Source organism: Streptomyces sp. NPDC056835, assembly GCF_042789485.1.
Classification (GTDB): domain Bacteria; phylum Actinomycetota; class Actinomycetes; order Streptomycetales; family Streptomycetaceae; genus Streptomyces.
Map to the genome: position 1 here is coordinate 267560 of NZ_JBHUBB010000003.1, position 57671 is coordinate 325230.

Annotated in this window: 14 protein-coding genes (1 of these 14 cut by a window edge); 9 read left to right on the forward strand and 5 right to left on the reverse strand. The window is 73.1% G+C overall.

The window, feature by feature from the left end; genetic code table 11:
• The 6 genes from ACFRMN_RS05630 to ACFRMN_RS05655 all read left to right on the forward strand — a co-directional run.
• Positions 1-1651: SDR family NAD(P)-dependent oxidoreductase (locus ACFRMN_RS05630; RefSeq protein ID WP_383013666.1), on the forward strand; the 1651-nt coding region annotated here is incomplete at its 5' end.
• 5 nt (positions 1652-1656) lie between these two features.
• Positions 1657-6216 carry a beta-ketoacyl synthase N-terminal-like domain-containing protein gene (locus tag ACFRMN_RS05635; protein WP_383013669.1) on the forward strand — a complete coding sequence of 1520 codons (4560 nt, stop codon included), beginning with the start codon at positions 1657-1659 and terminating at the stop codon, positions 6214-6216.
• Positions 6206-6541, forward strand: a complete 336-nt coding sequence (locus ACFRMN_RS05640; RefSeq protein ID WP_383013672.1) for an acyl carrier protein — start codon at positions 6206-6208, stop codon at positions 6539-6541. Before ACFRMN_RS05635 ends, ACFRMN_RS05640 begins: the two co-directional genes overlap by 11 nt.
• 4 nt (positions 6542-6545) lie before the next feature.
• Entirely contained in the window at positions 6546-7355 is an 810-nt protein-coding gene (locus ACFRMN_RS05645) for an alpha/beta fold hydrolase (protein ID WP_383013675.1), read from the forward strand.
• Positions 7352-8542 carry a glycosyltransferase gene (locus ACFRMN_RS05650; protein WP_383013678.1) on the forward strand — a complete coding sequence of 397 codons (1191 nt, stop codon included), beginning with the start codon at positions 7352-7354 and terminating at the stop codon, positions 8540-8542. Before ACFRMN_RS05645 ends, ACFRMN_RS05650 begins: the two co-directional genes overlap by 4 nt.
• A 65-nt stretch (positions 8543-8607) precedes the next feature.
• The gene (locus tag ACFRMN_RS05655) at positions 8608-10464 is read left to right on the forward strand and encodes an ABC transporter ATP-binding protein (RefSeq protein ID WP_383013681.1); all 1857 of its coding nucleotides are present in this window, start codon (positions 8608-8610) and stop codon (positions 10462-10464) included.
• Between the two features lie 89 nt (positions 10465-10553).
• Here ACFRMN_RS05655 and ACFRMN_RS05660 read toward each other — a convergent pair whose 3' ends face one another.
• The 5 genes from ACFRMN_RS05660 to ACFRMN_RS05680 form a co-directional block, all read right to left on the reverse strand.
• Entirely contained in the window at positions 10554-11354 is an 801-nt protein-coding gene (locus ACFRMN_RS05660) for an SGNH/GDSL hydrolase family protein (RefSeq protein ID WP_383013684.1), read from the reverse strand.
• A 75-nt stretch (positions 11355-11429) separates the two neighbouring features.
• A complete protein-coding gene (locus ACFRMN_RS05665; RefSeq protein WP_383013687.1) occupies positions 11430-12113 on the reverse strand; it encodes a 4'-phosphopantetheinyl transferase in 684 nt (227 codons plus the stop codon).
• On the reverse strand, positions 12110-12958 hold the full coding sequence (locus ACFRMN_RS05670) for a metallophosphoesterase family protein (RefSeq protein WP_383013690.1): 849 nt from the start codon (positions 12956-12958) through the stop codon (positions 12110-12112). The genes ACFRMN_RS05665 and ACFRMN_RS05670 overlap by 4 nt, the downstream gene beginning before the upstream one ends.
• Positions 12959-13047: 89 nt before the next feature.
• Positions 13048-14907: an ABC transporter ATP-binding protein gene (locus tag ACFRMN_RS05675; RefSeq protein ID WP_383013692.1), complete on the reverse strand. Its 1860-nt coding sequence runs from the start codon at positions 14905-14907 to the stop codon at positions 13048-13050.
• Complete coding sequence (locus ACFRMN_RS05680; RefSeq protein ID WP_383013695.1) at positions 14876-16642, reverse strand: ABC transporter ATP-binding protein; 1767 nt, start codon at positions 16640-16642, stop codon at positions 14876-14878. The genes ACFRMN_RS05675 and ACFRMN_RS05680 overlap by 32 nt, the downstream gene beginning before the upstream one ends.
• Before the next feature lie 275 nt (positions 16643-16917).
• Between ACFRMN_RS05680 and ACFRMN_RS05685 the strand changes: the two genes are divergently transcribed.
• From ACFRMN_RS05685 to ACFRMN_RS05695, 3 genes are all read left to right on the forward strand, one after another.
• The gene (locus tag ACFRMN_RS05685; RefSeq protein WP_383013698.1) at positions 16918-17949 is read left to right on the forward strand and encodes a GDP-mannose 4,6-dehydratase; all 1032 of its coding nucleotides are present in this window, start codon (positions 16918-16920) and stop codon (positions 17947-17949) included.
• 184 nt (positions 17950-18133) lie between these two features.
• The gene (locus ACFRMN_RS05690; protein WP_383013701.1) at positions 18134-46798 is read left to right on the forward strand and encodes a type I polyketide synthase; all 28665 of its coding nucleotides are present in this window, start codon (positions 18134-18136) and stop codon (positions 46796-46798) included.
• 22 nt (positions 46799-46820) lie between these two features.
• Positions 46821-57671: the 5' portion of a type I polyketide synthase gene (locus ACFRMN_RS05695; protein WP_383013704.1), read on the forward strand. The gene runs 5496 nt beyond the window's last position; only the first 10851 of its 16347 coding nucleotides appear in the window; the start codon lies at positions 46821-46823; its stop codon lies off the right edge, out of view.

Consider the following 57671-nt stretch of genomic DNA (forward strand, 5'->3'; position numbering starts at 1 on the left):
GATCAAGCGGACGGAGATCGCGGGTGAGTTGGCGGTCAGGCTGGGGCTGCCGGTCGACGGCGGCGCGGAGTTGGACGGGCTGAGCGCGGCCCGTACCGCCGCCGGGATCGCCGGGCTGCTCACCACCCGGCTCGGCGGAGGGGAGACCTCCGGGACGAGTGGCGCCCAGAACGTACCCGCCGCACCCGAGACACCCGCCGGGCCCTCGGCCGAGATCGTGCCCCCGCAGCGGCTGGAGTTCACCGAGGCCCAACTGCCGCCGGTGACCGGGACCGTGGACAGCGGAAGCACGGTGCTGCTCCTGGGCGGCGGTGAGCTGGCCCCGGTGGTGGCCGACCGGCTGCGCGCGGCCGGCGCCGAACCCCGGCTCGTACCCGCCGGAGAGCTGCCGGAGACCGGCGCCGACGCCGTGCTCTATCTGGACGCCCTCGACGCGGCCGAGGCGCCGCTGCCCGAGGCCTTCCCGCTCTTCCAGACCGTGCTGGCCGGCGCCCCGCGCCGACTGCTCGCCGTCGAGCGCAGGACCGAGGGCGCGGCCAGCGGGCTGCGCGGCTTCTTCCGCAGCGTCGCCCGTGAGTACCCCGACCTCGCCGCGACCCTGGTCGAGGTGGCGCCCGGCGCGGCACCGGACGCGATCGCCGACGCACTGGTCACCGAACTCGCCGCCACGGAACGGGAGCCGGTCGTCCTGACCGACGGCGGCACCCGGCGCGCCCTGCGGCTGACCCTCACCGATCTGGGCGCGCTGGCCGCCACCGGCGCGGGCCCGGCCGGTGACGGGGTCGCGGAGGCCGAGGCGGCGGGGCTCGACCGGGACGCGGTCGTCCTGCTGGTCGGCGGAGCCCGCGGGATCACCGCGCGGTTCGCCCGTACGGTCGCCTCCGTCAGCCGGTGCCGGATCGAACTGATGGGCCGCACACCGGTCCCCGCCGACACCGAGGACCCGGCCACCGCCGGGGCCACGGACCGCGCCGGGCTGCGGGCGGTCTTCCTCGCCTCCGGGCTGACCTCGCCCGCCGAGGTCGAGCGCCGGGTGTCCGCCGCGCTCGCCGCGCGCGAGGTGCGGGACACGATCGCAGGACTGCGCGCCCTCGGCAGTCAGATCCGCTACCACTGCGTCGATGTGCTCGACGCGGAGGCCGTACGGGCCACGGTGAAGGACATCCACGCCGAGCACGGCAGGCTCGACGGTGTCGTCTACGCCGCCGGGGTCATCGAGGACAAGCTGATCGCCGAGAAGCCGGTCGAGTCGTTCCGCCGGGTGTTCTCCACCAAGGTGGGCGGGGCGCGCGCGGTGCTCGACGCGGTCGACTCGCTGCCCACCGGGCCGCGCTTCGCCGTCCTGTTCGGCAGCATCGCCGCCGCCCTCGGCAACCGTGGCCAGTCCGACTACGCCGCCGCCAACGACGCGCTGGAGGAGCTGGGGCGCCGCTGGTCCACCGCCGACCGGCGCGGGCTGACCGTCCACTGGGGACCCTGGGCCGCCGCCGAGACGAACGGCGGCATGGTCACCCCGGAGCTGATGCGCTCGTACGCGTCCCGTGGGATCAAGCTCATCGACCCGGAAGAGGGACCGCTGAGCCTGCTGCGTGAACTCGCCTGGGGCGCCCCCTCGGCGCACGCCGCGGTCTACACCGCCTCCGGCTGGTGACCGGGATGGATCCCCGGACGTCCGCGGGCACCGGAACACCGGTGGCCATCGTCGGGATGGCCGCGTTCTTCCCCGGCGCGCGGGACCTGGACAGCTACTGGCACAACATCGTCAACGGGGTCGACGCGATCAGCGACGTACCGGCCGACCGGTGGGACGGGGAGTTCTACGCGCCCGACGGGCCCCGGCGCAGCGACCGGGTGTACTGCCGGCGCGGCGGATTCGTCGACCAGGAAGCCGAGTTCGATGTCACGCGGTTCGGCATCATGCCCACCTCCGTGGCGGGCACCGAGCCCGATCAGCTGATCGCGCTGGATGTCGCGCACCGGTCCATCGAGGACGCCGGCGGGGACCCCGTACTCCCCGCCGACCGGCAGCGCGCCGGGATCGTCCTCGGCAGGGGCGGGTATCTGACACCCGGTCTGGTCCGGCTCGACCAGCGGGTGCGTACGGCCGGCCAGCTGGCCCGTACGCTCCGTGAGCTGGCGCCCGAGCTGGGCGAGGACAGGATCGAGGAGGTACGGGCGGCGTTCGCCGCGCAACTCGGCCCCGAGCAGCCGGAGTCGGCCATCGGGCTCGTGCCCAATCTGGCCGCCTCGCGCGTCGCCAACCGGCTCGATCTGCGCGGCCCCGCCTACACCGTGGACGCCGCCTGCGCCTCCTCGCTGGTGGCGGTCGACCACGCGGTCCGCGAACTGGCCGCCGGGCGTTGTGATGTCATGCTGGCCGGTGGTGTGCACCACTGCCACGACATCACCCTCTGGAGTGTGTTCAGCCAGCTCGGCGCGCTCTCGCCGAGCGAGCGGATCCGCCCGCTGCACGCGGGCGCCGACGGGGTGCTCATCGGTGAGGGCACCGGCGTCGTGGTGCTCAAGCGGCTCGCGGACGCCGAACGCGACGGCGACCGTGTGTACGCCGTGGTGTCCGGGACCGGAGTGGCCAGCGACGGCCGCTCCGCCAGCCTCTTCAACCCCGACCCCGGCGGCCAGATCCGCGCGGTACGGCAGGCGTGGGACGCGGCGGGGCTCGACCCGCGCGCGGCGGACGCCCTGGGACTGCTGGAGGCACATGGCACCGCGACCGTCGCCGGTGACCGCGCCGAACTGACCACGCTCGCCGAGGTGTTCGGCCCGGCCGTGGGCGAGCGGGCCGCCATCGGCTCGGTGAAGTCCATGATCGGGCACACCATGCCCGCCGCCGGGATCGCCGGGCTGATCAAGGCGGCGCTCGCGATCCACCACGGGGTGCTGCCCCCCACCCTGCACTGCGACGAGCCGAACCCGGCCCTGGACGGCACCCGGTTCGCCCCGCTCGCGAAGGCCAGGCCCTGGGCGGAGCCCGCGACCGGCGCCCCGCGCCGGGCGGGTGTCAACGCCTTCGGCTTCGGCGGCATCAACGCCCATGTCGTACTGGAGCAGCCGGCCACCGCCCCGTCCGCGCGGCAGGCCCGTACGACGGTGACCGAGCCCGAGCGGGTGCTGCGGCTCGCCGCGGCGAGCCAGGCGGAGCTGGCCGCGCTGCTGGCCGCCGACGACTCCACGGTCCTGGCGGCCGGGCTCGACGAGCGCGCCCCGGCGGCGGGAGCGGCGGCGGGCCCCGTACGGCTCGGGATCGTCGACCCGACCGCGCGCCGGCTGAAGCTGGCACGCAAGGCCGTCGGCAAGGGCACCGCCTGGCGCGGTCGCAGCGATGTGTGGTTCAGCCCGCGCCCGCTGCTCGGTCCGGCGGGCGGAGGGCGGACCGCGTTCGTCTTCCCGGGCCTCGAAGCGGAGTTCGAGCCCCAAGTGGCCGAACTGGCCGAGCGGTTCGGTCTCACGTGGTCGGCCGGCGAGGACGCCAGGGTCGGTGATGTGGGACGGCACGGAGCCGCGGTGTTCCAGCTCGGGCGCGTCCTCGACACCGCGCTGCGCAGGCTCGCCGTCGTGCCCGACGCGGTCGCCGGGCACAGCGTGGGGGAGTGGACCGCCATGGCCTGCGGCGGCATCCACGCCGCCGACGAGGTGGACACCTTCCTCGCGGGCTTCGACCCGGACGCGCTGCGCGTCCCCGGCGCGGTCTTCGCCGTGCTCGGCATGCCCGCCGACAAGGTGCTGGCCGAGCTGGGCGGGCGTACCGATGTGGTGCTCTCGCACGACAACGCGCCGAACCAGTCGATGATCTGCGGCCCGGAGGAGGCCGTCGGTGAACTGGTCCTGCGGTTCAGGGGCCAGGGGGTGATCGGGCAGGTGCTGCCGTTCCGGTCCGGCTTCCACACCCCGATGCTCGCGCCGTACCTCGATCCGATCCGGCGCGCGGCGGAGACGTACACCCTCCATCCCCAGACCACTCCGGTCTGGTCCGCGACGACCGCCGCGCTCTATCCGGCCGAACCGGCCGCCGTACGGGAGCTGTTCGTCCGGCATCTGCTCGAACCGGTGCGGTTCCGGCTCATGATCGCCGCGATGCACGAGGCGGGGTACCGCGCGTTCATCCAGCTGGGCGCCGGGCAGCTCGGCTCGCTCATCGACGACACCCTGGCGGGCAAGGACCGGCTCGTCGTCTCCGCGCACTCCACGGTCAGGGACAGTCTGGCGCAGCTGCGCCGGGTGGTCACCGCGCTCTGGGTGGACGGCGCCGCCCCCGACGTCGCCCCGCTGCTCGGGCCCCTGACCGCCACGGCGGCCCGTACGGCGACCACGTCCGCGCGGCCGGCCCGGGCCGGGGTGCGGCTGGATCTCGGCGGGGCGCTCGTGTCCCTGCCCGAGCGGACCAGGAAGGCGCTGACCGGGATCGTGCCCCGGCCCGTCACCCCCGTCACCCCCGCCGCCTCGCCCGCGCTCGCCGTCGCCGACGGCGGGGCGCTGGAACTGCTCGGCCGGGCCGGCGCGCGGTTCCCGGTGGCCGCCGAACTCTCCGCGCTGCTGAACGACACCGCGGCCCTCGCGAACGAACTCATCGGCGCGGGTGCCACGCAGCGGCGCCACGCACCGGCCCGCCGGGGACCCTCGACGGGCACGCCCGCCCCCGCCCCCGCTCCGGCCGTGGCGCCGGTCCCCGAGGTGCTGCGGGTGGACGTCGCCACGATGCCGTATCTGCTCGACCACTGCTTCTTCCGGCAGCGGCCCGGCTGGCCAGACGAGGCCGACCGCTGGCCGATCGTGCCCGCCACCACGGTCATCGGCCATCTCATGGAGATCGCCGAACGCGCCGTGCCCGGAACGCGGGCCATCGCCGTGCACGAGGTGCGGCTGCTGAAGTGGATCGAGGCCATGCCGTCCGTCGACGTACCGGTGGTGGTACGGCGGCAGGCGCCCGACCGGGTCGAGGTGAGCCTGACCGGCTACTCCCGGGCAGTGGTCGAACTGGCCTCGCGCCATACGGAGGCGCCCGCGCCGTGGCCGGTGGACCCGGCCGCCGAGCGCGCCCCCGGGCTGCGGGCCGAACAGCTGTACAGCGAACGGTGGATGTTCCACGGGCCGCGCTTCCAGGGCGTCAGCGAACTGACCGCCCTCGGGGATCTGTCGGTACGGGGCGTCATCACCGCGCCGGACGCCCCCGGCGCCCTCCTCGACAACGTCGGACAGCTCCTCGGCTACTGGATCATGGCGACGCTCACCGAGCGCACCACGGTCTTCCCGATCGGGATGGAGCTGATCCGCTTCCACGGGCCGGAACCGAAGCCGGGAGAGCGGCTGGACTGTCTGATCCGGATCACCGAGGTCACCGACCTCACCCTCACCGCGGACATGCAACTGGTCCACGAGGGCAGGGTCTGGGCGGAGTTCACCGGCTGGCAGGACCGGAGGTTCGACACCGACCCCAACATCCGCGCGGTGGACCGCTTCCCGGGCCGCAACACCCTCTCCACGGCCGAGCCCGAGGGCTGGACGAAGGTGCACGAGCGCTGGCCCGACCTGGCCACCCGCGAGCTGATCATGCGCAATATGCTCGGCGGCGCCGAACGCGCCGGCTATGACGCGTTGCAGCCCGTCCGCCGCCGTCAGTGGCTGCTCGGCAGGGTCGCCGCCAAGGACGCGGTCCGCGGACTGCTGTGGCGTGAGGGCGCGGACGAGATCTATCCGGCCGAGATCGCCGTGCGCAACGACGACACGGGGCGTCCGCTCGCCCACGGGGTGCACGGACGCGTCCTCGGCGAGCTGACGGTGTCGATCGCGCACTGCCGGGAGACCGGTGTGGCCATCGCCCGGCGCGGATCGTGCGGGATCGACGTCGAGGAGATCACCGACCGGCCGAGGTCCGCCGTCGAGATGGCCTGCGACCGCGGCGAACTGGCCCTGCTGGACCGGCTGGTGGCCGCGGCCCCGGACAGCGGGCCCGGCTGGTTCACCCGGTTCTGGACGGCCAAGGAGGCCGTCGCCAAGGCACGCGGTACCGGCCTGCGCGGCAGGCCCGCCGACTACCGCGTGGTGGCGGCGGACGCGGAGCGGCTGCGTGTGGTGACCGAGGGCCGGGCGTACGAGGTGAGTGTGCGGCAGGTGGCCAATCCACCGGGACTGCCCGAGCGGCGGTACATCGTCGCCTGGACGACCGATGACAACGAGACAGGAGACTCTGATGAGCACTGAGGCGATCGGGATCATGACCACGGAGCCGCTGGACACCGATGATGCCGCTGTGCTGGCGGACATCACCCGGATGCTGCGCGAACTGCTGGAGGAGGACGGTCTCGACGACGCCGAGATCAGCCGGGAGACCACCTTCCACGACGATCTCGAACTGGAGAGCATCGATCTGGTGACGCTCGCCGGCATCCTGCGCGAGCACTACGGGGACCGGGTCAACCTCGCTCTGTTCATCGCCGATCTGGAACTCGACGAGATCATCGCCCTCACCGTCGGCGAGCTGGCCGACTATGTCGCGGCGTCGCTGCGCCCCACCGGGCAGGGCTGAACCGATGACGAAGATACGTACCGGCGAGATCACCACGCATGTGCAGCGGCTCCCCGCCGCCGACCGGCCCGCCGACGGCGCTGAACCGCCCGTTGTCGTGTTCGTGCACGGTCTGCTCACCGACAGCCTGGCCAGCTACTACTTCACCCTGGGCCCGGCCTTCGCCGCCGCGGGCCTCGACGTGATCATGTACGACCTGCGCGGCCACGGCCGCAGCGACCGGCCGGCCACCGGCTACCGTCTTGAGTCCTTCGTCGCCGACCTCGCCGGGCTGCTCGACGCGCTGGGCGAGACCCGCCGGGTGCATGTCGTCGGCAACTCCTTCGGCGGTACGGTGGCCGCCGCGCTCGCCGCGTGGCACCCCGACCGGGTCGCCACGGTCACCATGATCGAGTCCGAGCCGCCGGTCGCGGAGTGGACCCGGCACATGGCCGACGGACTCGCGGACGCCAAGAGCCAGCTCGCCCGCGAGGATGTCATCGGCTGGATCTCCGCCCATCACGGCGCGCACACCGCCCGGCTCTCCCGGGGCGCCGGCCGTATCCTGCGGGTCACCACACTCGCCGAGGACATCCCCGCCGGACGCGTCATCGACGACGATCTCTCCGCGCTCGGCTGCCCGGTCCTGGCCATCTTCGGCGACGAGTCCGGTCTGAGCGCCCAAGTCGACTCCCTGGAAGCCAAGTTGGTGTCCTGCCGCACCGTGGTCCTGGCCGAGCAGGGCCACTCCGTACTGGTGGAGCGGACCGAGGAGACCCGGGACCTGATCCTGGAGTGGGTACGGGAACACACCCTCGCCGGGGCGGTGCGGTGACCCGCTTCCTGCTCGTCGTCCCACCACTGGTCGGGCATGTCAACCCGCTGGTCGGGGTGGCCGGTGAACTCGCCGGGCGGGGGCACCAGGTGGCGTGGGCGGGCCAGGCCGACCAGATCCGCCGGCTCGCCGGCCCGGACACCACGGCCCTCGACTGCCCGATGCCGGAGAACGGACTGGTCAGGCCGCCGGAGCTGACCGGACCCGCCGCCTTCCGGTTCCTGTGGGAGGAGTTCTTCGTCCCGCTGGCCGACCGGATGGCGCCCGGGGTGGAGGCCGCCATCGACACGTTCCGCCCGGATGTCGTCCTCGGCGACCAGCACGCCGTCGCGGGCGCGCTGATCGCGGAGCGCAGGGGCATCCCCTATGTCACGTCAGCGACCACCTCCGCCGAACTCATCGACCCGCTGGCCGGGATGCCCAAGGTGGCCGCCTGGCTCGGCGAGCTGCTGGGCGCGCTGCGCGGGCGCATCGGTGACCCGGCGAGCACGGCCGACCCGCGGTTCTCCCCGTACGGTGTCATCGCCTTCACCGGGCGCGAACTGCTCGGTGACGCGCCGCTGCCCTGGGAGCGTACGCATCTGGTCGGACCGGCCATCGCCCCGCGCGCCGACCGCTCCGACTTCCCGTGGGAAGAGCTGGATCCGGGGCGCCCCATCGTGCTCGTCTCTCTCGGCACGGCCAACGCGGACGCGGGCGGCCGGTTCCTGACGGAGGCCGTCACCGCCCTCGACGGGCTCGGGGACGCGGTACAGGGCGTCGTGGTCGACCCCGGCCGTACGCTCTCCACGGTGCCGCCGGGAGTCCTCGTACGCGCCCACGTACCCCAACTCGATCTGCTGGCACGGGCCGACGCCGTCGTCTGCCACGCCGGACACAACACCGTGTGCGAGTCGCTCTGGCACGGGCTGCCGCTCGTACTCGCCCCCATCCGCGACGACCAGCCCATCGTCGCGCAACAGGTGGTCGACGCGGGCGCGGGGGTACGGGTCCGCTTCAACCGGGTGAACGCCGCCCGGCTGGCCACGGCCGTCGGAACCGTACTGGACAGCGCCTCCGGCCACCGCGCGGCGGCCGAGGCGATCGGCCGGTCCTTCCGCGCGGCGGGCGGCCATGTCACCGCCGCCGACCATCTGGAGCGGATCGCCGCGCGGCCCGCGCCCGCGCCCGTCCCCGCGACCCACTGAACACCCCGCCCCCCACCGGCGAACACCGGCGAACACCCCTCCCGACCAGCGAACCCGGACCCCCCATGACAACGGTTTCCGCTCCTCCCGCGACGGCTGAGACCCCTTGGCCACCCGCGCCGGCCCAGACCCCCGAGCCACCCGCGACGCCCCCGCTGCGCGTACTGCTGCGCTACGCCCGCCCGCACCGGACGGTGCTGCTCGCCACCCTGCTCCTCGTGCTGGCCGCCAGCGCCGCCGGACTCGTACAGCCGCTGGTGGCCCAGCACGTACTGGATGGACTGAGCGACGGGCGCGGGGTGCTCGGGCCCGTGCTCGTGCTGGCCGCGCTCGTCGTCCTGGGCGCCGGGCTCACCGGACTCCAGTCCTGGTGGCAGCAGCGCACCTCGGAACGGGTGGTCCGGCAGATCCGCCGCGACCTGGTGTTCCGGCTGATACGGCTGCGCGTACCCGAGCTGGACCGCCGTCCTCCGGGCGATCTCATCTCCCGTGTCACCTCCGACAGTGCCCTCGTCCAGAACGCCGCCACCGAAGGGCTGGTGATGGTCTCCAACGGAGTCCTCAGCATCCTCGGAGCGGTGGTCCTGATGGGCGTGGTGCATCTGGGACTGCTCGGGGTCACCGCCGCCGTGCTGATCGCCGTCGCGCTGGTGATGGTGCTCGTCCTGCCCCGGATCCGTGAAGCGGTCGCCCGCGCGCAGGAGTCGGTCGGCGCGGTGGGCGCCGCGCTCGACCGTACGCTCGGCGCCGCCAGGACCGTGAAGGCCAACGGCGCCGAGGGCAGGGAGACCGAACGCGCCGGAGAGGCCATCGAGGGCGCCTACCGCGCCGGACTGGCCGGCGCGCGCTATGTCGCGCTGGTGAAGGTCCTCTCCGGGGTGTCCATCCAGGCGGCGTTCCTCGCGGTGCTCGGCGTGGGCGGCGCGCTGGTGGCCTCCGGCGGCCTCGAAGCCTCCGCCCTGATCGCCTTCCTGCTGTACGTGTTCTATCTGGCGAGCCCGGTCGGCTCACTGGTCGCCGGGCTGAGCATGCTGCAACAGGGGCTCGGCGCCGTCGGCCGTATCGAGCAGGTCAAGCACATGCCGGTCGAGGACGATGTGGACGACCCGCGCGAACCGCTGGGCCCGGTCGCCGTGGCCGCGCCCGGCGCGCCGCCGGTCGAGTTCCGGGACGTACGGTTCTCCTACCCCGGCCGCGCACCCGCCCTGCGCGGTATCTCCTACACCGTCGCCGGCGGCACCCAGACCGCGCTGGTCGGACTCTCCGGCGCGGGCAAGACCACGATGTTCGCCCTGCTCCAGCGCTTCCACGAACCGGCCGCGGGACAGATCCTGATCGACGGCGTCGACATCGCCACCCTGCCCCGGGCGGAGGTGCGCAGGCGCATCGCCTACGTGGAGCAGGAATCGCCGGTGATGGCCGGCACCATCGAGGACAATCTGCGCTACGCCGCGACCGGCGCGTCGGACGAGGACATCACGGAGGTCCTGCGGCTCACCCGGCTCGACACCCTGATCGACCGGCTGCCCGACGGACTGCGCACCGAGGTCGGCAACCGCGGCGTCACCCTGTCGGGCGGCGAGCGGCAGCGGCTGGCCATCGCGCGTGCGCTGCTGCGCCGGCCCGAGGTGCTGCTCCTTGACGAGGCCACCGCCCAGCTCGACGCGAGCAACGAACGGGCGCTGCGGGAAGCGGTCGACCAGGCGGCCAGGCGCTGCACCGTGATCCTGATCGCGCACCGGCTGTCCACCGTGACCGGGGCCGACCAGATCGTGGTCCTCGAACACGGTCTGGTGCGGGCCGCGGGAACCCACGCGGAGCTGGTCGAGGCCGATGTCCTCTATCGCGAACTCGCCTCCTCCCAGATGCTGGTGAGCGAAGGCAATGAGGACATCGGCGCATTGAGCGACGTGCCGCGCTGACAAAGGGATACGGCAGTGGGGGCGTTCCGCCGAATGAAACGGAACGCCCCCACTTATTCAATCCGTAGGCCGGTCGGCCGATCGCTCCGTCAGCCGGTGAGGGCGTTCAGAGCGGCCAGATAACCATCGCGGTGGCCCGCGGTGTTCGGGTGGTAGGACTCGTTGAGCTTGTCCCATTCCAGGCTGGTGACCCAGGTGGAACTGGATGAGCAGATCGTGTGCGGGTCGAATACCGGCCGGGCGTCCAGGAATTCGAAACCGGCGGCCGCCGCACGGGAGGACATGACGGCGGCCAGGGTGTCGGCCGCGGAGTTCAGCGCGGTACGTTCGGTGTCGCTCAGTCCGAAAATGCCGCAGGAACCCCCGATGGTGTAGAGCCGGGGATAGCCGACGACGATGACTCTCGCGTTGGGCGCGGCGGCACGCACCGCGCCGTAGGTCTGCGCGAGCGCCGGGGACAGAATCGACTCGGCCGCCTGCTTGGCCGCCGCGACCCCGTTGAGGCAGTCCCGGTCATCGATGGTGAGGACGCAGTTGGTCAGTACGTCGACGAAGCCGACGTCATTGCCGCCGACCTGCACCGTCACCAGTGTGGTGTCCGCGGTGAGCCGCGGTATCTGGGAGTTGATCACCTCGGTGGTGGTCGCACCCGAGCACGACGCCTCGACGAACGCCACGGAGCTGTGCTGAGCCGCCCACAGTCGCGGGTAGGTCAGCGGGCCGCGGCGGCACGCGTCGTTGGGGTCGTCGTAGGTACGGGTGCCGGGAGCGACCGCGTACGAGTCACCCAGCGCCACGTACTTACCCTCGGCCGCGTAGGCCGAGGGTGAGATCGTGACCGCGGCGACGATTGCCAGAAAGACGGCGAACAGTGCCTTTATTGAACGCACGGAGATACTTCTCCAGGAGTGGGGGGACAAGGACCCCACTTGGATAGCAGTTCACGGCGGCCGGCGACGACGGGTTCAATGAAAAACTGATGACGTTTCATCTGCCACATGGATCGCGGTGGCCACCAGGCCCCGTTCCGCGATCCAGCGGCCCTGGAATTCACCGATATGACGGCCATTCACGAAGGGGCCCGGTACCAGAAGCCTTGCCTGAAAGGTCCGTTCGACCGGATCGATGTCGATTTCCGCCTCGGAGAAGTCGAGTTCGCGCCCGGTGAGCGGATACCACACCTTGAAAACGCTCTCCTTGGCGCTGAAAATCAGCCGGTCATAGCTGACCCCGGGGTGACGCTCGGTCAGCGACGCGATGTGAGTCCGCTCGGCCGGCAGCGCGATGACATCCAGCACACCCTCGGGCAGCGGAGCGTCGGGCTCCGCGTCGATGCCGAGGGCCGTCGTCTCCCCGGACCTGGCCACCACCGCGGCGCGGTAGCCGTCGCAGTGCGTCATGCTCCCGACGATGCCTTCCGGCCACTGGGGCGCCCCGCGCCGGTTGGGCAGCAGCGGTACAGGCCGCTGCCCGAGACGGAGCATCGCGCGCCGGGCCAGGAACCGTACGGTGGCGAACTCCCGCTGCCGCTTGGGGACCGCGTTCGCCACCAGCGCCTTCTCCTGCGGGAACAGCTCTTCGCCCGGCTCGCGCCCGTCGTCGTACGCCGCCTCGGCGGCGACCGCCGCGGGCAGCACCTCCCCGATCACCGGGCGGCCTGTCCGGCCGGCTCGGGCAGGATCTGGCGCAACGGCTTCCGGGGTGGGCGTTTGCGCCACTCGCGCGGATAGCCGATCGACACCTCCTCGAAGCGCACCCCGTCGTGCCAGGTGACCCGGGGGATGTGCAGATGGCCGTAGACCACGGCGGCGGCACGGAAGCGCACATGCCAGTCGGCGGTCAGTTCCGTACCGCACCACTGCGCGAACTCGGGGTAGTGCAGGATGCGGGTGGGGTCACGGACCAGCGGGAAGTGATTGACGAGGACGGTACGCAGGGACGGATCGACGGCCGACAGCCGGCGCTCGGTCTCCTCGACCCGCGACCAGCACCAGGCGTCCCGGCCCGCGAACGGGTCGGGGTGCAGGAAGTACTCGTCGGAGCAGACCACGCCCGCCTCGTGGGCCAGCCGCAGTGACTCCTCCGTCGTGGTGGCTCCGGGCGCCCGGAACGAGTAGTCGTAGAGCACGAACAGCGGAGCGATCGCCACCGGCCCCCCGGCGCCCCGCCAGACGGGATAGGGGTCCTCCGGGGTGGCGATGCCCAGCCCCCGGCACAGCTCCACCAGATGGAGATAGCGCTTCTCGCCCTGCAGATCGCACGGATCCTGCGGATGGGTCCACAGCTCGTGATTGCCCGGGGCCCAGATCACCTTCGAGAACCGCTCGCTGAGCAGCCTCAGCGCCCACTCGATATCGGTGTACTTCTCGGCGACATCACCCGCGACGATCAGCCAGTCGTCGTCCGAGGCCGGGCGCAGTTCCTCGACCAGCGCGCGGTTCTCGTCATACACGACATGCAGATCGCTGACGGCGAGGAGTTTTCCGTCGGGCACAATACCGTCCTTATCGGTCGGGCTCGAACGCCGGTGGTCGGACCGGTGCGCTGACCCTTCGAGATTACGCGGAAGCGGGCGGCGACGCGTCAGCCACCGGCAACCAGCCGCTCGCCGTCCGCGGCCGGCCGGGGGGAGCCATGGGCGCGGGCGGCGTGCAGCCGCGCGTAGGCGCCCTGTACGCAGATCAGTTCGTCATGGGTGCCGCGCTCGACGATCCGCCCCGACTCCATGACCACGATGACATCGGCGTCGCGGATGGTGGACAGCCGGTGCGCGATGACGAAGCTGGTCCTGCCCGCGCGCAGGGTGTTCATCGCGCGCTGGATCAGCACTTCGGTACGGGTGTCGACGGAGCTCGTCGCCTCGTCGAGGACCAGCACGGCGGGCCGGGCGAGAAACGCCCTGGCGACCGTGATCAGCTGCTTCTCGCCCGCGCTCACGCCGGCCGACTCGTCGTCCAGCACGGTGTCGTAGCCGTCCGGCAGGGTACGGATGAAGCGGTCCGCGCAGGTGGCGCGGGCCGCCGCGACGATCTCCTCACGGGTGGCCCCGGCCTGGCCGTACGCGATGTTCTCGGCGATCGTGCCGCCGAACAGCCAGGTGTCCTGGAGCACCAGACCGAACTGCGCGCGCAGATCGTCGCGGGTCATCGCCGCGATGTCCGTGCCGTCGAGCAGGATCCGGCCCTCGTCGACCTCGTAGAACCGCATGAGGAGATTGCCCAGCGTGGTCTTGCCGGCCCCGGTCGGGCCGACGATCGCCACCGTACTGCCGGGCTCCACGGTCAGGGAGAGATCATCGATCAGCGGGGTCTCGGGGGAGTAGCGGAAGCCGACGCGGTCGAACTCCACCCGTCCGGTGACCCGTTCCGGCCGGACGGGGTGCTTCGGGTCGGGGCCCTGTTCCTCGGCGTCGAGCAGGGTGAAGACCCGCGCGGCGGAGGCGATCCCGGACTGGAGACGGCCCGCCACACTGGCGACCTGCACGATCGGCTGGCTGAACTGCCGGGAGTACAGGATGAACGCCTGTACGTCCCCGAGCGTCAGCGCCCCGCTCACCACCTTCCAGGCGCCCACCACCGCCACCACCACATAGCCGAGGTTGGCGATGAACATCATGGCGGGCTCGATGGTGCCCGAGATGAACTGGGCCCTGGCGCCCGCCCGGTACAGCGCCTCGTTGTGCGCGTCGAACTGCCGCTCGGCCTGCTCGCGCCGACCGAAGCCCTTGATCAGCGAGTGGCCCGTGTAGACCTCCTCGACCCGCGCGTTCATCGAGCCGGTGGCGGCCCACTGCTCCGTGAACCGGGGCTGGGAGCGCTTGCCTATCCACGCGGCGAGCACCCCCGACACCGGCACGCTCGCCAGCATGATCAGCGCCAGGGACGGCGAGATCACCAGCATCAGGATGAGCATGGTGATGATGGAGAAGACCGAGGTGATCAATTCGGCGAGGGTCTGCTGAAGGGTCCCCTGGAGATTGTCGACGTCGTTGGTCGTACGGCTCAGCACCTCGCCCGCCGGATTGCGGTCGAAGTAGCGCAGCGGCAGCCGTCCGAGCTTCTCCTCCGCCCGCTCCCGCAGATCGAAGACCACGCGCTGGACGACGGCCGCGACCAGCCGGCCCTGCGCCAGCATGAACAGCGACGCCGCGACGTACAGCACGAGCAGGAGCAGCAGTACGCGCCCCACCGCGCCGAAGTCGACGCCTCCGGTGGCGGCCCCCGTGACCCCCGGCGACGCGTCGCCGGATCCGTCGAGCAGACCGTCCACGATCAGGTCGGTGGCCTTGCCGAGCAGGAGCGGACCGAACGCGTTGAGCGTGATCCCGCCGATACCCACCAGCAGGGCGACGGCGATCCGGGGCCGGTGCGGCCGGAGCAGGCCGAGAAGCCGGCGGCCCGGCCCGCGGGGCTCAGTTGGGCTGGGGCTGGCCGGCGAGACCATGAACGGTCTCCTCCTCGGTGAGCTGGGAGTGGGCGATCTCGCGGTAGGTGGCGCTGTCGCGCAGCAGTTCGTCATGGGTGCCGGTGCCGACCACGCGTCCGCCGTCCAGGACGACCATGCGATCGGCGTATCGGACGGTGGCGACCCGCTGGGCGACCGTGATCACGGTCGACCGCGCGATCTCCGGTGCCATCGCGGCGCGCAGCGCGGCGTCCGTGGCGTAGTCGAGCGCGGAGAAGCAGTCGTCGAAGAGATAGACGGCGGGCCGGCGCAGCAGCGTGCGCGCGATGGCGAGCCGCTGGCGCTGGCCGCCCGAGACATTCGTGCCGCCCTGGGAGATCTCGGCGTCGAGTCCGCCGGGCATGCGCGTGACGAACTCGGCGGCCTGCGCGATCCGCAGAGCGTGCCACAACTCGTCGTCGGTGGCGTCCGGGTTCCCGAAGCGGAGGTTGGTCGCGACCGTCCCGGAGAACAGATACGGCTTCTGCGGTACGAAGCCGACGGCCCGGCTGAGGACATCGGGGTCCAGCCGCCGTACGTCGACGCCGTTGACCCGTACCGAACCCTCCGTGACGTCGAACAGCCGCAGGACGAGGTTGAGCAGCGTCGTCTTGCCGCTGCCGGTGGAGCCGAGGATCGCCACGCTCTCCCCGGGGCCCGCGGTCAGATCGATGCCCTGGAGCACCGGCTTCTCGGCGCCCGGATAGCGGAACTCCGCGCCGCGCAGCTCCAGTTGGCCGATGGCGTCCGACGCGGCCGGTACCGGCTCGGACGGCGGGGTGACACTCGTCGGCGTCGCCAGGATCTCCTGGATACGCGCGGCGGACACCTTCGCGCGCGGCACCGACAGGAACACGAACGCGACCATCACCACCGACATGAGTATCAGCGAGAGATAGCTGAGGAAGGCGCTGAGCGCGCCGATCCGCATCGCCCCGCTGTCGATCCGGTGGGCGCCGACCCAGAGGATGGCGACCATGAACCCGTTCATGAGCAGCAGCACCACGGGCAGCATCGACGCGATGAGCCGTCCGACCCGCCGCGAGACCTCGTACAGCTCCGTGCTCGTACGGGCGAACCGCTCGCGCTCGTAGCCGTCCCGTACGAAGGAACGCACCACGCGCACGCCGGTGATCTGCTCGCGCAGCAGCCGGCCGAGCCGGTCGAGATACGTCTGCATCCGCTCGTAGAACACCCCCATCCGGGCCAGCAGCAGCCCGAACGCGACGGCGACGACCGCGACGAGGACCACCAGGATCAGCGCCAGCGGAACGTCCTGCTGAAGCGCCAGTACGACGCTCCCCAGACACATCAGGGGCGCGGCCACCACGATGCCGAAGCCCGACTGCGCCAGCGTCTGCACCTGCTGCACATCGTTGACCGTCCGGGTCAGCAGCGACGGCGTACCGAAGCGGCTCACCTCACGGGCGGAGAAGTCGAGCACCCGGCGGAAGACGACACGGCGGATGTCGCGTCCCATCGCCATCGCGGTACGGGAGGCCAGGGACACCGCGCCGATCGCCGCGGCGACCTGGACGAGGGCCAGCGCGACCATGACCGCTCCGAGCCGCGAGATATAGCCGCTGTCCCGGGCGACGACACCGTTGTCGATCAGGGCGGCGCCGAGCGTCGGCAGCAGCAGTGTGCCGAGGATCTGGATCAGTTGCAGGAGGACCAGCAGGGCAGCGGCTCGCCGGTACGGGCTCACATGGGTACGCAGAAGTCTGAACAGCACGGAAAGACGCTCCGGTTGACAGAGCCGGCCCGAACGCCGACGCACACAGTGCACCGCATCGCGGTCCCGAAAATTACTAGTGTTCCGCCTGTTCGCGCCTTCCCCGCTCCGCTCCGACTCGGGAATTCCCTAGTAAGCACGGGTTTTCTTGACACCGTGGTCGGAGGCTTGCGAGCGTGCCGATGTCTATCGTCCGGACAGAAGCGTATTCGATGCAAGGTCGTCGACCGAGCTCTGCGTTTGGGCGGTCTCTCCGTGGTCGAGAAGGGGTTGGTATGACCAAGCGTGCGCTGATCACCGGAATTACCGGGCAGGACGGTTCCTATCTGGCCGAGCATCTCCTGTCACAGGGCTACCAGGTTTGGGGATTGATCCGAGGACAGGCCAACCCGCGAAAGTCCCGGGTCAGCCGTCTCGTCTCCGAACTCTCGTTCGTGGACGGCGACCTGATGGACCAGGGCAGCCTGGTCTCCGCCGTCGACACCGTGCAGCCGGACGAGGTGTACAACCTCGGCGCGATCTCGTTCGTGCCGATGTCCTGGCAGCAGGCCGAACTCGTCACCGAGGTCAATGGCATGGGCGTGCTCCGCGTCCTGGAGGCCATCCGGATGGTGAGCGGCCTGAACAGCTCGCGCACCGCCGGAAACGGCCAGATCCGCTTCTACCAGGCGTCGTCCTCGGAGATGTTCGGCAAGGCCGCCGAGACTCCGCAGCGTGAGACGACGCTGTTCCACCCGCGCAGCCCGTACGGCGCCGCCAAGGCGTACGGGCACTTCATCACCCGCAACTACCGTGAGTCCTTCGGGATGTACGCCGTCTCCGGGATGCTCTTCAACCATGAATCCCCGCGCCGCGGCTCGGAGTTCGTGACCCGGAAGATCTCCCTCGCCGTCGCCAGGATCAAACTCGGACTCCAGGACAAGCTGCACCTCGGAAACCTCGACGCGGTACGTGACTGGGGCTTCGCCGGCGACTATGTGCGCGCGATGCACCTCATGCTCCAGCCCGATGAGCCGGACGACTACGTGGTGGGCAGCGGCACCATGCACTCGGTACGGGACGCGGTGCGCATCGCCTTCGAACACGTGGGCCTGGACTGGCAGGACTACGTCGTCATCGACCCCGAGCTGGTCCGCCCCGCGGAGGTGGAGATCCTCTGCGCGGACAGCTCGCACGCCCGTACCAAGCTGGGCTGGAAGCCCAGCGTCGACTTCCCCGAACTGATGCACATGATGGTCGACGCCGACCTGAATCAGGTCTCCAGGGAACACGAATACGGGGACCTTCTGCTGGCCTCCAACTGGTAGTGGAACGAGGGACCGCGGAGGACTAGGGAATTCCCGTAGCGGTCCGTACGACACTCGCCACATGGCTTCCCGCTAAATGGCTGCGAAGCCATGTGGCTTTCTATTTTTCGCATTGCACGGCGAGCGCGAGATGCCCCGCGTGATTCATGTTCGGCCGCTGGCTGTCGAGATGGGTTGAGTTGAGATGGACAACGAACAGAAGCTCCGGGACTACCTCAAGCTTGCCACCGCCGATCTCCGACGGACACGGCAGCGGGTCAATGAGCTGGAGACGGCGGCCCAGGAGCCGATCGCCATCATCGGAATGACCTGCCGCTACCCCGGCGGTGTCAGCAGCCCGGAAGACCTCTGGCGGCTGGTCGAGGCCGGTGAGAACGGCATCACGGCGTTCCCCACCGACCGCGGCTGGGACGCCGAGGCGCTTGCCTCGTCCAGCACCTCGTCCGGCGGATTCCTGCACGACGCCCCCGACTTCGACGCCGACTTCTTCGGCATCTCGCCGCGCGAGGCCGTGGCGATGGACCCACAGCAGCGCGTCGCGCTGGAGTCCGCCTGGGAGGCGTTCGAACGCGCGGGCATCGACCCGACCTCGGTCAAGGGCAGCCAGACCGGTGTGTTCATGGGCGCGATGGCCCAGGACTACCGGGTCGGCCCCGCGGACGGCGCCGAGGGATTCCAGCTCACCGGCAACACCGGCAGCGTCCTGTCCGGACGTATCTCCTACACCTTCGGCACCGTCGGCCCCGCGGTCACCGTGGACACCGCCTGCTCCTCCTCGCTCGTGGCCGTCCATCTCGCCACCCAGGCGCTGCGCGCGGGGGAGTGCACCCTCGCGCTGGCCGGCGGTGTGACCGTCATGTCGAGCCCCGGCACCTTCATCGAGATGGGCCGACAGGGCGGCCTCTCCGCGGACGGCCGCTGCCGCTCCTTCGGAGACACCGCCGACGGCACCGGCTGGGCCGAGGGCGTGGGCGTCCTCGTCCTGGAACGGCTCTCCGACGCCCGGCGCAACGGGCACGAGATCCTTGCCGTGGTGCGCGGCACCGCCGTCAACCAGGACGGCGCGTCGAACGGACTGACCGCCCCCAACGGCCCCTCCCAGCAGGAGGTCATCCAGCAGGCCCTGATCAACTCCCGGCTCTCCGCCGCCGAGGTCGACGCCGTCGAGGCGCACGGCACCGGCACCACGCTCGGTGACCCGGTCGAGGCACAGGCGCTGCTCGCCACCTACGGCCAGGGCCGCGACGAGAGCCGTCCGCTGCTGCTGGGCTCGGTCAAGTCGAACATCAGCCACACCCAGGCCGCCGCCGGTGTCGCCGGTGTCATCAAGATGGTCATGGCGATGCGCCACGGAGTGCTGCCGCGAACCCTGCTGGCCGACGAACCCTCCTCGCATGTCGACTGGTCCCAGGGCGCTGTCCGCGTCCTCACCGAGAACGCCCCGTGGCCCGAGACCGGCGCGCCCCGGCGCGCGGGCGTCTCCTCCTTCGGCATCAGCGGCACCAACGCGCACACCATCGTCGAGCAGGCCCCGGCCGCACCGGAGCCCGGGGACGGAGCCGACACCCCCGTGGACGGCGCGCGCGTCGCGCCGGGCACCGTACCGCTGCTGATCTCCGGACGGACCCGTGAGGCGCTGCGCGCCCAGGCCGCCGGGCTGCTGGCCGCGCTGGAGAACGACCCCGCCGCGACCGTCCTCGACACCGCCTACTCACTGGCCACCACCCGGGCCGGCTTCGAGCACCGCGCCGTGCTCATGGCCGCCGACCGCGACGGCGCGCTCGCCGCGCTGACGGCGCTTGCCGAGGACCGGGAGACGGCCGGGCAGCTGCGGGGCGCTGTCCAGGGCGCCACCCAGGGCGACGGGAAGCTGGCGTTCCTCTTCACCGGCCAGGGCTCCCAGCGCCTCGGCGCCGGCCGCGAACTCCACGCCGGATTCCCGGTGTTCGCCCAGGCGCTGGACGCCGCCTTCGCCGCACTCGACCCACTGCTCGACCGGCCGCTGCGCGAGGTGCTCTGGGGCGAGGACGCCGACGCGCTGAACCGTACCGAGTACGCGCAGCCCGCGCTGTTCGCCGTCGAGGTCGCGCTGTACCGGCTGGTCGAGTCCTGGGGCGTCAAGCCCGACTATCTGACCGGTCACTCGATCGGTGAGATCACCGCCGCCCATATCGCGGGCGTGCTGTCGCTGACCGACGCGGCGGCCCTCGTCACCGCCCGGGGCCGGCTGATGCAGGCGCTGCCCGAGGGCGGCGCGATGATCGCCGTACAGGCCACCGAGGACGAGGTCACCCCGCTGCTGGCCGGTCACGAGGACGCGGTGTCGATCGCCGCGGTCAACGGCCCCTCGGCCCTCGTCCTCGCGGGCGAGGAGAGCACGGTCACCGAGATCGCCGCCCGGCTGGCGGACGAGGGCCGCAAGACCAAGCGGCTTACGGTCTCGCACGCCTTCCACTCGCCGCTCATGGAGCCGATGCTCGACGAGTTCCGCGCCGTGGTGGCAGGCCTGTCCCTCCAGGCGCCGCTGCTGCCGTTCGTCTCCAACCTCACCGGCGAGCCCGCCACGGTCGCGCAGGTGACCTCGGCCGACTACTGGGTGGACCATGTCCGGCGGGCCGTACGGTTCGCCGACGGCGTCGGCTGGCTCGCCGGCCACGGCGTCACCACCTTCCTCGAACTCGGCCCCGACAGCGTCCTGTCCGCGATGACCGAGGACTGCCTCGACACCGCGGACACCGCGGAGACAGAGGACCACGCCGCGCTCCCCGCGCTGCGGGCCGGCCGCCCCGAGACCGACACCCTCACCACCGCACTGGCCGGACTGTACGTACGCGGCGTCACCGTCCGCTGGGCGGAGTACTTCGCCGGCACCGGCGCACACCGTCACGACCTGCCGACCTACGCCTTCCAGCGCCGCAGGTACTGGCCCAAGGGCGGCGCCCGGAACCAGTCCGCCGACCTGCGGGCCGCCGGGCTCGGCGCGGCCCACCACCCGCTGCTCTCCGCCGCCGTCTCCCTCGCCGACTCCGAGGGCGTGCTCCTCACCGGCCGGCTCTCGCTCCAGTCCCACCCGTGGCTCGCCGACCACGCCGTACGCGGCACCACACTGCTGCCCGGCACCGCCTTCCTCGAACTCGCCCTGCGCGCGGGCGACGAGGTGGGCTGCGACCTGGTCGAGGAACTGACCCTGGCCGCGCCGCTGATCCTGCCGGAACGGGGCGGCATGCAGGTCCAGCTGTGGATCGGCAACCCCGATGACTCCGGCCGCCGCACCGTCAACGTCTACTCGCGCCCCGAGGGAAGCGACGAGACGGCCTGGACGCGGCACGCCACCGGCGTACTCTCCGCCGACGGGCGGGCCGAGGAGCGGGCCGCCGGGTTCGACGCGGCCGTCTGGCCCCCCGCCGGGGCCGAACCCGTCGCCGTCGAGGGTGTGTACGACCGGCTGGCCGACGACGGCTTCGCCTACGGTCCGGTCTTCCAGGGCCTGCGGGCTGCCTGGCGGCGTGACGGCGACGTGTACGCCGAGGTCGTACTCCCCGAGGGCGGCGAGGCCGACGCGGACGCGTTCGGTCTGCACCCCGCGCTGCTGGACGCGGCGCTGCACGCGGCGTCCTTCGTCGAACTCGGCGCGGAGAGCCGCGGCGGACTGCCCTTCTCGTGGGAGGGCGTGTCGCTGCACGCGACCGGCGCCTCCGCGCTGCGGGTACGGCTCTCCCCGGCCGCCGAGGACGCGGTCTCGATCACCGTCGCCGACACCTCCGGCGAGCCGGTCGTCTCCGTCGAGTCGCTGGTGCTGCGCGCGGTCGCGGAGCGGGAGTTGGACGCCGCCGCCACGGCCGCCCGCGACGCGCTGTTCGGCCTGGACTGGGTCCCCGTACGAGGGGGGACGCGGGCCCCCGAGTCCGTTGCCCTCGTCGGCCCCGACGCGTTCGGACTCGCCGGGCAGGGGGCACTGGCGGGCACGGTCGCGGTCCATCCCGATCTCGCGGCGCTGGCCGCGGGCGAGGAGCCGGTACCGGCCGTCGTCCTCATGACGATCGGTGGCACGTCCGAAGACGATCCGTCCCGGTCCGCGCACGCGCTGACCGCCGAGGTCCTGGCGGCGGCACGGGCCTGGCTCGCGCAGGAGCGGTTCGCCGGGTCACGGCTGGTGTTCGTGACACGCGGCGCGGTGGGTGGCGCCGATGTGGCGTCGGCCGCGGTGTGGGGTCTGGTGCGCTCCGCGCAGTCGGAGAACCCCGGCAGCTTCGGCCTGGTCGACCTGGACCCGGCGGAGCCGGTCGCGCTCCCGCTCCGGGCGCTGGATCCGGACGAGCCGCAGCTGATCGTCCGGGACGGCGAGACCAGGGCCGGACGGCTGGTACGCAGGGCGCTCGGCCGGATCGAGGCGGGGCCGGTCTGGGACGCCGAAGGCAGTGTGCTGATCACCGGTGGTACGGGCGGTCTGGGCGCGGTCATGGCGCGGCATCTGGTGGCCGGGCACGGCGTGCGCCGACTGCTGCTGGTGAGCCGCCGGGGCCCGGACGCCGAGGGCGCGCGGGCGCTGACGGACGAGCTGACGGAGCTGGGCGCCGAGGTCTCGGTCGCGGCGTGCGACGCGGCCGACCGAGACGCACTGGCCGGGCTGCTGGCCCGCCACACCGTCTCCGCCGTGATCCACACTGCGGGTGTGCTGGACGACGGTCTCGTCGCCTCGCTCACGCCGGAGCGGCTGGAGGCGGTCCTGCGCCCCAAGGCCGACGCGGCCTGGAACCTCCATGAACTGACACGGGGGCAGGACCTGGCCGCGTTCGTGGTCTTCTCCTCGGTCGCCGGAGTGATCGGCAGCGCGGGACAGGGCAACTACGCGGCCGGGAACGCCTTCCTGGACGCGCTGATGGAGCGCCGTCGGGCCGAGGGCCTGCCGGGTGTGTCCCTCGCCTGGGGCCCCTGGGACCGTACCGGCGGTATGACCGGCTCCCTGGCCGAGTCCGAGGCGGAGCGGCACGCACGCTCCGGAGTGCCCGCGCTCCCGGTCGAGCAGGGGGTGGCGCTCTTCGACGCCGCGCTGACCACCGGTGAGGCCGCCGTCGTACCCGTACGGCTGGATCTGCCGGTTCTCCGCGCGCAGGGTGAAGTCCCGCCGCTGCTGCGGTCGTTGATCCGTACCCGCGCCCGCCGGGCGTCCGTCGCCGGATCGAGTACGGCCGGCGGTCTCGTCCAGCGGCTGACCAGGCTGGACGCGACCGAGCGCGCCGAGCTGCTGCTCGATCTCGTACGCGGACAGGTCGCCCTCGTCCTGGGCCACACCAGCGGCGCGGACATCGACGCCGGGCGCGCCTTCCGTGAGCTGGGCTTCGACTCGCTGACGGCGGTGGAGCTGCGCAACCGGCTGGGCACCGTCACCGGACTGCGGCTGCCCGCCACACTGGTCTTCGACTACCCGACCGTGCGCGCCCTGGCCGCCTACCTCCTCGATGAACTGCTGGGCTCCGACGCGGCGGTGGCCGGGCCTGCCGCCACACGGACCGCCGCCGTGGCCGACGATCCGATCGTGGTCGTCGGGATGAGCTGCCGCTATCCGGGGGGCGTGGCCTCGCCGGAGGATCTGTGGCGACTGGTCACCGAGGGCGCGGACGCCATCTCCGGCTTCCCCACCAACCGTGGCTGGGACGTCGAATCGCTCTACCACCCGGACCCGGACCACCTCGGTACGGCGTACACCCGCTCGGGCGGATTCCTGCACGAGGCGGGCGAGTTCGACCCGGCGTTCTTCGGTATGTCGCCGCGTGAGGCGCTGGCCACCGACTCGCAGCAGCGGCTGCTCCTCGAAGCCTCCTGGGAGGCCGTGGAGCGGGCGGGCATGGACCCGACGACGCTGCGCGGCAGTGCGACCGGTGTGTTCGCCGGGGTGATGTACAGCGACTACGGCGCGGTCCTCGCGAGCCCGGAGTTCGAGGGCTTCCGGGGCGGCGGCAGCTCGGCGAGCCTGGCCTCCGGCCGGGTCTCCTACACGCTGGGCCTGGAAGGCCCGGCGGTGACGGTGGATACGGCCTGCTCGTCGTCGCTGGTCGCGATGCACTGGGCGATGCAGGCGCTGCGCAGCGGCGAATGCTCGCTGGCACTGGCCGGCGGTGTGACGGTGATGTCGACCCCGTCGGTGTTCGTGGACTTCGCGCGCCAGCGCGGACTGTCACCCGACGGCCGCTGCAAGGCGTTCGCCGACTCGGCCGACGGCGTCGGCTGGTCCGAGGGCGTCGGCATGCTGGTCCTTGAGCGGCTGTCCGACGCGCGGCGCAACGGCCACGAGATCCTGGCGGTGGTCCGCGGCTCGGCCGTCAACCAGGACGGCGCGTCCAACGGACTCACCGCCCCCAACGGTCCGTCGCAGCAGCGCGTGATCCGTCAGGCACTCGCCAGCGGCGGACTCGCGGCCGACGACATCGATGTGGTGGAGGCGCACGGTACGGGCACCACGCTCGGTGACCCGATCGAGGCACAGGCCCTGCTCGCCGCGTACGGCAGGGACCGCGACCCGGAGCGCCCGCTGCTGCTCGGCTCGGTCAAGTCGAACATCGGTCACACCCAGGCCGCCGCCGGTGTCGCCGGTGTGATCAAGATGATCATGGCGATGCGCCATGGCGTGCTGCCCCGCACGCTGCATGTCGACGCCCCGTCCTCGCACGTGGACTGGTCCGAGGGCGCGGTGGAACTGCTGACCCAGCAGACCGCCTGGCCCGAGACCGGCCGCCCGCGCCGGGCCGGTGTCTCCTCGTTCGGTATCAGCGGCACCAACGTCCACACCATCATCGAGCAGGCCCCGCGCACCCCGGCCCCGGCGCGCACCGCGCCGCGCCGCGAGCCCGGAGCGGTGCCCTGGCTGATCTCGGGCCGGACCCGGGACGCCCTGCGCGGCCAGGCGGCCCGGCTGCTCTCCTACGTACAGGCGCGGCCCGAACTGGACCTGGTGGACGCGGCGTTCTCGCTCGCCACCACCCGTACCCGGTTCGACCACCGCGCGGCCGTGGTCGCGGGGGACCGTACCGCGCTGCTGCGGTCCCTCACCGCGCTGGCCACCGACCGCCCCGACGCCGGACTGATCGAGGGCGAGGCGGCACGTCGGGGCAGGACCGCGGTGCTCTTCACCGGCCAGGGCAGCCAGCGGCCCGCCATGGGACGCGAACTGTACGAGCGGTTCCCGGCGTTCGCCGACGCGCTCGACGCGGTGCTCGCCGAGCTGGACCCGCTGCTCGACCGCCCGCTGCGCGAGGTGCTGTTCGCCGACGCGGGCACGGCCGAGGCCGCCCTGCTGGACGAGACCGGCTGGACGCAGCCCGCGCTGTTCGCGGTCGAGGTCGCGCTGTTCCGTCTCGTACGGTCCTGGGGCGTCACCCCGGACTTCGTGGCCGGCCACTCGATCGGTGAACTCGCGGCGGCCCATGTCGCGGGCGTGCTGTCGCTCGCGGACGCCTGCGCCCTGGTCGCGGCCCGCGGCCGGCTGATGCAGGCGCTGCCCGCCGGCGGCGCGATGGTCGCGGTACAGGCGGCCGAGGACGAGATCACCCCGCTGCTGGCCGACCGCGCGGACGCCGTCTCGATCGCCGCGGTCAACGGCCCCGACTCGGTCGTCGTCTCCGGGGACGAGGACGCGGTCCTGGAGATCGCCGCCGCGTTCGACGCGCGCGGGCGCAAGACCAAGCGGCTGCGGGTGAGCCATGCCTTCCACTCACCGCGCATGGCCGGGATGCTCGACGCGTTCCGCGCCGTCGCGGAAGGACTCACCTACAGCGCGCCGCGCATCCCGCTGGTCTCCAATCTGACCGGCGCCCTCGCCACCGACGAACAGGTGTGCTCGGCGGAGTACTGGGTCGCGCATGTCCGTGACGCGGTCCGCTTCGCCGACTGCGTACGCACCCTGCGCGACGCCGGCACGACCACCTTCCTGGAACTGGGCCCCGACGCACCGCTGTCCGCCATGGCCCAGGACACCCTCGGCGACACCTACGAAGCCGAACTCGTCCCGCTCTGCCGCGCCGACCGCGACGAGGAAGCGGCCGTCACCACCGCGCTGGCCAGGCTCCAGGTCCAGGGCGTGACGGTCGACTGGCCGGCCTACTTCGCGGGCAGCGGCGCCCGCCGCGTCGATCTGCCGACCTATGCCTTCCAGCACACGTTCTACTGGCCCGAACTGCCCCCCGCCGCCGCCGCGAGCGCCGACCCGGGGGACCAGCGGCTGTGGGCCGCCGTGGAGCGCGGCGACGCCGATGAGCTCGCCACCATCCTCGGTCTGGGCGAACACGAACACGACTCCCTCGGCTCCCTGCTGCCCGCGCTGACCTCCTGGCGCCGCGGCAAGCGGGAGAAGACCCTGCTGGACTCGCTGCGCTACCGCGTCGAATGGACCAGGCTCGACAAGCCGGCCGCCCCGGTCCTGGACGGCACCTGGCTGCTCGTCACCAGCGAGACCGACGGCTCTCCCACGGCGGACGGCGGCGATGATCTCGCCGAGCACCTGGCGGGCGCGCTCAGCGCCCACGGCGCGCGGGTACGCCGCCTCGTCCTGGACCCCTCGTGCGCCGACCGGCAGACGCTGGCCGCGCGGCTCGAAGCCGCCAAGTCCACCGACGACTTCGACAGCTCCGCGCAGGTGCTCTCCCTGCTCCCGCTGGACGAGCGCACGAGCGACAGCTACGCGCCGCTCACCCACGGCCTCGCCCTGACGCTCGCGCTCGTCCAGGCACTGGACGACACCGGATCCCGGGGACGGCTGTGGACGGCCACCCGGGGCGCTGTGTCCACCGGCCCCGCCGACCCGGTCACCCACCCCGCCCAGGCCGCCGCCTGGGGCCTCGGCAGGACCGTGGCCCTGGAGTACCCGCGGCTCTGGGGCGGACTGATCGACCTGCCCGGCACACTCGACCAGCGGGCCGCCCAGCGGCTCGCGGGCGTGCTCGCCACGAAGGACGCCCCCGACGGCGAGGACCAGGTGGCGCTGCGCGCCTCCGGAGTCTTTGGCCGCCGGCTCGTCAGGTACGCCGTCGACGCGCTGCCCGCCGCCGAGGAGTTCACCGCCCGGGGCACCGTACTGGTCACCGGCGGTACCGGTGGCCTCGGCGCCGAGGCCGGCCGCTGGCTGGCCCGCTCCGGCGCCGAGCACCTTGTCCTTACCTCCCGGCGCGGCCCGGACGCCCCCGGCGCCGCCGAACTCCGCGCCGAGCTGGAGGAGCTGGGCGCCCGTGTCGAGATCGTCGCCTGCGACGCCGCCGACCGCGACGCGCTCGCCGCCGTACTCGCCGGAATCCCGGCCGAACTACCGCTGACCGGGGTGGTGCACACCGCGGGCGTCGGCCAGTACGGCCCCCTCGCCGAGCTGACCCCCGCCGAGTTCGCCGGGCTGACCTCCGCGAAGCTGGCCGGGGCCGCGCATCTCGACGCCCTGCTCGGGGACCGCGAACTCGACCTGTTCGTCCTCTTCGGCTCCATCGCCGGTGTCTGGGGCAGCGGCGGCCAGAGCGCCTACGGCGCCGCCAACGCCTACCTCGACGCCCTCGCCGAGCACCGGCGCGCCCGGGGACTGACCGCCACCTCCGTCGCCTGGGGCCCCTGGGCCGAAGCCGGCATGGCCACCGACGAGGCGGTCTCCGGCGCCCTGAAGCGCCAGGGACTCGGCTTCCTGGAGCCGGGCCCCGCGCTGACCGAACTGCGCCGCGCCGTCGTCCAGCGGGACACCACCGTCACGGTCGCCGACGTCGACTGGGAGCGCTACGCACCGGTCTTCACCTCGGCGCGCCCCAGCGCGCTGCTCGCCGCTCTGCCCGAGGTACGGGCGCTCGCCGCGGCCGCCGAACAGGGCGGCACCGGCGGCGCCTCCGAGTTCGTCACGCGCGTACGCGCCCTGGACGAGCCCGAGCGGGACCGGTTCCTCTCCGATCTCGTACGAAGCGAGGCCGCGGCGGTCCTCGGCCACAGCTCCGCCGACGGCGTCCCGGAAGGACGCGCGTTCCGCGACATCGGCTTCGACTCGCTCACCGCCGTCGAACTGCGTAAGCGGCTCTCCGGCGTCACCGGCCTCACCCTGCCGAGCACCATGGTCTTCGACTATCCGACCCCGGTGGAGCTGGCACGGTATCTGGGGGCCGAGATCCTTGGCTCCGTCCTGGAGGTGGCGGGTCCGGTCGCCACCGGCGCCGCCGACGACGAACCCATCGCCATCATCGGGATGAGCTGCCGCTTCCCGGGCGGCGCCGACTCCCCGGAACAGCTGTGGGACCTGGTCACCAACGGCGCGGACGCGGTGACGGAGTTCCCCGTGAACCGCGGCTGGGACGCCCAGGGGCTCTTCGACCCCGACCCCGACCGGCAGGGCAAGACCTACTCGACGCTCGGCGGATTCCTGCACGAGGCCGACGCGTTCGACCCCACGTTCTTCGGTATCTCCCCGCGCGAGGCGCTGGTGATGGACCCCCAGCAGCGGCTGCTGCTGGAGACCACCTGGGAGACCTTCGAGCGCGCCGGGATCAGCCCCGCCGCGGCACGTGGCAGCCTGACCGGCACCTTCATCGGCTCCAGCTACCAGGACTACGGCCTCGGCGCGGGCGACGGCGCCGAGGGCCATATGGTCACCGGCAGCAGCCCGAGCGTCCTGTCCGGACGTATCTCGTATGTCTTCGGGCTCGAAGGCCCCGCCGTCACCGTCGACACCGCCTGCTCGTCCTCGCTGGTCGCGCTGCATCTGGCCTGCCAGTCGCTGCGCAACGGAGAGTCCACACTCGCCGTCGCGGGCGGCGCCACGATCATGACCACGCCCGCCCCCTTCGTCGCGTTCAGCCGGCAGCGGGCCCTCGCGCAGGACGGCCGCTGCAAGGCGTTCTCCGACGAGGCCGACGGCATGACGCTCGCCGAGGGCGTCGGCATCCTGCTGGTCGAGCGGCTTTCCGACGCCCGGCGCAACGGACACCCCGTCCTCGCGGTGATCCGCGGCTCCGCGATCAACCAGGACGGCGCGTCCAACGGACTCACCGCCCCCAACGGCCCCTCGCAGCAGCGCGTGATGCGCCAGGCGCTGGCCAACGCCCGCCTCGTCCCCTCCGACATCGACGCCCTGGAGGCGCACGGAACCGGTACGCCGCTGGGCGACCCGATCGAGGCGCAGGCGCTGCTGGCGACCTACGGCAGGGACCGCGACCCGGACCGCTGCCTGCTGCTCGGCTCGGTCAAGTCGAACATCGGGCACACCCAGTCCGCCGCCGGTGTCGCGAGCGTCATCAAGATGGTGATGGCGCTGCGTCACGGCGTCCTGCCGAGGACGCTGCACGCGGAGAACCCGTCCTCACACGTGGACTGGTCCTCCGGCACGGTGCGGCTGCTGCACGAGGCCGTCCAGTGGCCCGAGACCGGCCGTCCGCGCCGGGCCGCCGTCTCGTCGTTCGGCATCAGCGGCACCAACGCCCATACGCTGCTTGAGCAGGCGCCCGTCGCCGACGAGCCCGAGGAGACCGCTCCCGCGCTCCCGCCGGTGCCCGTCGCGGGCGGCGTCGTCCCGTGGGCCGTCTCGGCCAGGACCGGAGCCGCGCTGCGCGAGCAGGCGGCCCGGCTGGTCTCGTACGTCGAGAACGCGGACCCCGCGCCGCGCCCGATCGATCTGGGCCACTCGCTCGTCTCGTCCCGCTCGGTCTTCGAACACCGCGCCGTGGTGGTCCCCACCGAGGACAGCGACCCGCTGGAGGCCCTGCGCGCCGTCGCGGCCGACGGACCGTCGGCCGTGGTGGCCCGGGGCGTGGCCGATATCGAGGGCAGGACGGTCTTCGTCTTCCCCGGACAGGGCTCGCAGTGGGCCGGAATGGGCGCCCGGCTGCTGGCGGAGTCGCCGGTCTTCGCCGAGCGGATCGGTGAATGCGCCGCCGCTCTCGGCGAGTTCGTGGACTGGTCCCTCATCGATGTGCTGCGGGAGGCGGAGGGCGCGCCCACGCTGGAACGCGTCGATGTCGTCCAGCCCGCCTCGTTCGCGGTCATGGTGTCGCTCGCGGCCCTCTGGCGCTCCCAGGGCGTGGAGCCCGCGGCGGTCGTGGGCCACTCGCAGGGCGAGATCGCGGCGGCCGTCGTGTCCGGCGCGCTGTCCCTGCGGGACGGCGCCCGGGTCGTGGCACTGCGCAGCCAGGCCATCGGCCGGGCACTGGCCGGTCACGGCGGGATGATGTCCGTGGCGCTGCCGGTGGACCAGCTGGAAGGCCGGCTGGAGGCCTGGTCGGGCCGGGTGTCGGTGGCCGCCGTCAACGGGCCGCGCTCGGTCGTCGTCTCCGGCGAGCCGGAGGCGCTGGACGAACTGTCGGCGGAGCTGACGGCCGAGGACGTACGGGTCCGCCGGGTCGCGGTGGACTACGCCTCCCACTCCGCGCAGGTCGAGAATCTGCACGACGAACTCCTCGACGTCCTCGCGCCGGTCACCCCGCGCGCCTCCGACGTCCCGTTCTTCTCGACGATGACCGGCGACTGGCTGGACACCGAGGGGATGGACGCGGGCTACTGGTTCCGCAATCTGCGCCGGCGGGTCCTCTTCGCCGACGCCGTACGCGCTCTGCTGGGCGCCGGACACCGCGCCTTCATCGAGGTCAGCTCGCACCCCGTACTGACCATGTCGGTACAGGACATGATCGACGAGACGGCCGAACCGGCCGTCGCCACCGGCACGTTGCGCCGTGACCAGGGCGGCGTCTCGCGCTTCCTGCTGTCGGTCGCCGAGGCCTACGTACGCGGAGTGGAGGCCGACTGGGCCGGACTCTTCGCGGGCACGGACGCCCGCCGGGTCGATCTGCCGACGTACGCTTTCCAGCACGAGAGGCTTTGGGCCATACCGCCCGCCCCCGAGCACGCGGTCGCCGCCGACCCCGCCGACGAGGAGTTCTGGGCGGCGGTGGAGCAGGAGGACATCTCCGCGCTGACCTCCACCCTGGGCACGGACGAGGACTCCGTGGCCGCCGTACTGCCCGCGCTGTCGTCGTGGCGCAGGTCCCGCAAGGACCGTACGACCGTCGACTCCTGGCGCTACCGGGTGTCCTGGACGCCCGCGAGCACCGTTCCGCAGCGGTCGCTGACGGGCGGCTGGCTCGTCGTCTCCGCCGAGGGGCACGACACCGGTGAGGTGGCCGACGCGCTGAGCGGCCAGGGCGCCGAGGTGATCCGGCTGGTGCTGGACGAGGCGTGCGTGGACCGCGCGGTCCTCGCCGAACGGCTGGCCGCGGCCGGTGAGTTCGCCGGGGGCGTCTCCACGCTCGCCGCCGCCGAGGAGCCCGGTGAGCTCAACCCCGGACTGACCCTCGGACTCGCGCTGACCGTCTCGCTGGTCCAGGCCCTGGGCGACGCCGGAATCGAGGCCCCGCTGTGGTTCCTCACCCGGGGCGCGGTCTCCACCGGCCGCTCCGACGAGGTCACCTCCCCCGTCCAGGCACTGGTGTCCGGCGTCGGCTGGACCGCCGCGCTGGAACACCCGCAGCGCTGGGGCGGCGTCATCGACCTGCCGCACACGCTCGACCGGCGGGCGGCCGGACGGCTCGCCTCCGCGCTCTCGGGCGCGCTCGGCGAGGAGGACCAGCTCGCCATCCGCTCCTCCGGCGTCCTCACCCGCCGTATCGTCCGCGCCGGAGCCGGTGAGCAGGGGATCTCCCGCGACTGGACACCGCGCGGCACCACCCTCATCACCGGCGGCTCCGGCACCCTCGCCCCGCATCTCGCCCGCTGGCTGGCCGGACAGGGCGCCGAGCACCTGGTGCTGATGAGCCGCCGGGGCATGGACGCCCCGGGCGTGGCGGAACTGGTCGCGGAACTGGCCGCGTCGGGTACGGAAGCCGTCGCCGTCGCCTGCGACGTGACCGACCGCGCCGCCGTCGCCGCGCTCCTCGCGGACCTCAAGGCCGAGGGCCGTACCGTACGCACGGTCGTCCACACCGCCGCGCTCATCGAGCTGTACTCCCTGGCCGAGACCACCATGGACGCCTTCTCCCGTGTCCTGCACGCGAAGGTGACCGGCGCCCAGGTCCTGGACGAACTCCTCGACAACGACGACCTGGACGACCTGATCCTCTACTCGTCCACCGCCGGTATGTGGGGCAGCGGGGCGCACGCCGCCTATGTGGCGGGCAACGCCTATCTCGCCGCGCTCGCCGCCCACCGGCGCGCCCGCGGTCTGCGCGCCACCTCCCTGTCCTGGGGCATCTGGGCCGACGACATCAAGGCCGGCCGCGTCGACCCGAACATGATCCGCCGCAGCGGTCTGGAATTCATGGACCCGCGGCTGGCGCTGACCGGGCTGAAGCGGGCCCTGGACGACGACGAGAGCGTCATCGCGGTCGCCGACGTCGACTGGGAGACGTACTACCCCGTCTACACCTCCAGCCGCCCCACGGCCCTCTTCACCGAGGTCCCCGAGGTCCGCGCCCTCACCGAGGCCGCCGAGCAGAGCACCGGCACCGTCGTGGAGGGCGAGTTCACGGCCCGGCTGCGCGCGCTGTCCGCCGCCGAGCAGGAGCGGCTGGTGCTGGAGGTCGTCCGCACCGAGGCCATGGCCGTCCTCGGCCTCTCGTCGCCCGACGCCCTGCCCGACCAGCGCGCCTTCCGTGACGTCGGCTTCGACTCGCTGACCGCCGTCGGACTGCGCAACCGACTCGCCTCCGTCACCGGGCTGACGCTGCCCACGACCATGGTCTTCGACTACCCGAGCCCCGCCGCGCTCGCCGGATTCCTCCGCTCCGAACTGGCCGGCGCGCAGAGCGCCACCGGCACGGCCGCGCTCCCCGCGTCCCTCTCCGCCGCCGACGACGACCCGATCGCCATCGTCGGCATGAGCTGCCGCTACCCCGGCGGGGTCACCTCCCCGGAGGAGCTGTGGGAGCTCGTCCTGAACGGTACGGACGCCATCTCCGGCTTCCCCGCCGACCGCGGCTGGGACGCCGAAGGGCTTTACGACCCCGACCCGGACCGCTCCGGCAGGACCTACTCCGTCCAGGGCGGATTCCTGCGGGACGTAGCCGAATTCGACCCCGGCTTCTTCGGTATCTCGCCGCGTGAGGCCATGTCGATGGACCCGCAGCAGCGCCTGCTGCTGGAGACGGCCTGGGAAGCCTTCGAACACGCCGGGATCGACATCGTCGCCCAGCGCTCCAGCCTCACCGGCACCTTCATCGGCGCCAGCTACCAGGACTACGCGTCCAGCGTGGCCAATTCCGCCGAGGGCTCCGAGGGCCACATGATCACCGGCACGCTCTCCAGCGTGCTCTCGGGCCGGGTCTCCTACCTCTTCGGCTTCGAGGGCCCCGCCGTCACTCTCGACACCGCCTGCTCCTCCTCGCTGGTCGCGCTGCATCTGGCCTGCCAGTCGCTGCGCAACGGCGAGAGCTCCCTCGCGCTCGCCGGCGGCGTCAGCATCATGTCCACCCCCAGCGCCTTCGTCGGCTTCAGCAGGCAGCGGGCGCTCGCGGTCGACGGCCGCTGCAAGGCGTACGCCGAGGCCGCCGACGGCATGACGCTCGCCGAGGGCGTCGGGCTGGTCCTGCTGGAGCGCCTTTCCGACGCCCGGCGCAACGGCCACACCGTGCTCGCGGTCGTACGCGGCTCCGCCGTCAACCAGGACGGCGCCTCCAACGGCCTCACCGCCCCCAACGGCCCCTCGCAGCAGCGGGTCATCCGCCAGGCCCTGGCCAACGCCGGACTCGCATCCCGCGAGGTCGATGTCATCGAGGGCCACGGCACCGGCACCGCGCTGGGCGACCCCATCGAGGCAGGGGCCCTGCTCACCACCTACGGCCAGGACCGGGACGCCGAACGGCCCCTGCTCCTCGGCTCGGTGAAGAGCAACATCGGCCACACCCAGATGGCCTCAGGCGTCGCCAGCGTGATCAAGATGGTGCACGCGCTCCAGCGGGGCATCGTGCCGAAGACCCTGCACATCGACACCCCGTCCTCGCACGTCGACTGGTCCTCCGGCGCCATCGGTCTGCTGACCGAGCAGGCCGACTGGCCCGAGACCGGCCGGCCGCGCCGCGGCGCCGTCTCCTCCTTCGGACTCAGCGGCACCAATGTGCACACCATCCTCGAACAGGCCCCCGCCGAGGAGCCGGCCGAGGTGCCCGCCGGGGAGCCGGCCGAGGTGCCCGCCGGGGAGCCCGCCGAGGGACCGGCGCCCGACAGCGAGTCCCGCCCCGGCATCCTGCCGCTGGTGGTCTCCGCCAGGAGCGAGACCGCGCTGCGCGCCCAGGCGGGACGGCTGCTCTCGCTGGTGGAGGAGCACCCCGACACACGCCTCACCGACCTCGCGTTCTCCCTGGCCACCTCCAGGGCCGGCCTGGAGCGCCGTGCCGCCGTGGTGGCGGGGGAGCGCGACGAACTGCTGCGGGGCCTGCTGGCCCTGCGCGACGGACTGCCGGGCCCCGGGGTCGTCCAGGGCGGTACGGGCCGCGGCCGTACGGCGTTCCTCTTCACCGGCCAGGGCAGCCAGCGCCCCGGCATGGGTCGGGAGCTGTACGAGCGGTTCCCCGTCTTCGCCGACGCGCTCGACGCCGTACTGGCGCGGGTCGACGGCACGCTGGACCGGCCGCTGCGCGAGATCCTGTTCGCCGCCGAGGACTCGGCGGAAGCGGCCCTGCTCGACCGGACCGAGTACGCGCAGCCCGCGCTCTTCGCCATCGAGGTGGCGCTGTTCCGGCTGGCCACGTCCTGGGGCATCACCCCGGACTATCTGGCCGGGCACTCCATCGGTGAACTCGCCGCCGCGCATGTCGCCGGGGTGTTCTCCTTGGAGGACGCCTGCGCCCTGGTGGTGGCGCGTGGCAAGCTGATGCAGGCGCTGCCCGAGGGCGGCGCGATGATCTCCCTCCAGGCGGCCGAGGACGAGGTCCTGCCGCTCCTCGCCGGACGCGAGGAGCAGGTGTCCATCGCCGCCGTCAACGGCCCGGCGTCGCTCGTCGTCGCGGGCGCCGAGGAGGCCGTCCTCGACATCGCCGCGACGATCGGGGCCGACGGGCGCAAGACCAAGCGGCTGCGGGTGAGCCATGCCTTCCACTCACCGCTCATGGACGCCATGCTCGACGACTTCGCCGAGGTCGCGCGGGGCATCACGTATCACCCGCCGGTCATCCCCCTCGTCTCCAACGTCACCGGTTCGCTCGCCACCGACGGCCAGGTGAGCACCCCGGAGTACTGGGTCACGCACGTACGGCAGGCCGTCCGCTTCGCCGACGGGATCAACTGGCTCTCGACGCAGGGCGGTGTCCGTACGTTCCTGGAGACCGGCCCCGACGGGGTGCTCTGCGGCATGGCCAGGGACAGCCTCACCGACGCGCCGCGCACCGGACTGCTGCCGCTGATGCGGGCCGGCCGGCCCGAGGAGCGGACGGTCGTCACCGCGCTGGCCGGGGCGCACGCCCACGGCGTGGACATCGACTGGGCCGCGTACTTCGCGGACACCGGCGCACGCCGGATCGAACTGCCGACCTACGCCTTCCAGCGCGAGCGGTACTGGCCCGACACGCTCGCCGTCACGGCCACGCCGCAGAGCGCGGCCGGCGCGGCGGACGCCGAGTTCTGGTCGGCCGTGGAGCGCGACGACATCAGCTCGCTCGCCGCCTCGCTGGGCCTCGACGACGCGACCGTCACCGCGATGGTCCCGGCGCTGACCGCCTGGCGCCGCCGCCGCGACGAGCAGTCCGAGGTGGACGCCTGGCGCTACCGGGTCACCTGGAAGCCGCGGACCGGATCCACCGCGCCGACCGCGCTCACCGGCCGCTGGCTCGTCCTCACGCCGCCCCGTACGGAGGACGCCGAGTGGTCCGCCGAGGTCGTCCGCGCCCTCGCCACCCGCACCGTCAACTGCGAGGTCACCGGCGCCGACCGGACCGCGCTCGCCGCCCGGCTGACCGAACTCCACGCCGAACACGGGGAGTTCGCCGGAGTCCTGTCACTGCTCGGGCTGGCCGGCTGTGAGAGCGTCTCACGCACCGGCGTACCCGACTCCCTCCTCCTGACCACCGTCGCCGTACAGGCGCTCGGTGACGCCGGGATCGGCGCGCCGCTGTGGACCGTCACCCGGGGCGCGGTCTCCGTGGGCCGCTCCGAGGCGGTGGTCGGACTCGACCAGGCAGCCGTATGGGGCCTCGGCCGCGTCATCGCGCTGGAACAGCCCGACCGCTGGGGCGGCTGCGTCGATCTGCCCGAGCGCCTTGACACCCACACCGCGCGCAGGCTGCGCGGCGTCCTGGCCGGGACCGGCGGCGAGAGCGAGGCGGCCGTACGCGCCTCCGGCGTCTTCGTACGCCGGCTCGCCCACAGCCCCGCCGCACAGAGCGAGGGACACCCCTTCGACCCGTCAGGCACCATCCTGATCACCGGCGGCACCGGCGGCCTCGGCGGACATGTCGCGCGCGGGCTCGCCCGCGCCGGCGCCGAACATCTGCTGCTCGTCAGCCGGCGCGGCGAGGACGCCCCCGGCGCGGCGGCGCTGCGCACCGAACTGACCGGACTCGGCGCCCGGGTCACTATCGCGGCCTGCGATGTCGCCGACCGCGAGGCGCTGGCCGCCCTGCTCGGCTCCGTCCCCGAGGACACCCCGCTCAGCGCGGTCATCCACACGGCCGGTGTCGTGGAGGACAGCGTGGTGGACGCGCTGACCCAGGACAGCTTCAGGACCGTCCTGGACGCGAAGGTCGCCTCCGCGCGCAATCTGCATGAACTGACCGGCCGGCTGCCGCTGTCCGCGTTCGTCCTCTTCTCCTCCACGGCAGGCGTCTTCGGCGCCGCCGGACAGGGCAACTACGCCGCGGCCAACGCCTATCTGGACGCCCTCGCCGAATACCGGCGCGCACACGGACAGACCGCGCTCTCGGTGGCCTGGGGCCCCTGGGCCGGATCCGGCATGGTCGCCGACGCGGCCGAGATCGAGACCCGCGTACGGCGCGGCGGATTCGAACCGCTCGCCCCGGAACCCGCCGTCCGCGCCCTGCTCCGCGCGATCGAGCAGGACGACACCGCCCTCGCGCTCGCCGACATCGACTGGACCCGCTTCCTCCGCGCCTTCGCCGCGACCCGCCCCCTGCCGCTCGTCGGCGACCTGCCCGAAGCACGGCAGTCCGCCACCGCACCGTCCGGCGCCACCGACGGGGAGCCGGAGCTGCGGCAGCGGCTCGCGGAACTCCCCGAGGCCGAGCGCGGCGCATACGTGCTGGACCTGCTGCGCGGCCAAGTGGCCGCCGTGCTCGGCCACTCCGACGCCGGCGCCATCGAGGACGACCGGGCCTTCCGTGACCTCGGCTTCGACTCGCTGACCACACTCGAACTGCGCAACAGTCTCGCCGCCGCCACCGGGCTCAGCCTCCCCGTCTCCCTCGTCTACGACCGGCCGACCCCGCGCGAGATGGCCGACTTCCTGCTCACCGAACTCCTCGGCTCGCTGCCGGGACCGGCCGCCGCCGGGCCGGTGGCGGCGGGACGCCCGCTCGACAACGACCCGATCGCCGTCGTCGGCATCAGCTGCCGCTTCCCCGGCGGGGTCTCCTCGCCCGAGGAGCTGTGGCAGCTGCTCGAAGAGGGCAGGGACGGCATCACCCGCTTCCCGGACGACCGGGGCTGGGACCTCGACGCCCTCGGCGCGGGCGCCTCCGACACCCTCGACGGCGGATTCCTCACCGGCGTCGCAGACTTCGACGCCCGCTTCTTCGGCATCTCGCCGCGTGAGGCGCTGGCCATGGACCCCCAGCAGCGCCTGCTGCTGGAGGCCACCTGGGAGGCGCTGGAGCGGGCCGGGATCGACCCGTCCACTCTGCGCGGCTCCACCACCGGCGTCTTCGTCGGCACCAACGGCCAGGACTACCCCAATCTGCTGCGCCGGTCCGTCTCCGACGTCCAGGGGTATGTGGCCACCGGCAACACGGCCAGCGTCATGTCCGGCCGGCTCTCCTACGCCCTCGGTCTGGAGGGCCCGGCCGTCACCATCGACACCGCCTGCTCCTCCTCACTGGTCGCGCTGCACTGGGCCGGGAAGGCACTGAGCGCCGGTGAATGCTCGCTGGTGATCGCGGGTGGTGTCTCCGTGATGTCGAGCCCCGACTCCTTCGTCGAGTTCTCCACCCAGGGCGGACTGGCCCCCGACGGCCGCTGCAAGGCGTTCTCCGACTCCGCCGACGGCACCGCCTGGTCCGAGGGCGTCGGCATCCTCGTCCTGGAACGGCTCTCCGACGCCGTACGCAACGGACACGAGGTCCGCGGCATCATCCGCTCCACCGCCGTCAACCAGGACGGCGCGTCCAACGGCCTCACCGCCCCCAACGGCCCCTCGCAGCAGCGCGTCATCCGGCAGGCGCTCGCCGACGCCGGACTGACCGCCGCCGACATCGACGCCGTCGAGGCCCATGGCACCGGCACCACCCTGGGCGACCCGATCGAGGCCCAGGCCCTGCTGACCACGTACGGCCGCGACCGGGAGCGCCCGCTGCTCCTCGGCACCGTCAAGTCCAACATCGGCCACACCCAGGCCGCCGCCGGTGTCGCGGGCGTCATCAAGATGCTGCTGGCGATGCGGCACGGCACCCTGCCCAAGTCGCTGCACATCAACAGCCCCTCCACGCATGTCGACTGGACGGCGGGTGACGTACGGCTGCTCACCGAGCCGGAGGCGTGGCCGGAGACCGGCCGCCCGCGCCGCGCGGGAGTCTCGGCGTTCGGTGTCAGCGGTACGAACGCGCATGTCATCGTCGAGCAGGCACCGGCCGTCGAGACGCCGATGGCGCGGGCCGCCGAGCCCGTCGCCACCCCCGCGCTCGTACCCTGGATCGTCTCCGGCAGGACCCGCGAGGCACTTCAGGCCCAGCTCGACCGCGTCACCTCCTTCGCCGCGCTCCACACCGGCCTGTCGCCGCTGGACATCGGCCGCTCGCTCGCCACGGACCGTACGGTCTTCCCGCACCGCGCGGTGCTGCTGGCCGGCGCCGACGGCGTACGGGAGAGCGCGCGCGGCGTCGCGAGCCGCGCCCCCGGCAAGTCCGCGTTCCTCTTCTCCGGCCAGGGCAGCCAGCGCGGAGCCATGGGCCGCGAGCTGTACGAGCGGTTCCCCGTCTTCGGCGAAGCCCTCGACGCGGTCCTCGCCCATCTGGACACCGAGCTCGAATTCCCGCTCAGGGAAGTGCTGTTCGCCGACCCGGGCACCTTCGAGGCGGAACTGCTCGACGAGACGGGCTGGACCCAGCCCGCGCTGTTCGCGGTCGAGGTCGCGCTGTTCCGGCTCGCCGAATCCTGGGGTCTCACCCCCGACTTCGTGGCCGGTCACTCCATCGGTGAGATCACCGCCGCGCATGTGGCGGGGGTGTTCTCCCTGGCGGACGCCTGCCGGCTGGTCGCGGCACGCGCCACGCTCATGCAGGCGCTCCCGCAGGGCGGCGCGATGGTCGCCCTCCAGGCCACCGAGGACGAGGTCGTGCCGCTGCTGGACGGCGACGTCTCCATCGCGGCTGTCAACGGCCCGCGCGCGCTGGTCATCGCCGGTACGGAGGACGGCGTCCTGGAGGTCGCCGAGCTGTTCGCCTCCGACGGCCGCCGCACCAGGCGGCTGCGGGTCTCGCACGCCTTCCACTCGCCGCTGATGGACCCGATGCTGGCGGACTTCGCCCGCGTCACCGAAGGTCTCACCTACGAGGAGCCCCGTATCCCGGTGGTCTCCAACCTGACCGGCGCCGTGGCGACGGCGGACGAACTGCGCTCGCCCGCCTACTGGGTGCGGCATGTGCGCGAAGCCGTACGGTTCGCCGACGGCGTGCGCACCCTGCGGGACGCCGGGGTGGGGACGTTCGTGGAACTGGGCCCCGACGGGGTGCTCGCCGCGATGGCCCAGCAGAGCCTGGACGGTGCCGAGCCCGCGCCCGCGGTGGTGCCGCTCCTGCGCAAGGACCAGGGCGAGGAGGCGGCCGTGGTCGCCGCGCTGGCCACGCTGCACACGCATGGCACGGGACCGCGCTGGGCCGCGTTCTTCGAGGGCCTGGGGGCGCGCCGGGTCGAGCTGCCGACGTACGCCTTCCAGCGCGAGCGGTACTGGCCCGAGCCCGCCGCGCTCGCCGCCGCCGGGACATCCGGCCCGGTGGACGCCGAGTTCTGGTCGGCGGTGGAGCGCGAGGACCTGGAGTCGCTGGCCGCCTCGCTGGACCTGGACGGCGACACCGTCACCACGATGGTGCCCGCGCTCTCCGCCTGGCGCCGCCGCCGGGGCGAGCAGTCCGCCGGCGCCAACTGGCGCTACCACGAGACCTGGACACCGCTCGCCGCCCCGGCCGCGGCCGAACCGTCCGGCGACTGGCTGGTGATCGTGGAGTCCGGCGCCGACTCGCCGTGGCTCTCCGCCGCCGTCGAGGCGCTGCGTACGGGCACGGCCCGGCTGGACACGGTCGCGGCCGACCCCGCCGACCCCAACGGGCTGATGGAACCGCTGGCCACGGCGCGCGCGGACCGGGACGGAGCCCCCTACACGGGCGTCATCTCCCTGCTCGCCACCGGAGCCCTGGGCGCCACGGGCACCACGGACCTGCCGTCCGACGCGGCCTGGCCCGACGCGCTGCTGACGGCCCTGGAAGCGGCCGGGATCGACGCGCCGCTGTGGTGCGTCACCCGGGGCGCCGTCTCCGTGGCCCCCTCCGAGCCGCCGCTCAGCGCCGGACAGGCCGCCGTATGGGGCCGGGGCCGGGTCACCGCACTGGAGCACCCCGACCGCTGGGGCGGTCTCATCGATCTCCCCGGGACGATCGACGACCGCACGGGCGCCGCCTTCGCGGCATTCCTGACAGCCCGTCAAGAGCGTGACGGCGAGGACCAGATCGCGGTCCGCGCCGGCGGAACCCTCGGACGCAGGCTCGTCCGTACGACCACCACGGAGGCCAACCCGTCCGGCGCCTCCTGGCGCCCCACCGGCACCGTGCTCATCACCGGCGGTACGGGAACGATGGGCGGCCGGGCCGCCCGCCGACTGGCTCGCGAGGGCGCCAGGCACCTCGTACTGACCGGCCGTCACACCTCCGACCTCGCCGGGTCCGACGCGCTCGAAGCCGAACTGAAGCGGCTCGGCGCCACCGTCACCTTCGCCGTCTGCGATCTCTCCGGCACCTCCGGCCACGAGGCGCTGACCGCACTGCTCGACGCGCTCCCCGAGGACGCGCCGCTGACCGCGGTGATCCACGCGGATCAGGCCACCGGCACCGCCGGCTCCGGATCCACGGGACTCGCCGCCGCGCTCGCCGGAGTGAACCGGCTCGACACCGTCCTCGGCGACCGGCCGCTCGACGCGTTCGTCCTCTTCGGCACGATCGCCGGAGTCTGGGGCGTACGGGGCCAGGCGGACGAGGCCGCGTTCGGCGCGTACCTCGACGCCTTCGCCCGGCAGCGCCGCGCCCGGGGCGCCACCGCGCTCGCCGTCTCCTGGAGCGCCTGGTCGGACGTGGTCGACACCACCATGGCCGCGCATCTGCGGATGAACGGACTGCCCGTACTGGACGCCGACGCGGCCCTCGCCGCGCTCGGCCGGGCCGTCGCCGACGGCGAGGCCGCCGTGACCGTGGCCGATGTGCGCTGGGAGACCTTCGCACCGGCCTTCACCGAAACACGACGCGGCGCCCTGCTGGCCGACCTGCCAGAAGCACGCAAGGCCATCGACACGGCCGAACGCGACCGGGGCGAGGAGCGGTCGGCGGCCGGCGCCTACCGGCAGGAGCTGCTGGAACTGCCCGAGGCGGAGCGCGCCGACGCCCTGCTCACCCTGGTCACCGACAAGGTCGCCGTGGTCCTCGGACACCCGGACACCGCGGTCGTCGAGTCCGATCTGCCCTTCCGCGACCTCGGCTTCGACTCGCTGACCGCCGTCGATCTGCGCAACCAGCTCACGACCACGACCGGCGTCACCCTGCCCGCCACCCTGGTCTTCGACCACCCGACCCCGGCCGAACTCGCCGGTCATCTGCGCGGCCTGCTCCTCGGCGAACTGCCGGACGCCGCTGCCCCCGTGGTCGCCTCGGCCCGGACCGGCGACGACCCCGTCGTCATCGTCGGTATGGCCTGCCGCTACCCCGGCGGTGTCGGCTCGCCCGAGGACCTGTGGCAACTCGTCATGGACGAGACCGACGCCGTAGGGGAGTTCCCCACCGACCGGGGCTGGGACCTCGACACCCTGCTCGGCGGCCCGCCGGAGGGCGGACGCGGACGCAGCACCACCGGAAACGGCGGCTTCCTCTACGACGCCGCCGACTTCGACCCCGCGGTCTTCGGCATCTCGCCGCGCGAGGCCATCGTGATGGACCCGCAGCAACGCGTCGTGCTCGAAGCGGCCTGGGAGGCGCTGGAGCGCGCGGGCATCGACGCGGCGACCCTGCGGGGCAGCACCACCGGCGTCTACGTCGGCGGCGGCAGCGGCGACTACCGGCCGCCGGCCGAGGCGGGCCAGTGGGAGACGGCCCAGTCGGCGAGCCTCCTGTCCGGCCGGCTCGCGTACTCCTTCGGCCTCCAGGGACCCACGGTCTCCGTCGACACCGCCTGCTCCTCGTCGCTGGTCGCGCTGCATCTGGCGGCCCAGGCGCTGCGCTCGGGCGAGTGCTCCCTCGCGCTGGCCGGCGGGGTGACCGTGATGGCCACCCCGGCGGGCTTCGTCGAGTTCAGCGCCCAGGGCGCGCTGTCGCCCGACGGCCGCTGCAAGGCGTTCTCGGAGGAAGCGGACGGCACCGGCTGGTCCGAGGGCGTGGGCATGCTCGTGGTCGAGCGGCTTTCCGACGCCCGGCGCAACGGCCACCACGTCCTGGCGGTCCTGCGCGGCTCCGCCATCAACCAGGACGGCGCCTCCAACGGACTGACCGCGCCCAGCGGACCCGCCCAGCAGCGGGTGATCCGGCAGGCGCTCGCCAACTCCGCCCTGACGGCCGCCGAGGTGGACGCCATCGAGGCCCACGGCACCGGCACCAAGCTCGGAGACCCGATCGAGGCGCAGGCGCTGCTGGCGACCTATGGCCAGGACCGCGACCCGGAGCGCCCGGTGCTGCTCGGCTCGCTGAAGTCCAACATCGGTCACACCCAGGCCGCTTCCGGTGTCGCGGGCGTGATCAAGATGGTGATGGCGATGCGGCACGGCACCCTGCCGAGGTCGCTGTACGCCGAGAACCCGACCTCGCACGTGGACTGGACGGCCGGCGCCGCCCGGCTGCTCACCGAGCCGGTCGCCTGGCCCGAGTCGGGCCGCCCGCGCCGCGCCGGAGTCTCCTCGTTCGGTGCCAGCGGTACGAACGCCCACGTCATCCTGGAGCAGCCGCCCGCCGGGGCAAGCCCGGCGCCCACCGCACCCGAAGCGCCCGTTCGCGAGGCGGAGACGCTGCCGGTCCTGCTCTCCGGCAAGTCCGGGAACGCGCTGCGTGCCCAGGCCCGGGGGCTGCTCGCCCATGTGACGGCGCGGCCCGACGCCCCGCTGACCGACCTGGCGTTCTCGCTCGCGACGACCCGCGCGGTCTTCGAGCACCGGGCCGCCCTGACGGTCACCGGCCGGGACGGTCTGCTCGCGGGACTCGCCGCCCTCGCCGAGGGCGCCACCGCCTCGGACCTGGTCGAGCACCATGTGGAGCGGGCCGGAAAGCGCGCGTTCCTCTTCTCCGGCCAGGGCTCGCAACGGATCGGCATGGGCCGCGAACTGTACGAGGCCTTCCCGGTGTTCGCGGAGGCGCTGGATTCCGTACTGACCGCGCTCGACGCCGAGCTGGGCCGTTCGCTGAGTGAGGTGATGTGGGGCGAGGACGCCGGGGCGCTGAATGACACGGGCTTCACCCAGCCCGCGCTGTTCGCCATCGAGGTGGCGCTCTTCCGCCTGGTGGAGTCCTGGGACCTGAGGCCGGACTTCGTGGCGGGGCATTCGATCGGTGAGATCGCCGCGGCCCATGTGGCGGGGGTGTTCTCGCTGGAGGACGCGGCCCGGCTGGTGGTGGCGCGGGCCCGGCTGATGCAGGCCCTGCCGTCCGGTGGCGCGATGGTCGCCGTACAGGCCACCGAGGAAGAGGTCCTGCCGCTGCTGTCGGAGCGGGTCTCCGTGGCCGCGGTCAACGGCCCGACATCGGTGGTGATCTCCGGTGACGAGAACACGGTCCTGGAGGTCGCGGCCCGGCTGGAGGCCCAGGGCCGCAAGACGAACAGGCTGCGCGTCTCGCACGCCTTCCACTCACCGCTGATGGACCCGATGCTGGACGGGTTCCGCGCCGTCGTCGCCGGGCTGTCGCTCCGGGCGCCCCGTATCCCGGTGGTGTCCAACCTGACCGGCGCCCTGGCGACAGCGGACGAACTGGGCTCGCCCGACCACTGGGTACGGCACGTCCGCGAGGCCGTCCGCTTCGCCGACGGCGTACGAACCATGGCGGAGCGCGGCGTGACCACGTTCCTGGAGCTGGGCCCGGACGGGATCCTGTCCGCGCTGGCCCAGGAGACGGCGCCGCGCGGCGCCGTGGCCGTACCGGTCCTGCGCAAGGGCCGGGGCGAGGAGACCACGCTCGTCACCGCGTTCGCCCGGCTGCATGTCCACGGGGTGAGCCCCCGGTGGACCGCGTTCTTCGCGGGTACCGGAGCCCAGTGGCTGGATCTGCCCACATACGCCTTCCAGCACGGCCGGTTCTGGCCGGACGTCATGCCCGGCGCCACCGCCACCGACGCCGACGCGCGGGAGACGCAGGCCACGGACCGCGCGTTCTGGGACGCCGTGGAACAGGAGGACTTCGCCTCGCTGGAGTCCGCCCTGGACGTCGAGGGCGACGCCCTGTCGAAGGTGCTGCCCGCCCTGCTGGACTGGCGCAGGCAGCGCAACGACGAATCGGTCGTGGAGGGCTGGCGCCACCGGATCGTCTGGAAGGCCCTGGCCGGCGCGTCCGTCGCCCACCGCAAGCCGCTGACGGGCACCTGGCTCGCCGTGGTCCCCGCCGAACTGACCGAGGACGCCTGGGTGTCCGCCGCACTCGACGCGCTCGGCACCAAGGTCGTACGGCTCGCCGCGGGCAGCCCCGGCCGGACCGCACTGGCCGGCGAACTGCGTGCCCTCGCCGGGAGCGCGCACGCCGGGAGCGCCCTCGCCGGGAGCGCGCACGCCGAGGACGGCACACGCTTCGCCGGTGTCGTCTCGCTCCTGGCGCTGCGCGAGACCCTTGCCGGCAGCGTGCCCGAGGGAGCCGCCCTCACCGCCGTACTGCTCCAGGCACTCGGCGACGCCGGGATCGACGCGCCGCTGTGGTGCGCCACCCGGGGCGCCGTGTCCGTGAACCGCGCGGACGGCGCGCACCGCCCGCTCCAGGCCGCCGTATGGGGCCTCGGCCGGGTCGCCGCGCTGGAGTACCCGGAGCGCTGGGGCGGTCTGATCGACCTCCCCGAGACACTGGACGAGCGCGCCGCCGCGGGCTTCGCCGCGGTCCTCGCGGGCCTCGACGGGGAGGACCAGGTGGCGGTACGCACCTCCGCGGTCCTCGCCCGGCGGCTCGTACGGGCGCCCGGCAAGCGGTCCGCCCGCGCCTGGGACCCGGACGGCACCGTCCTGATCACCGGCGGCACCGGCGCCCTCGGCGCCCATGTCGCCCGCAGGCTCGCCAAGGGCGGCGCCAAGCACCTCGTGCTGGTCAGCAGGAGTGGCCCCGAGGCACCGGGCGCCGACGCCCTGCGCGCCGAACTCGACGCCCTCGGCGCGGCCGTCACCATCGCGGCCCGCGATGTCGCCGACCGCGCCCAACTGGCCGCCGTACTGGCCGACATCCCGGCGGAGCACCCGCTCACTGGCGTGGTCCACGCGGCCGGTGTCCTGGACGACGGAGTGCTCGACCGGCTCACCCCGGAGCGGTTCGAGGCGGTCTTCCGCGCGAAGGTCACCTCGGCCCTCCTGCTCGACGAACTGACCCGTGAACGGGACCTCGCGGCGTTCGTGCTCTTCTCCTCCGCCTCCGCGGCCGTGGGCAACCTCGGCCAGGCCAACTACGCGGCGGCCAACGCGGTCCTGGACGCCCTGGCCGAACGGCGCCGGGCACAGGACCTGCCGGCGACCTCCATCGCCTGGGGCGCCTGGGGCGGCGGCGGAATGGCCGGCGGCGCCGGGGCCGACGAGGCCGCCAAGCGCGCCGGAATCGGCTCCATGGACCCGGAGCTGGCCTGCGAGGCGCTGCTCCGGCTGGTCATGGAGCCCGAGCCGACCGCGGTCGTCGCCGAAGTCGCCCTGGACCGGTTCGTCGGGGCCTTCGGCGCGGCCAGGCCGAGCGCCCTGCTCCGCGAATTCCCCGGCTACGGCGAGATGGTGGCCGCGACGGCGGCGGCGCCCAGGAGCGGCGCGGCCGAAGGCGGACTGCGGGACCGGCTCACGGGCCTGCCGGTGAACCGGCGGCTGGAGACGGTCGTGGACCTCGTCCGTACCCGGGCCGCGCAGGTGCTCGGCTACCCGGACACGGACGCCGTCGGCGCCGAACGGTCCTTCCGGGACCTCGGGGTGGACTCGCTCGGAGCCGTCGAGCTGCGCAACCAGCTCAACACGGCCACCGGCCTGAGCCTTTCCGCGACGCTCGTCTTCGACCACCCGACGCCCACGGCCCTCGCCGAGCATGTGCTCGGTGAACTGATTCCCGACGAGACGGACGCGGCCGGGGCGGACGGCGAGGAGGCGGAGATCCGGGCCCTGCTGGCGTCCGTACCGCTCGCGCGGTTGCGGGACATCGGCGTGCTGGAACCGCTGCTCCAACTGGCGGGACGGGGCGAGAGCGCCCCGGCGCAAGACGACGAAGCCGACAACACCGACGAGTCCATCGACTCGATGGCAGTGGCAGACCTGGTGCGGGCCGCGCTCAACGGCCAGTCCGACCTGTAGCGCGAGAGTGATGGAGCAGAGAATGAACGCCCCCACCGAGAAAGCCCCCAACGCCAACGTCGTGGAAGCGCTGCGCGCCGCGATGAAGGAGGCGGAGCGGCTGCGGCGGCAGAACAGAATGTTCGTCGCCGCCGCCAAGGAACCCATCGCCATCGTGGGAATGAGCTGCCGGTTCCCCGGCGAGGCACACTCCCCGGAAGGACTCTGGGACCTCGTCGCCTCCGGCACCGACGCCATCTCCGGATTCCCCGCCGACCGGGGCTGGGACCTGGACGCGCTGCGCGACAGCACCACCGACGAGCGCGACACCTCCGTCAGCCAGCAGGGCGGATTCCTCAGCACCGTCGCCGACTTCGACCCCGGTTTCTTCGGGATCTCGCCCCGCGAGGCCGTCACCATGGACCCCCAGCAGCGGCTGCTGCTTGAGACCACCTGGGAGGCCATCGAGCGGTCGGGTATCGACGCCACCCGGCTGCGCGGAACCCGTACCGGCGCGTTCATCGGCACCAACGGCCAGGACTACGCCTACCTGCTGGTCAGGTCGCTGGACGACGCGACCGGCGACGTCGGCACCGGCATCGCCGCCAGCGCCGTGTCCGGCCGGCTCTCGTACACCCTGGGGCTCGAAGGCCCGGCCATCACCGTCGACACCGCCTGCTCGTCCTCCCTGGTCGCCCTCCACCTCGCCGTGCAGTCGCTGCGCAACGGCGAATGCGGGCTGGCGCTCGCCGGCGGCGTCAACGTGATGTCCACCCCCGGCTCGCTCATCGAGTTCAGCCGGCAGGGCGGGCTCGCCAGGGACGGCCGCTGCAAGGCGTTCTCGGAGTCGGCCGACGGCACCGGCTGGTCCGAGGGCGCGGGCGTCCTGATGCTGGAGCGCCTGTCGGACGCGCAGCGCGAAGGACACCCCGTCCTCGCCGTCATCCGGGGCTCCGCCGTCAACCAGGACGGTGCCTCCAACGGCTTCACCGCGCCCAACGGCCCCTCGCAGCAGCGGGTGATCCGGCAGGCGCTCGCCAACGCCGGCCTCACCCCGGCCGAGGTGGACGTCGTGGAGGCGCACGGCACGGGCACCCCGCTGGGCGACCCCATCGAGGCGCAGAGCCTGCTCGCGAGCTACGGCCAGGACCGGGAGCACCCGCTGCTGCTCGGCTCCGTCAAGTCCAACATCGGGCACACGCAGGCCGCTTCGGGGGTCGCGGGTGTCATCAAGATGGTGATGGCGATGCGGCACGGCCTGGTGCCGAAGACGCTGCACGCGGACGAGCCGTCGTCGCACGTCGACTGGTCGGCGGGCAAGGTCGAACTGCTCACCGAGGCGCGCGCGTGGCCGGACGCGGGCCGTCCGCGCCGTACGGGTGTCTCCTCGTTCGGGGTCAGCGGCACCAACGCGCATGTGATCATCGAGCAGGCGCCGAGCGCCGGGGAGACCCCCGCCCAGAAGGACGGCGCCGCTCCCGCCCGCCGGGCGACCGCGCTGCCATGGGTCATCTCGGGGCGGACCGCCGAGGCGCTGCGCGACCAGGCGACCGCGCTGCTGAGCAGGCTGGACGCCGCGCCCGGTACGCGCGCGCTGGACACCGCGCTGTCCCTCGCGACCTCCAGGGCGAGCCTGGAACACCGCCTCGCCGTCGTCGCGGACGAGGACGGCGGAGCGGGACGCGCGGCGCTGGAGAGCTGGATCGAGAACGGCGCGGCGGCCGGCGCGGTCGAGGGCACGGTCGCGGGACGCACGAAGAGCGCGGTGCTCTTCTCCGGTCAGGGCAGCCAGCGGCTCGGGATGGGCCGCGAACTGTACGAGAGCTTCCCGGTGTTCGCCGAGGCGCTGGACACCGTACTGCCGCTGCTGGACGCGGGGCTCGACCGGCCGCTCCGCGAGGTCATCTGGGGCCAGGACGCCGAGCCGCTGAATGACACCGGGTTCACCCAGCCCGCGCTGTTCGCGGTGGAGGTGGCGCTGTTCCGGCTGGTGGAGTCGTGGGGTGTGGTCCCGGACTTCGTGGCGGGTCATTCGATCGGTGAGATCGCGGCGGCGCATGTGGCGGGGGTGTTCTCGCTGGAGGACGCCTGTGCGCTCGTGCTCGCGCGGGCACGGCTGATGCGGGCGCTGCCCCCGGGCGGCGCGATGGTCGCCGTCCAGGCCACCGAGGACGAGGTGCTGCCGCTGCTGTCCGGCGAGGTGTCCATCGCCGCCGTCAACGGCCCCGCCTCCCTGGTGATCTCCGGCGACGAGGACGCCGTCCTCAAGGCCGCGGCGCGGCTGGGGGAGCAGGGCCGCAAGACGAGCAGGTTGCGGGTCTCGCACGCGTTCCACTCGCCGCTGATGGACCCGATGCTGGACGAGTTCCGCGCCGTCGCGCGGGACCTGGCCTACGCCGAGCCGGTCATCCCCGTCGTATCGAATCTGACGGGCGCTCCGGCGTCGGCCGAGGAGCTGTGCTCGGCCGAGTACTGGGTACGGCATGTCCGCGAGGCCGTCCGCTTCGGCGACGGCGTACGCACCCTCGGCGAGCAGGGCGTGACCACCTTCCTGGAGCTGGGCCCGGACGGCGTGCTGTCGGCCATGGCCCAGGAGTCCCTACCGGCCGGCGCCGTGACCGTACCGGTGCTCCGCAAGGACCGCCCCGAGGAGACCTCGGCCGTCACCGCGCTCGCCCAACTGCATGTCCACGGCGTGCGCGTGGACTGGCCCGCGTTCTTCGCGGGCACCGGCGCCCGGCTGGTGGATCTGCCGACGTACGCGTTCCAGCACGAGCGGTTCTGGCCGAAGACGACCTTCCGGCCGGCCGACGCGACCGGGCTCGGGCTGGCGTCCGCCGACCACCCGCTGCTCGGCGCCGCCATGTCCGTGGCGGGCTCCGACGAACTCCTGCTGACCGGCACACTCTCGCTGGCCACCCATCCGTGGCTGGCCGACCATGTCGTCAGCGGGATGGTCTTCTTCCCCGGCACCGGATTCCTCGAACTGGCGATCAGGGCCGCCGACCAGGCGGGCTGCGACCGCGTCGAGGAACTGATGCTCGCCGCCCCGCTCATCCTGCCCCGCACCGGCGCCGTCCAGGTACAGATCTCCGTCGGCGGCGCCGACGACGAGGGCCGCCGCGAGCTGCGCTTCTACACCCGCCCCGCCGACGCGCCCGACGACGAGTGGACCCTGCACGCCTCCGGCCGGATCGGCGGCGGTGAGCGGATCCTCGGCTTCGACGGGTCCGTATGGCCGCCCAAGGGCGCGACCGTGGTGGACATCGAGGGGCTGTACGACCGCTACGCGAGCAACGGACTCGACTACGGCCCGGTCTTCCGCGGTCTGCGCGCGGTCTGGCGCCGGGGCGAGGAGATCTTCGCCGAGGTCGCCCTCGACCGCGGTGTCAGCGACGCCAACGACTTCGGCGTGCACCCGGCGCTGCTCGACTCCGTGCTGCACAGCACCGTGTTCGCCAGCGCGGACGGCGACGACCGCAGCCTGCTGCCGTTCGCCTGGAACGGGGTCTCCCTGCACGCCTCCGGGGCGTCGGCCCTGCGCGTGCGGATCACCAGCAACGGCCAGGACTCCGTCCAGCTGGCCGCCGTCGACGTCCAGGGCGAACCCGTCATCTCCGTCGACTCGCTGCTCCTGCGGGCGGCGGGCCCCCAGGCGGCCGACAGCGGACGCCGGGACGAACTGAACTCGCTCTTCCGCGTCGACTGGGTGCCCGGCACCCCGGAGAAGGCCTCCGAGAACCCCGAATGGGTGGTGCTCGGTACGGACGGACTGGGCCTGAGCGCCGCCCTCGCCTCGACCGGCGCCGCCAAGCTCGGCGCCCCGGCGCGCACCCTCGCCGAACTGACCGCCCGTGACGCGGCGGCGGTGCCGGGCATCGTGGTCGTACCGCTGTGCGGCGACAGCGCGCGCGGCCCCGAATCCGCACACGAACTCGCCCACTACGCACTGGCGTTGGTCCAGGAGTGGCTGGCCGAGGAGCGCTTCGCGGACTCCCGGCTGGTGTTCGTCACCCGGGGGGCGGTCGAGGACGGCTCCACGGATGTCACCGATGTCGCCGCCGCCCCCGTATGGGGCCTGGTGCGCTCGGCGCAGGCCGAGAACCCCGGCCGGTTCCTGCTGGTGGACGCCGACGACACCGCCGGCTCGGCGGCCGTACTCCCCGCGCTGCCGGGGCTGGTGGCCGCTGACGAGCCCCAGGCCGTGATCCGCGCGGGCGCGCTGCGCGTCGGCCGCCTCACCCGGCTGGAGTCGGGTACGGGACTGGTGCCGCCGGCCGGTGTGCCGTGGCGGCTGGGCAGCCGAGCCAAGGGCAGCCTCGACGGGCTGACCCTGGCGCCGTTCCCCGATGTCCTGGAACCGCTGACCGGCCGCGACGTACGAATCGAGGTCCGCGCGGCCGGAGTGAACTTCCGCGATGTCCTCAACGCCCTGGGCATGTACCCGGGCGACGCGGGACTGTTCGGCTCCGAAGCGGCCGGAGTCGTGGTCGGGACCGGGCCCGAGGCGACCGATCTGCGGGTGGGCGACCGGGTCATGGGCATGCTCTTCGGCGGCTTCGGCACCCATGTGGTGGGCCACGAGCGCATGATGACCCGCGTACCGGACACCTGGTCGTGGGAGACGGCGGCCTCGATGCCGCTCGTCTTCCTGACCGCCTACCACGCGCTGGTGGAGCTGGGCGGGCTGCGGCGCGGCGAGAAGGTGCTGATCCATGCCGGTGCGGGTGGTGTGGGTATGGCGGCGATCCAGGTGGCGAACCATCTGGGCGCCGAAGTCTTCGCGACGGCGAGCGAGGGCAAGTGGGATGTCCTGCGCTCGCTCGGCGTCGCCGACGATCACATCGCCTCGTCCCGTACGACCGACTTCGAGGCGGCGTTCGCGCGGGTGAGTGAGGGGGGCGTCGATGTCGTACTGAACTCGCTGGCCGGTGAGTTCGTGGACGCGTCGCTGCGCCTGGTCGGTCCCGGCGGCCGGTTCCTGGAGATGGGCAAGACCGATATCCGGGAAGCCGCCGATCTGCCCGACGGTGTGGACTACCAGGCCTTCGACCTCGGCTGGGTCGGCCCCGAGGGCATCCAGCGGATGCTGGTCGAGCTGGGCGAGCTGTTCGAGCGCGGCGTACTGGAGCCGCTGCCGGTGCGGTCGTGGGACGTACGGCGGGCGCGCGACGCGTTCCGCTTCATGAGCATGGCCAAGCACATCGGGAAGATCGTGCTCACCATGCCGCCCGTATGGAACCCCGAGGGTACGGTCCTGATCACCGGTGGCACGGGCGGTCTGGGCGGTGTGCTGGCCCGCCACCTGGTGGCCGAGCGCGGCGTACGGCACCTCGTGCTCACCAGCCGGCGCGGCGCGCGGGCCCCCGGAGCCGCCGAGCTGGCCGCGGACCTGCGGACCCGGGGCGCGGAGGTGTCGGTCGCCGCCTGCGACGCGGCGGACCGGGAAGCGCTGGCCGAACTGCTGGCGTCCGTACCCGCCGAGCACCCGCTGACGGCCGTGGTGCACACGGCGGGCGTGCTGGACGACGGCATCGTCGGCTCGCTCACCCCCGAACGCCTGGCCGGTGTACTGCGTCCCAAGGTCGACGCGGCGTGGCATCTGCATGAGCTGACCCGCGATCTCGATCTGGCCGCGTTCGTGGTGTATTCATCCACCGCCGGGGTCATGGGAAGCCCCGGACAGGCCAACTACGCGGGAGGCAACACCTTCCTCGACGCGCTGGCCGCGCACCGCCGCGCCCAGGGGCTGCCCGCGCTCTCGCTGGCCTGGGGCGCCTGGGAGCAGGGCGTGGGCATGACCGGCACGCTGGAGGACCATGACGTACGCCGGGTCAGCGGCGGCTCCGGAATGCCGCTGCTCTCGGTGGACCAGGGCCTGGCGCTGTTCGACGCCGCCACCGCGAGCGACGAGGCGCTGATCGTTCCGCTCTCCATCGGCGGTGGCGCGATCCCCTCGGCGGCCGGCGTTCCGGCCCTCCTGCGCGGACTCGTACGGACCGGCCGCCGCTCCGCGAAGAGCGGAGCCGCCGGAGTGTCCCGCGCGGGACTCGTCGAGCGGCTGGCCGCGCTGCGCGAGAACGAGCGGCCCCGGCTGCTGACCGACCTCGTACGCGCCGAGGCGGCGGTGGTGCTCGCGCACTCCTCGCCCGAGGCCATCGCCGTGGAACGGGAGTTCAGGCAGCTCGGCTTCGACTCGCTGACCGCAGTCGAACTGCGCAACCGCCTCGCGGCCGCCACCGGACTGACGCTGCCCGCCACCCTCATCTTCGACTACCCGACACCGGCCAGGCTCGCCGCGTATCTCCTCGACGAGCTGGTCGGCGAGGACGATGTCGCGGCCGTCACCGCGCGTGAATCGCGCGACAGCTCCGACACCACCGACGACCCGATCGCGATCGTCGGTATGAGCTGCCGCTTCCCCGGCGGCGTGGAGTCCCCCGAAGGGCTCTGGGAGCTGGTGCTCTCCGGCGGCGACGCCATCTCCGGCTTCCCCGACGACCGCGGCTGGGAGGCAGACGCGTCCATCGGCGCGGTCGAGGGACAGGGCGGATTCCTGCGGGACGTCGCCGACTTCGACGCCGGATTCTTCGGTATCTCGCCGCGCGAGGCCCTTGCCATGGACCCGCAGCAGCGCGTCCTGCTCGAAGTCTCCTGGGAGGCGGCGGAACGCGCGGGCATCGACCCGGCCACCCTGCGCGGCAGCCGCACCGGCGTCTTCGTCGGCGTCAGCGGCCAGGACTACGCCGGCCTCGTCATGCGCTCGAAGGACGACATGGCGGGCCACGCCACCACCGGCCTCGCGGTCAGCGTCGTCTCCGGCCGGCTGGCCTACGCGCTGGGCCTTGAGGGCCCGGCGATGTCCGTCGACACGGCCTGCTCGTCGTCCCTCGTCTCCCTGCACCTCGCCGCACAGGCGCTGCGCGGCGGTGAGTGCTCCCTCGCCCTCGCGGGCGGCGTGACGGTGATGACCACCTCCGCGAACTTCGCCGGCTTCTCCCGGATGGGCGGACTGGCCGGCGACGGCCGGTGCAAGGCGTTCTCCGACTCCGCCGACGGCACCGGCTGGTCCGAGGGCGCGGCCGTGCTGGTCCTGGAGCGGCTGTCGGACGCGCGGCGCAACGGACACAAGGTCCTGGCGGTCGTACGGGGCAGTGCCGTCAACCAGGACGGCGCCTCGAACGGTCTGACGGCCCCCAACGGGCCCGCGCAGCAGCGGGTGATCCGGCAGGCGCTCGCCAACGCCGGGCTCTCCCCGGCCGAGGTGGACGCGGTGGAGGCACACGGTACCGGCACCCCGCTCGGTGACCCGATCGAGGCACAGGCGCTGCTCGCCACCTACGGCCAGGACCGCGACCAGGACCTGCCGCTGCTGCTGGGCTCCGTGAAGTCCAACATCGGTCACACCCAGGCCGCGGCGGGCGCCGCCGGTCTGGTGAAGATGGTGATGGCGCTGCGGCACGGGACGCTCCCGAAGACGCTGCATCTGACCGAGCCGTCAAGCCATGTCGACTGGTCGGCGGGGGCCGTGGAACTGCTCGCCGACACCACCGTGTGGCCACAGACCGGACGCGTCCGCCGGGCGGGCGTCTCGTCCTTCGGGATCAGCGGTACGAACGCGCATGTGGTGCTGGAGCAGGCCGACCCGGAGCGGGACACCGCTGACAGTGCGCCGGTCACGCCCGAGGTCCCCCCGCGCGCCGTGCCGTGGCTCGTCTCGGCCAAGAGCGACGCGGCGCTGGACGGACAGATCGACCGGCTCAGGGCCTTCGCGCGGGAGCACCCCGAGCGCCCCGCCGTGGATGTCGGCCACTCGCTGGCGACGGGCCGTTCGGTCTTCGAACACCGCGCGGTGCTGCTGGCGACCGACGAGGGCGTCCTGGACGTCGCCCGGGGCCTGGCCGCCGAGAGCTCATCGGCGGTGCTGTTCTCCGGTCAGGGCAGTCAGCGGTTGGGGATGGGCCGTGAGTTGTACGGCCGGTTCCCCGTCTTCGCCGAGGCACTGGACTCCCTGCTGGCCGCGCTGGATGCCGAGTTGGGGTGTTCGCTGCGTGAGGTGTTGTGGGGTGAGGACGCCGAGTTGCTGAATGACACGGGGTTCACTCAGCCGGCGTTGTTCGCGGTGGAGGTGGCGTTGTTCCGGTTGGTGGAGTCGTGGGGTGTGGTTCCGGACTTTGTTGCGGGTCATTCGATCGGTGAGATCGCGGCGGCGCATGTGGCGGGGGTGTTCTCGCTGGAGGATGCCTGTGCGCTCGTGGTCGCGCGGGCTCGGTTGATGGGTGCGCTGCCGGCCGGTGGTGCGATGGTCGCCGTCCAGGCCGCCGAGGGTGAGGTGCTGCCGCTGTTGTCGGGTGAGGTGTCGATCGCGGCGGTCAACGGCCCGTCGTCCGTGGTGATTTCGGGCGCGGAGGGCGCCGTGCTGGAGGTCGCGGCCCAATTGGGTGCGCGGGGGCGCAGGACGAGCAGGCTGCGGGTCTCGCACGCGTTCCACTCGCCGCTGATGGACCCGATGCTGGACGAGTTCCGTGCGGTGGCCGAGGGCCTGACGTACGCCGAACCGACTCTTCCCGTCGTGTCCAATCTGACCGGTGGACTGGCGTCGGTGGAGGAGCTGTGCTCGGCCGAGTACTGGGTACGGCATGTCCGCGAGGCCGTCCGCTTCGCCGACGGGGTGCGCGCGCTCGCCGACCGGGGTGTCGGTACGTTCCTGGAGCTGGGCCCGGACGGAGTGCTCTCCGCGATGGCACGCGAGTCCGTGCCCGCCACCGCCGTGGTCGTCCCGGCGCTGCGCAAGGACCGCGACGAGGAAACCGCGCTGGTCACCGCGCTGGCCCGACTGCATGTCGCGGGCGCCACCGTCGACTGGACCGGGGTCTTCGCGGGCACCGGCGCCCGACAGGTCGATCTGCCCACCTACGCCTTCCAGCGCGAACGGTTCTGGCCCGAGGTGGTCGCCGCCGCGCCCGCCGACGGTACGGACCCGGTCGACGCGGAGTTCTGGGCCGCCGTGGAGCGCGAGGACCTGGAGTCCCTTGCGGCGGGACTGGACGTGGACGGCGATTCGCTCGGAGCCGTACTGCCCGCGCTGTCGTCGTGGCGTACCCGCCAAAAGACCCGTTCCGCCATGGACGCGTGGCGCTACCGGCAGAGCTGGAAGCCGCTGACCGTCAGCGGCTCCGCGGCCACGCTGTCCGGGACCTGGCTGGTACTCGCGCCCGCGCCCGGGATCGCCGACGCGTGGGTGACCTCGCTGATCGACGGGCTCGGTCCGGGCGCCGTACGGGTCGGCATCGACGCTTCCGGCATCGGCGCGGTCGACGGTACCGGCCTGGCCGCCCGGCTGACCGAGGCCGCCTCGGACGCCCCGGCCGAGATCACCGGGGTGGTGTCGCTGCTCGCCCTGGACGAGTCGGCCGGTCCCGCCGGTGTGCCCGCGGGGCTGATCGCCACCGCCGCGCTCACCCGCGCGCTCGGCGACGCGGGCATCACGGCCCCCCTCTGGGCCGTCACGCGCGGCGCCGTCTCACCCGTCCACTCCGAGCCGGCCATCAGTCCGGCGCAGGCCGCCGTCTGGGGCCTCGGCAGGGTCGCGGCGCTCGAACACCCCCGCCAGTGGGGCGGGTTGGCCGATCTGCCCGAGGAACTGGACGAGCGGTCCGTACGGCGCTTCCTCGCCGTCCTGGCCGGCCGGGACGGCGAGGACCAGGTGGCGGTCCGCGCCTCGGGCGTGTTCGGCCGCAGGATGACGCCCGCGCCCAGCACGGAGCGCCCCGGGGCCGCCGAGGAACGGTGGCAGCCGTCCGGCACCGTGCTCATCACCGGCGGTACGGGCGCGCTCGGCGCCCAGGTCGCACGCCGGCTGGCGAGCGAGGGCGTCCGGCATCTCGTACTGCTGAGCCGCCGGGGCCCGAAGGCGCCCGGCGCCGAGGAGCTGCGGGCGGAACTGACCGCCCTCGGCACGCGGGTCACCCTCACCGCCTGCGACGCCGCCGACAGGGACCAGCTGACACGGGTCCTCGCCGCCGTCCCCGAGGACACCCCGCTGACGGGTGTGGTGCATACGGCGGGGGTCCTGGACGACGGGGTGCTGGCAGGGCTGACGGCCGAGCGGTTCGAGACGGTGTTCCGCGCGAAGGTCGCCTCCGCGCTGCTGCTCGACGAACTGACGCGGGACCTCGATCTGTCGGTGTTCGCGCTGTTCTCCTCGGTGGCGGGCGCCGTGGGCAACCCCGGCCAGGCCAACTACGCCGCCGCCAACACCGTCCTCGACGCGCTGGCCGAGCGGCGCCGGTCGCTCGGTCTGCCGGCGACCTCGATCGCCTGGGGCGCGTGGGGCAGCGGTGGCATGGCCGGCCAGTCCGCCCACGCGCAGGGACCGAGCGCGCTCGACCCCGCCCTCGCGGTCTCCGCGCTGCTCCGCGTCGTGGTGGAGCCCCAGCCGACCGTGGTCCTCGCCGACCTCCAGCAGCCGCGGTCGCTGAGCGCGCTGCTGAGTCTGCGCCCCAGCCCGCTGCTCGCCGATCTGCCCGGGGCGCGCGAGGCGCTGACGGCCGTACGGGAAGCGCGCCGCGAGAGCGAATCCGCCGCGTCCGGGCTGCGCGAGCGGCTGCGCGGAGCGACCGGGGCCGACCGGACCGCCGTACTGCTCACCGTCGTCCGCACCCAGGCGGCGGCCGTGCTCGGCCACACCGGAGCGGACGCGATCAGGGGCGACAAGGCCTTCCGCGACCTCGGCTTCGACTCGCTGACCGCAGTCGAACTGAGCAACCGGCTCGCGGAGATGACCGGTCTGGCCCTCCCCGCGAGCCTGGTCTTCGACTATCCGAACCCGAACGCGCTCGCCGGCCATCTCCGCACCGAACTGCTCGGCGAGGAGACCGGGGAACGGACCGGT

Coding starts and splice junctions, on each gene's coding strand:
- ACFRMN_RS05635 (WP_383013669.1), top strand. CDS start 1,657: ATGGATCCCCGGACGTCCGCGGGCACCGGAACACCGGTGGCCATCGTC.
- ACFRMN_RS05640 (WP_383013672.1), top strand. CDS start 6,206: ATGAGCACTGAGGCGATCGGGATCATGACCACGGAGCCGCTGGACACC.
- ACFRMN_RS05645 (WP_383013675.1), top strand. CDS start 6,546: ATGACGAAGATACGTACCGGCGAGATCACCACGCATGTGCAGCGGCTC.
- ACFRMN_RS05655 (WP_383013681.1), top strand. CDS start 8,608: ATGACAACGGTTTCCGCTCCTCCCGCGACGGCTGAGACCCCTTGGCCA.
- ACFRMN_RS05675 (WP_383013692.1), bottom strand. CDS start 14,907: ATGGTCTCGCCGGCCAGCCCCAGCCCAACTGAGCCCCGCGGGCCGGGC.
- ACFRMN_RS05685 (WP_383013698.1), top strand. CDS start 16,918: ATGACCAAGCGTGCGCTGATCACCGGAATTACCGGGCAGGACGGTTCC.
- ACFRMN_RS05690 (WP_383013701.1), top strand. CDS start 18,134: ATGGACAACGAACAGAAGCTCCGGGACTACCTCAAGCTTGCCACCGCC.